We start from the raw sequence: 57043 nt of genomic DNA, 5'->3' as shown, positions 1-57043 counted from the left end.
CTTTTCCAGTGATTCCAACGCCTCATCAAATCCACGCCTTTTGCAGACTTTTCTTAACTGTCGTTCACGGCACTCGCCATTTGCATTGAAGCGATCGAAACCGACCGCGGCTCGCGACGACGCGCTTGCCGTCGTTTCCCTATAATCGAAGGTCCTTCCCTCGCAGCGGGTTTGTGCGCTTCACCATAGGAGAGCAACACGATGGATTATGTGAAACTCGGCCGCACCGGCCTCGATGTATCGCGTCTCTGTCTCGGCTGTATGAGCTATGGCGTGCCCTCGCGCGGCACGCATACCTGGACGCTCGACGACCAAGCCGCGCGGCCATTCATCAAGCAGGCACTCGATCACGGCATCAACTTCTTCGATACCGCCAACGTCTATTCGGACGGCACCAGCGAGGAAATCGTCGGCCGTGCGCTGAAGGACTTTGCGAAACGCGATGAGATCGTGCTCGCCACCAAGGTCAATAGCCGCATGCATCCGGGTCCGAACGGCGCGGGGCTGTCACGCAAGGCGATCATGGCGGAAATCGATCACAGTCTGCGGCGGCTCGGTACCGACTATGTCGACCTGTATCAGATTCATCGCTGGGACTACGGCACGCCGATCGAAGAAACGATGGAAGCGCTGCACGACGTCGTGAAAGCCGGCAAGGCGCGCTATATCGGCGCGTCGTCGATGTACGCATGGCAGTTTGCCAAGGCGCTGCAGGTGGCCGAACGCAATGGCTGGACCCGCTTCGTGACGATGCAGAACTACGTGAATCTGCTGTATCGCGAGGAAGAGCGCGAAATGCTGCCGTTGTGCGAGAGCGAAGGCATCGGCGTGATTCCGTGGAGTCCGCTTGCACGCGGACGCTTGACGCGTGACTGGGACACCGAGAGCGCGCGCTCTGAAACCGATGAGTTTGGCCGCACACTGTACGCGCAGACGCAGGAAGCGGATCGGCGTATCGTCGAGCGGGTCAGCGAGATCGCGAAAGAGCGCGGCGTGCCGCGCGCGCAAGTTGCACTAGCGTGGGTGCTGCAGAAGAAGCCGATTACCGCGCCGATTGTCGGTGCGACCAAGCTGCATCATCTCGACGATGCGGTCGCGGCGCTGTCGTTGAAGCTCAGCGGCGAAGAGATTCAGCGGCTCGAAGAACTGTATGTGCCGCATGCGGTGGCAGGGTTCAAATAAGCGCTTTGGCGCGTACAGGAGTCCAGTTGGCTCAGGCGGAATGGCCCGCGATTTCAGTGCGGGGCGTTTCGCCACCTCTTCGCTAACTACGCGGCACATCCGGTTCGAAGAACACCCAGCGCACTTGAGGAAACGTGGCCTGCAAGTCGGCCTCGATAACATTGATCGCATCGACCATCGCGCGGCCGCTTGCATAGTCGATCATTTCCGCCTGCACCGCCACCACCACGTGACGTCCCCACTGCAGCGTGATCATGTTGATGATGCTGCGAATCTCGGGGCGCGCGCGCAGATGCGCGTCGATGGCGCCGCGCACTTCCGGGCTCGCCGATTCACCGACGATCATCGACTTCACTTCACGCGCGACGAGCCACGCGATCGTCATCAGCAGAAGACCGACTCCGACCGAACCGAGCGCGTCATACACGGGGTTGCCGGTCATCATCGTCAATAGCACAGCGACGAAGGCGATCGCGAGACCGAACAGCGCGGCGACATCTTCGCCGGCCACGACCAGCAGGTCCGATTCGCGCGTCTCGCGAAACCACTGCCACAGGTTCTTGTCCGGATACGTCTTGCGAATCTCCTTGATCGCGCCCCACAGCGACAGCGCTTCGAGCACCACCGACACACCGAGCACCGCCAACGCAACGAACGCGTACTGCAACGGCTCGCGCGCAATCAGCCGATGCACGCCCTCATACACTGAAAACGCGCCGCCGACGAAAAACAGCAGCAACGCAACCAGCAGCGAATAGAAGTTGATTTCGCGGCCGCTGCCCATCGGATGCAAAGGGCTTACCGGCTTGCGCGCTTCGCGCAGCCCGAAAAGCAGCAGCAGTTGATTGCCGCAGTCGGCGGTGGAGTGAATCGCTTCGGCGAACATCGAGCCGGAGCCGGTGAACGACGCCGCGGCGAACTTGCAGACGGCGATGCCGAGGTTGGCGGCGAGCGCGTAGAAAATGGCTTTCGGCGATTCTTCTTTCATCTGCGGGCGGACGTCCGTGAAGGTGCTGGGTATTGTCGGGTATTGCACGACCGAAGCGATCGGCAAGCACTCGGTATTATGGACGACAACGACACACCAGCCCGCAGGAATCAGACCCGACGTGTCGCCGTGCCGCCAGCACCCCAAGTGCCCTTTCCACCTTCGCGCAGCTCACGCCCGCTCGAGCGCCGCCATCTCCCGCACGACCACCAGCAGCACCGAAAGACTCGCGCCACCCGTCGCACGCAAATCGGTCAGCAGACGCGTATAACGCTCGAGCTGCGCCGCGCGTTTCTCGCGCCACGTTTGCACCAGCGAATCGGGCGTCGACGCATCGGTCGCGCCAGCCAATGCACTCGTGGTCAGCGCGCGCTTGAGGCGGGCGAGTTCGGCGAGCGCCGATGCGCGCGCGAGCATGTCCCAATGCGTCGGCGCCGGCAACGAAGCGGCGCGCTCGCTGATCCAGCTGTAGTTCAGCAGCGTGCCGAGCGCGAAGTAGACGCCCGCGACCTGTTCGAGATTGCGCTCGCACGTCGACGCGACTTCGGCGATATCGAGTAGCGCGGCCGACACCTCGCCGCTCGCGATCCGCACCGCGAGATCGCTATCGACACCCGCATCGACGAACGCCCGCTGCCGCTCCGACAACGCTTCGAGATCAGCGGCCGGCAACAGCACCGGCCATTGCGGCGCGAGACGCTGCGCGGCATCGCGGCAGCGCGCGAGCAGGCCGCTCACGTCGCCGTTGGCCGAGCCCGTTTGCAGATGCCGCAGGAACCACAGCGCCGAACGTTCGACGAGCCGTGCGACCTCCGCGAACATGCGTGCCTGCACGTCGTCGGCGACACGGTTGTCGAGCGCGTCGATGCTGCGCCAGATCTGATCGAGATCGAACACGTCGCGCGCCATGATGCACGCGCGCACGATGTCGCCGGGCTGCGCATCGGTCTCCTCCATCAGCCGATGCACGAACTCGCAGCCGACGCGATTCACGAGCGCATTGGTCAGATGCGTCGCGAGGATTTCACGGCGCAGCGGATGGCGCTGCATCGGTTCGCGGAAACGCTGCCGCAGCGGCTTCGGAAAGTACTCGATCAGCATGTCGCTGACGAGCGGGTCCTCCGGCATCGACGATTCGAGCAGCGCGTCATAGAGCCACATCTTGCTGTACGCGAGCAGCACCGCGCGCTCGGGTGTCGTCAGTCCCAGCTTCGCGGCGGCACGCTCGGCGACGTCTTCGTCTGTAGGCAGAAACTCGATCACGCGATTGAGCCGCCCCGCCTTCTCCAGATAGCGCATCAAACGCGTTTCGGCATCGAGCAGCTCGACGCCAAAGCGGCCCGCGATCGACAAAGCCTGGGTCTGATAGTAGTTGTCGGTCAGCACGAGCAGACCGACTTCATCGGTCATTTCTGCAAGCAGCGCATTGCGCTGCTTCTCCGTCATCTCGCCATCGGCGACGACGAGACCCAGCAGAATCTTGATGTTGACCTCGTGATCCGAGCAATCGACACCGGCCGAATTATCGATCGCATCGGTATTGATGCGGCCGCCGCGCTGCGCGAACTCGATGCGGCCGAGTTGCGTCAAGCCGAGATTGCCGCCCTCGGCCACCACCTTGCAGCGCAAGTCGGCACCGTTCACGCGGATCGCGTCGTTCGCACGATCGCCCGCCTGCTGGTTGGTTTCGCGGCTCGCCTTCACGTAGGTGCCGATGCCGCCGTTATAAAGCAGATCGACCGGCGCCTGCAGAATCACCCGCATCAGCTCGGCCGGCGACAGCGCCGCCGCGCTGGTGCCGAGCGCCGCCTGCACCGCCGGCGACAGCGGAATCGTCTTCGCGCTGCGCGGGAACACGCCGCCGCCCGCCGAGATCAACGACGGATCGTAATCGGCCCAGCTGGAGCGGTCGAGCATGAAGAGCCGCGCGCGCTCCGCCATGCTCGCGGCGGGATCGGGATTCGGATCGAGGAAGATATGGCGGTGATCGAACGCGGCGAGCAGCTTGATATGCGGAGACAGCAGCATGCCGTTGCCGAACACGTCGCCCGACATGTCGCCGACACCGACCACCGTGAAGTCCTGGCTCTGCGTGTCGACGCCCATTTCGCGGAAGTGCCGCTTGACCGACTCCCACGCGCCGCGCGCGGTGATGCCCATTTTCTTGTGGTCATAGCCGACCGAGCCGCCCGACGCGAACGCGTCGTCGAGCCAGAATCCGTATTCCTGCGAGATTGCATTCGCGTAGTCGGAGAACGTGGCCGTGCCCTTGTCGGCGGCGACGACCAGATACGGGTCATCGGGATCGTGGCGTACCACGGCAGGCGGTGGCACGACGTCGGTGCCCGCCAGATTGTCGGTTACGTCGAGCAAGCCGCGCAGGAAGGTCTGATAGCACGTGACGCCTTCGCGCATCCACGCATCGCGCTCGCTCTGCGGCGGCGGATTCTTGACGACGAAGCCGCCCTTCGAGCCGACCGGCACGATCACGACGTTTTTCACCATCTGCGCCTTCATCAGGCCGAGCACTTCCGTGCGGAAATCCTCGCGCCGATCCGACCAGCGCAGGCCGCCGCGCGCGACGCGCCCGCCTCGCAGATGCACGCCCTCGACGCGCGGCGAATAGACCCAGATCTCGAACATCGGCTTCGGTTCGGGCAGGCCGGGCACCTGCGCGGGATCGAACTTGAACGACAGGTACGGCTTCGGTTGCCCCTGAGCGTCATGGCGGTAGTAGTTGGTGCGCTTGGTCGCCTTGATCACGCCGAGGAACTGCCGCAGGATGCGGTCTTCGTCGAGATTCGGCACCTGGTCGAGCGCGCTGTCGATCGACTCCAGACAGGCGTTGACGCGGGCTTCGCGTACCGCGCCGAGCGCCGGATCGAAGCGCGCGACGAACAGGTCTACGAGCATGCGCGCAATCGCCGGATTGCCGGTCACCGCGCGTTCGATATACGCGTCGCTGAACGTCGAACCGACCTGGCGCAAGTACTTCGCGTACGCGCGCAGAATCGTCACCTCGCGCGCATTGAGCTGCGCACGCAACACGAGGCGGTTAAAGTCGTCGCTTTCGATCGTGCCGGTCCACACCTGCTCGAACGCCTGTTCGAACAGATCCTTGACCCGCTCGATGTCGAACTCGGTATCGTCCGCAAGTTCGAGGCCGAAGTCGTGGATCCACGCGGGCATCGCGCCCGGCGCCTCGATCAGATGAGGCCGCTCTTCGTCGACGCGCACGCCCAGATGTTCGAGCATCGGCAAGCTGCGCGACAGCGCGATCGGCATGCCCGCGCGATACACCTTGAAGCGGAACGCCCGCGGTCCCGATTCGATCGGCCGGTACAGGTTCATTGCGAGGCGCTCGCTGCCTTGCACGCGCTCGATCAGTTCGATATCGCGCACCGCCGTGCGCGCCGGATAGTCGTCGCGATAGCCGGCCGGAAACGAGTCAGTGTAGTGCTGCAGCAAACGGTTGCCCTGCTCTTCGCCGTACGCGTCGAGCAATGCGTCGGCCAGATCGTCCTGCCAGCGTCGCGCGACCTGCACGAGGCGCGCTTCGAGCTCGCGCGTATCGACGCTCGGCATGCCCCCCGCTTTGGCATGAACGACGAAATGAATTCGCGCGAGTGTCGATTCCGACAGCAGCGGCGTGAATTCGACGTTCTCACCATTGAATGCGTCGGCGAGCAGGTTCGCGATGCGTTGCCGCAGATCGGTGTTGTACTTGTCGCGCGACACGAACACGAGGCACGACACGAAGCGATCGAAGCGATCGCGCCGCACGAACAGCCGCGTGCGTTGATGCTCCTGCAAACGCAGCACACCGAGGGTGGTGTCGTACAGCTGGTCTTCGTCGGCCTGGAACAGTTCGTCGCGCGGATAGGTTTCGAGCACCGTGACCAGCGATTTCGCCAGATGACCTTTCGGCAGGAATGCGGCGCGTCTGACGATATTCGCGCATTTGCGCCGCACGATCGGAATCTCCGCGGCCGACACGAAATAAGCGGTCGACGTATACAAGCCGATGAAGCGCCGTTCGCCCGTCACCCTGCCATCGGCGCCGCTCAGCTTGATGCCGACATAGTCGAGATAGCCGGGCCGGTGCACCGTGGCGCGCGAATTGGCCTTGGTCAGGAAGATCGGCGACGAGCCGGAGATGATCTCCGCAGCCGCCGGCGGCAAGGGCGTGACTTCCGGCGCGCCGCCCGCCCCCTGCGCATCGCGCAGAATGCCGAGACCGGAGCCCGCCACCGCCCGCAAACCAAAGCCGCCGTCGAGCTGCACCAGTTCGTAATCGCGCTGGCCGAGGAACGTGAAATGATCCGCGACCATCCATTCGACGAACGCGCGCGCTTCGACACCCTCGGGACCGGTCTCGCGCGCCTTCATATCCTGAATCGTCTGCTTCGCGCGTTCGATGATCTTCGGCCAGTCCTCGACCGCCGCGCGCACGTCGCCGAGCACCCGGGCGATATCGTCGCGCAACGCGTCGAGTTTTGCGGCATCGCCACAACGATCTACTTCGAAATGGATGCACGAGGTCAGATGCGAGCGCGTATCGCCGGCTTCTTCGGCGCCCTGGCTCACGCGTGCGATGCTGCCGTCCGCCGCGCGCCAGATCCGAAACACCGGATGCACGACCGAATGCAGCGCGAGCCGATGGCGGTTGACCGTCATCGAGACCGAATCGACGAGGAACGGCATGTCGTCGTTGACGATCTCGATCACCGTGTGATCGGAATGCCAGCCATGCTGTTCGAGGATCGGGTTATATACGCGCAGCCGCTGCTCGCCCGGCACGAAGCGCTGCGCAGTCTGCCAGTGGGCGAGCGCCGCGCCGTACAGATCGGCGATCGAGCGGCTTTGCAGATCGCCTGTGTCGACGAAATCGTAGTAATGCCGCAGGAAGGGTTCGACGATATTGAAGGTCGGTTCCGGCAACCGCCCCCGCGCAAATTCGACGACATCGTTCAGCAGGTGCGTGACGGCTTCTTCGTTCTTTGCTTGCATGATCGACTCCCCTGGCTGGCGGCAATGGTGAGTATCGCGTGATTCGCAGGCAACGTCTGACTTGGAATTATGCGCCTGCAGTGTGCGATGCGTCCGTTTCGCGAAGTCAGGTAATACCCGCTGACGGGTCGTCGAAGAATTGTCACAGTTGGGTTGGCAGGGGCCGCGTCGCTGCGGCGCGGCAATGCCGTGCGCGGCTCAACGTTCGGGCTTGGCCGGTGCGGGTCCCGCCGCCGCCGCATCGCTGTCTTCGGCGCGCTGAGTGAGCCATGCGCGAATCTGCGCCGCGGTCCACGCGGGATCGTCGTGCGGCAGATCATGGCCGGCCCATGGATGCTCGCGATGCGGCGCGCCCCACGCCGCCGCGAGCTTCGCCGAACAGACCGGGTTGACGAGCCCATCGGCTGCCGACGACAAAATTAGCAGTGCACACCCCGGCGCGGCGGGCGCCGCGCTAAAGCGGGCGGCCGCCCACAATTGCCGCAGCGCATTCGCGCGGCTCACCGGTGCGCTGCGGCGGATCGTGGTCCAAGCGGCGAGATCCGCGCCCAAGGTGTCGAGGTTGTTGCACGTGAGGCGATGGATGCCGCTCTCGGCATCGGCCGCATCGCCCCAGTGGGCGGCGACGCCGAGCAGACCCGGCCACGCCGACGGCCGCAGCCGCTCGTGCATGCGGCTGAATGGCCGCATGCTCGTATTGATCAGCACGAGCCGTTCTATTTCGCCGGGATGACGCTGCGCCCAGTCGGTCGCGACCATGCCGCCGAGCGACATCGCGATCACGTTGTAAGGACCCGGCACGCCCGTTTCGCGCGCCGCCTGCCGCACGAAGGCGACGATGCCCGTGACGCTCGCGGGCGCGCGCCGCCGCACGTATTCACCGTTGCCCGGCAGATCGAGCAGCAGCAAACGGAGGCCGGTCGTGGTCGTTGCGTTGGAGGTGGCGGCGTCCGGGCTCTGGCCCAGGGTTTCGCGCAACGCCGCCGGCAAGCGCCCCCAATGCCGCGTTTCGCGCGTCAGTCCGCGCAGCAGGACCCATGTGCTCATTCGCGATCCGGCCTGTACCAGTGGTCGAGCGCGCTTTGCAGCAACTGCTCGCGATGGTTGCCTTGCGGCAGCCAGCGCCGCGACGAAAACGCCGCGCGCGCGAGAAAGTCGAACAGGTTCGCATGGCGCCGCAGCACCCGCGCGGTGCGATGCTCCATGACCGGATTGAACATGCCCTGCCGCGAAAACAACTGGCGCGGGTTCTTCTTGATCCACAGCCACGAGCCGAGTTCGAGCGTCATCGGCAGGAAGATGTTCGGCACCGGCGTGCGGTCGTACGCGTAGTCCCACAGATCGCCGTGCAGCAGATACTGATGGCTTTGCGGCTCGAACGTGTAGCCGTGATGCGGATGCGCGTGTTCGAACATGCTCTTCAGCATGTACATTTCGGGAAGATGCGGCATCTGCTGACGGGTTCGCGCGTACGGAAACCAGATGCTGTCGCTCCAGCCGTAGCCGGAATGGCAATCGAGCGCGATGCTCAGCGGCCGCGCGGCGAGTTGCGTTTCGACCACGTGCAGCAGTGCTGCCGCCTCGACCTCCATCGGCTCGCCCGCGCGGCCGCGATACCACGGTAGCCACGCGCCGACGCGCTGGCCGCCCGCAAGCAGAGGCACACGCGCGTCGGCGTCTTGCGGTGCGTTGCGCATCAGGTCGACGCCGCGCGGATTGGCGCGCGTCGCTGCCCACATGCCGCCGGGATTCGCGATCGGCAAAAAGATCAACCGGATGGACTGCAATTCACGCACCAGCAGTTCGTCCCATTCGAGCCGCGCGAGCAGCGAGCGCATATAGTCGAGCACGAGTTGCGAACCGATTCGCTCGAGCCCATGAATGCCGCCGAAAAAGCCAATGGCCGGCGCGAGCGGATCGGACGAACCGATGCTCGCGGTATAGATGGAAAAGCGCCGGCTGCGTACCTCGGTCTCGCAGATCGCGCGGATTTCGAAGCTCGCCCTGCCCTGGTCGAGGATTGACTTGAGATCTTCATATTCGGCAAAACTGTCCGGAAGGAAGCTCAAAGGTGTCGGCATGACGGCGTGACCGGGGTGTCGGGATTTTTAAGGGCGGCCGGAAAAGACGCACTATAGCCTGGCTGTGTGTCAGTACGCGCGGGGGCGTCCAGCGCATTGGCAGTTGCGCAAGATCGAGTCTGGCGCCGAGCCGATGAGTGGTCAGGTGTCGCGGATAGGTGGGTCGTGCCGCGATTTTTAGAAAGAGATGGGCAGATGCAAACGGTAGACGCAGATGGCGAACGCTGTGGATTCTTCGACATCGACACCAAGCGTGTCGGGAAACGAAAATCGTTGAACAATCGCGCACCATTCCAGCGCGCTTGTCGGCACTCGAGAGACACGGTTAGACGGTGCGAGCCGGGTCGAAGCGGCGGAGCATCCGAGTTCTCGCTAGATCGCTGATCGCAGGATGGAATTAAGGCAGGTCCTGATCCGCTAACCGGTGGCAGTCGCGAATGAAGGTCGCGACAAGGTTGTCGAGCATGGAAAGATGCGGTTCTGACAGGGATTCAATCGCTTTGCGGCTGGTGCGCAGCGGCCATGCCGTTTCGCGCGCTGTTGCGCGCCCCAGGACGAGCAGCAAGACGTCGAGGTCCAGTGCTCTGGCAATGGCGCGCAACGTACTGATCTTCGGGTCACACATCTCGCCGCGTTCCAGCGCAGATGGTGACGTTCGCAAGATTCGCGCGTCGGGCGAGTTCGCGTTGTGACAGGCCGAGCTCATGACGGCGATTCACGACAATCTCTTTCAGTACGATTTCTCTTACGCTTTATTGATTGCGTGATCTTTGCAGCAAGGCAGCCGCGCCGGTTACTGGTGACCTCGCCATCAATCACGAACAGTCCGCGCAGTACGAGCGGACCAGCAAGCTCGCGAGATTCCAGCCATCCGGCGCGGCAGACGCACAACCCCTGCCGCCCTTGCACGATGTTGAACTAGGCTGGATGAGGCCGAACGGCTTCGTGCTGACCGGCATCGAGTTCATCGGCGACTGAAAGCCCCGCCGAAGCGGGGGGTAGTTCCCTACTTAATAACTTTTATGGAACAGGCGGATCAAGCCGGTAAGCGCGAAGAGGTGTTGCAGTTGCTGGAGAAGATCGCGACGGAACGGCACAAGTGGCATCGTGGGGGAGCACCGCACGGCGTCAATCGGTGGATGCATGCGTAACCGCGAAAGGCCCGCTCTGCCGAGCCTTTCGCAGGAAAAACCCGGCTGAAGCGGGGTTCAACACGTAGCAGCAATGTTTAGTCCTTTAATACTTCCTGCAATTCCTTGACTCTATCTTGAGTGATATTTGCCATACACTCCCAAAAGTAAATATAGCGCTCGGCAGCCGCACCCATCATGTAGGTTTCGGTGTAGCACTCGTTATCGCGGTACTGTGCCCAAGAGTCTTGTGACTTCAAAAAGTAAGGTAGAGCTAAGGGTTCGCCTTCTGCTTTAAGTGACCTGTCATTGCCTCCAATCTTGATTTTGGCCGATCGCAGGATTTTATCGAGTGCACGGGCCGCATGATCGAACTTGCGGTGCGAGCACTGCGCCAAGTCGTCATTGGTTGCATGCTCCCCAGTGTCACACATATGCGCCACATCGGTGGCGCTATGACCTGAAAAATACTGATCCGGTGACTTGAAATAGTGATAATCGAATTTTCCAGAATACACGGTCTTAGCGGGTGCAATGATCGGAGCGATCATGAACGCGACTATTAGGCTAGTGCGATGAATCATAGACCCCTGCCTCAAACATTTCCGCCTCACGGTGCCGACGCCGCAGTAACCCTCTAAGTGGTTGACCCTTAACCGTCGCGTACTGCCTCATCCTATCACCCACTTTGTTGTAATCACCAGTATTAACGAAATCGAGCAGACTGTCGCCATGATGCTGAAGGTTGTACATAAAGCACACAAGTGCATCGTATTCAAATTGAAACAGTGGAAGCCGAGCTTTTCTATTGATCGTATTCTCCGCCCACTTGACGTCCTCCTTAAGTAGCGTCTCGGCCTGTGCTTCGCTTATTCCGTTCTGAAATGGCTTTTCCGATGCGGCGCCGGATATTTTTCCCAAATGAACAAGGTGCCCATATCCAACTGTTGCATTCCCGGTTTTACTGCCGTCCTTGTCGTACATGGTCGCGCTGAGCTGTTCCCAACCTTTAAGAAACTCGGTTCCCTGCGCGGAAAATTTCCACGGCTTACACAAGCGCGAAGAATATACAGTGACATTTGAATTTGGATCAGTATTGGTTATGCATTCGTGTAGCGGGTCAGTCACATTTGCTCCGTTGTATGAGTTATTTTCGCGTGAGAATTGTTAGACAGACTCCCGGTGTCCAAGATAGATACGCAACGCTTGCGCGCCATTCGTCTTGTGCCGCTGCGTACGTCCCATGGAATCAGTGACACCGCGCGTTAGGAAACCTCGCCACTCGATCGTGTAATCCGTGTCGGCGAGTGGCAATCCGTTGACATCGCGAAGCGTGAACTGTTCATCGAACGGGCCCGCAGATCGATTGCGACAGCGGCATTCGTCGTCTTGCCCTAAAGCCCGCGTCATGTCGTAACCGGTTGGGAGAGCCCTGATCGCATTAATTGAAATCCACTCTCCGGTTTTCTTGTTCGTCGTCATTGCGTGAGGCATATCAGTAAATCCTTTGTATATCTTGAATGTAATACGACAACCAAGACATTCCCGGCCATCTGATCCCTCGAACATATCCGAAAAGCCAGCCTTCATTTCTTCAATGATCTCCTTTGCGGAGCGCATTCTTTCGTACATTGGACATCCATAGGTTAATTGTCGATCTCAGACCATCAGACCTCGACCATGCGTAACACTGGCACCAGTGTCCCACGCGCTATGGTTCAGGTTGAAGCACACCCGCGAATAAACCATCCAAGATGCCGAGCCGTCAACCGCCTTAAATCGGGATAAGGGCGTTTTGACAACTATTTACGACTGTGTCCGGCATCTCGATTTCTATTGCATATTCCTGCTGGCGTAGGATGAAAGAATGGCGACATTGAGTCGCCCTTATCGTCATGCATTGAACCCGGTCAGTGCTTCGTTGAGGAAGGGTTCGTAACGGCCACTCTGTCGTTGACGCCTCGCGCCGTGTCGTCCGGTGAGAGTCGCCATGCCGGCGCGCCCCGCGTATCGGGAGCATTAAGGACGACGACAAACGACGCAATGTTGCCTCGCCAAGAGTCAACACGAGCGAGTGCGCACGTCTGCACGCAAATCATGTCATCCGTATGTCACTCTCCGTTCAAATCATTGACTTCAAGCTGCCTTCGTTCTGCCATCCTGACGACACATCACCCCGCGGATAATTCGACCCGAAAACATGTAGTCGTCTAGACGTTGCGATGCCTTCACTCAACCGTCACAGTCGCTTTCTAGAATGAGCCCCACACATGCCGGCAGTGTCCGGATGCATCGAGGGAATACAGATGGAAGCGATCCGGGAAGCTATTCGAATCGAACGTTTGAGCAAAACGTTCGGCAACGGCCGTAAAGCGCTCGACGAAATCGATCTGCGCGTCGCGCCCGGTGAAATGGTCGCGCTGATCGGCGCGTCGGGCTCGGGCAAATCGACGTTGCTGCGGCATATCGCGGGCTTTACCGCGTCGGACGCGCAGCCGTCGCAGATCGAGATTCTCGGCCGGCCGATCCAGCAGAACGGCCGCATCGTGCGTGAAGTGCGCAGCATTCGCCGCGACATCGGCTTCGTGTTCCAGCAGTTCAATCTGGTGAACCGGCTGTCGGTCGAAACCAACGTGCTGATCGGCGCGCTCGCACGCCTGCCGTGGTGGCGGCGTCTCTCCGGCCGCTTCCCGCGGGCGGAGCGCGCGTTGTCGCTGGCCGCGCTGCACGAGGTCGGTATCGGCGAGCATGCGCGCGAGCGGGCCGCGAACCTGTCGGGCGGTCAGCAGCAACGGGCCGCGCTCGCGCGGGCGCTGGTGCAGCGCGCGCAAATCGTGCTCGCCGACGAGCCGATTGCGTCGCTCGATCCCGAGTCGTCGCGCCGCGTGATGGACATGCTGCAAGCGCTGAACGTCGAGCATCGGATCACGGTGCTGGTGTCGCTGCACCAGGTCGACATCGCGATGCAGTACTGCCCGCGCACAGTCGCACTGCGTCGCGGCAAGGTGGTTTACGACGGCCCTTCCAATGCGCTGACGCCGGCACTGCTAAAGAAACTCTACGGCGACGATGCGCGCGAACTGTTCGACGACGCGACACACGACGCCGACGACACTCACGACGCGCCCGACGCCCCCGACACCGCCGCCGCCCCCGCGCGGCCGGACACCGGCCCCGCCGCCGCGCGCTACGCGTTCGCGCTGAACGCCGCGCCGTCGAACTGAATCGCGCACGCCATCGCGTCCTCTTGTTTCTCTCCATCCACTCAACCGGACCTCAACCGATGAAACTCCTGCGCTCCCTGATCACGCTCGCGGCCGGCGCTGCCGCTTTCACCTGTGTCGCCGCGGCCCACGCCGAGGACATCAACCTCGGCATCATCTCGACCGATTCGTCGGCGGTGCTCAAGCAACGCTGGGAACCGCTGATCGAAGACATGAGGAAACAGACCGGCCTGGACGTGAAGGCATTCTTCGCGACCGATTACGCGGGCATCATCGAAGGCATGCGCTTCAACAAGGTGCAGGTCGGCTATTTCGGCAATGCGTCGGCGATCGAAGCCGTCGATCGTTCGAATGGCGAAGTATTTGCGAAAGTCGAGCACGCGGACGGCCAAAGCGGCTACTACTCGCTGTTGATCACCAATGTGAACAGCCGCTTCAAGACGCTCGACGACGTGTTCAAGGACACGAAGAGCGTCACGCTCGGCTTCGGCGATCCGAACTCGACCTCGGGCACGCTGGTGCCGGGCTACTACCTGTTCGCGAAGCACAACGCGCCGGTCAAAACGTCGTTCAAGAGCGTGCTGCCGTCGAGCCATGAGGCGAATCTTCTGGCCGTCGTCAACAACAAGATCGACATCGCGACCAACAACAGCGAGATGATGGACACGCTCAAGCAACAGCATCCGGACAAATACGCGCAGGTGCGCGTGCTGTGGACCTCGCCGCTGATTCCGTCGGACCCGCTCGTGTGGCGCAAGGATTTGCCTCAAGCGACGAAGGACAAGCTGCGCACATTCTTCCTGAACTACGCAAAGACCGATCCGCACGAAAAAGCAGTGATGGCCGCCATCACCGGATACAGCGGCTTCTCGGCATCGTCGGATCAGCAACTGCTGCCGATCCGCCAGATCGTGCTGTTCCAGCAGAAGCAGAAGATCGAGAACGATACGCATCTGTCCGATAGCGACCGCAAGACGCAATTGGCCGCGCTCGACGCGAAGCTGAGCGCGCTCGGCGCCGCACAGCAGAAGCAATGAACACGGCGGATCTGATCGTGTCGCCTGCGCGCGCGAGCGAAGCGGCCGCCGCGCAGGCGGCGCAAGCGAAAGGTCGTGCCGGCAAGCGCAGCTGGTGGTCGTTGCTCGGCTGGATCGCGGTGCTTGCGGTGCTCGGCGGCGCGTGGCACGGCGCCGACATGCGTCCGCTCGATCTGCTCAGCGACTCCGCCAACATGGGCGAGTTCGCGGCGGACTTCTTTCCGCCCGACTTCACCGAGTGGCGCACCTACTTGCACGAGATGTACGTGACGCTGGCAGTCGCGATCTGGGGTACCGCGCTTTCGCTCGTCTGCGCGGTGCCTTTTGGACTGATGTCCTCCCACAATCTCGCGCCGCAATGGGTACTGCAACCGGTGCGCCGCCTGATGGACGCGTGCCGCGCGATCAATGAAATGGTCTTCGCGATGCTGTTCATCGTCGCGGTCGGCCTCGGGCCGTTCGCCGGCGTGCTCGCGCTGTGGGTGCATACGACGGGCGTGCTCGCCAAGCTGTTCGCCGAAGCGGTCGAGGCAATCGATCCGCGCCCGGCCGAAGGCGTGCGCGCAACCGGCGCGACGCGCCTCGACGAAATCGTCTATGCGGTGCTGCCGCAAGTGCTGCCGCTGTGGATCTCGTACGCGCTGTATCGCTTTGAGTCGAACGTGCGCTCGGCGATGGTGGTCGGCATGGTCGGAGCGGGCGGCATCGGGGTCGTGCTGTACGAGGCGATCCGCTCGTTCAACTATGCGCAGACGGCCGCCGTGATGATCATGGTGATCGTCGTCGTGACGGTGATCGACCTCGGCTCGGCGTGGTTGCGTGAGCGGGTGATCTGAACACCGTTGGAGCGCACCGCGCTTCAGTTCTGAAAGACAACGGGCAAAGCGTACGGCGCTTTGCCCGTTCTTCATTGTCTCCCCGGTTCACATTTGCCTTCGACTTGCCGACAGCACACTTCCCTGGAAAGTCTTCCGCCAGCCAGCAACGCCTCGTCCCCTTTTCCGCGCCGGGCTCCTGGTGTATTTATGGAGGCGAGAAAGTACCTCGGACTATCCAATCGACCGTCGGCTACTGGTAAAGTCCTCTTCAGACATTCCGATTCTCGCAACGCGCGACGATCGTGTCGCTGCGGCGATGCCCTGCTCGGCCTTGGAACGTATGACAAACGTAGCTATGCGCGGCATCCAGCGTCTGGCGGTCATCGCCGCCCCGAGCCTGTTGCTGGCCGGGTGCGTGCTGCGCGGCGCGCCATCGTTCGAGATCTTCGGCGCGTACTTCCCTATCTGGCTGCTCGGCGGCGTAATAGGCCTGCTCGCGGCGCTACTCGCCCATCGCCTGTTCGTTGCGACCGGCTGGGCATCGATCGTCCCGCTTCAGCTTTCCGTCTGCCTCGCGATCGGACTCACGGTCGCGGTGCTCGTCTGGCTTTCGGGCACAGGACACCTGCTATGAAAATGGCCGGTACATCGAGGGCTCCGCTCAAAGGCCGCCTGATCGCGGGCGCGATTATCCTGATCGGCCTTGCGGCCGCGTATTTCGCCTACGACCGCACGACGCGCTTCCCCTCCACCGACGACGCGACGATCGACGCCGACGTCGTGCATATCGCGACGCCGGTCGGCGGACGCATCGTCAGGCTCGCGGTGCAGGAAAACCAGCGGGTCGCACAAGGCGACCTGCTGTTCGAAATCGATCCCGTGCCGTACCGCCTCATCGTCGCGCAGGCGCGGGCCGATCTCGAGCTCGCGCGCGCAGCGCTCGAAACTCGCCGCAGGACGATCACGGGCGAGCGGGCCAACGCGGCGGTCGCCGGCGATCAGGCCAGCAAGGCGGCGCACACCTACGCGCTCGCGACGCGCAACGTGGAGCGCCTCACGCCGCTGGCGGCGAAAGGCTACGTACCGGCCCAGCAGCTCGATCAGGCGCAGGTTGCGCAGCACGAAGCCGGGCTGTCGCTCAGTCAGGCGCGCGAGCAGAAGCAGGCGAGCGCCCAGACGATCGGCGACGATGCCGATGCGATCGCCGCCGTGCACGCGCGCGAAGCCGCGCTCGCGCTCGCCCAGCACAATCTCGATGAAACGGTGGTGCGCGCGCCGCACAACGGCTACGTCACCGGCCTTTTCGTGCTGGCCGGTGAAACGGTCGCACCGAATCAGTCGATCTTCACCCTCGTCCACGCGGACGAATGGTTCGCTGTCGCGAACTTTCGCGAAGGCGCACTCTCACGGATCGCGCCTGGCGATTGCGCGACCGTGTATTCGATGATCGACCGCAGCCAGCCGATTCACGGCAAGGTCGTCGGCATCAGCGCAGGGGTCTCCGATACGGATCGGCTCAACCTGCCGCGCTCGCTGCCGCTGGTGCAGTCGTCGGTGAACTGGGTGCGGGTCGCGCAGCGCTTCCCGGTGCGCGTGCTGCTCGACGAACCGGCCGAGCGACTGGTGCGCGTCGGCGCGAGTGCGATCGTCGAGGTGAGGCATGGCGCGGCGTGCCGTTGACATGGACAGCGCGGCCGCCGCCGGTTACGTCGAGCGTCCGCTGCGGCCCGGCGTCGCCGACCTGTTGAAACTCCTTGCGCCTTTTCCCGGACGCGCCGCGACCGCGGCACGCGTCGCGCTGATCTGCGCGCTGACGGTATGGGTCACGAGCGCGTACGGCACGCCCGAAGCGGCACTGTCGGCCTACATCGTGTTCTTCATGATCCGGCCCGACCGTACCACCAGCTTCGTGACCGGCGTGGCGCTTCTGGTGCTCGTCAGCATCGTAATCGGCCTCGTGCTGGCCGTGGCCATCGTCGTGGTCGACTATCCGCCGTTGCGCGTCGCGGCCATGGCCTTGCTGTCGGCGAGTCTGCTGTTCGTCACGTCGGCAAGCAAGCTACGGCCGGTGGGCGCCATCGTCGCGATGATCGTCGGCTTTGCGCTCGACCAACTGGGCCGCGTGCCGGTCGGCGAACTGGCGACTCGCGCGCTGCTGTATGCGTGGCTGTTCGTCGCGATTCCGGCCGGTATGTCGGTCGCAGTCAGTCTCGTGTGCGCGCCGTCGCCGCGTCGGCTCGCGTCGCGCGAACTGGCCGAACGTCTGCGCCTCGCCGCGCGTGGGCTGCGCGAACCCGCCGCCACGCGCGATGCGCTCGACGCGGCGCTGCGCAAAGGCAACGCGGAGATCGGCTCGTGGCTGAAGATGTCCGCTCTGGAAGGAACGTCGCTGCGAGCCGATGTCGTTGCGCTCCAGCGTGCCGCGGTGTCGAGCGTCATGCTGCTAGCCGCGGTCGACCTCGCGTGCGGCGAAGCGTCGGCGCGCCTGCCGGCTTCGTTCGTCGAACCGATCGCGACTACGCTGGACGAGATGGCGCGCATGCTCGACGCTGGCGGCTACCCGGTCGACATCGAACTGACGTTGCCCTCGTCGGCGCCGCTCACTCCGCTCGCACGTGCGGTAGCCGACACGTTCCACGACACGATCACGCGGTTTGCCGAGCCCACCGTCGAATCGGAAGCCGCGCACGACGCGCCCTCGCAACCGGCGCCGCCCGCGCCGCATGCCGGGTTCTTCGCCGCCGACGCTTTCACGAATCTCGACCACGTCCGCTATGCGCTGAAGACCACCGTCGCGGCGATGTTCTGCTATCTGCTGTATTCGCAGCTCGACTGGCCCGGCATCCACACCTGCTTCATCACTGTCTACGTCGTGTCACTCGGCAGCACCGCCGAGACCGTCGAGAAACTGGCGCTGCGCATCGCCGGCTGTATCGCCGGCGCCCTCGCGGGCACCGCAGCGATCGTGTTCCTGATGCCCGCGCTGACCTCGATCGGCGAGTTGATGGCGGTCGTGGCCATCGGCGCGGGCTTGTCGGCGTGGGTTGCGTTCGGCTCGCCGCGCATTGCGTATGCGGGTTTTCAGATCGCGTTCGCGTTCTTCCTCTGCGTGATCCAGGGCGCGGAGCCCGCCTTCGATCTGACGATCGCGCGGGATCGCACGATCGGCATCCTGATCGGCAACCTGGTCGTCTATCTGGTGTTCACACGGGTGTGGCCGGTCAGCATCGCCGCGCGCGTCGAACAGGCGCTGGCCGCACTGCGCGAGCAATGGGCACGCCTTGCCTCGCCCGGGTACGCCGGCACGCGACGCGCCGACGTGGTGGCTGCGCTGGCCCGCGGCCGCGCGCTGCGCGAGGATGTTGCGCTGATGCATTACGAGCCGTCGTGGGTGCGGCCCGGACCACAGTGGCTCACCGCGCACCACCGCGAATTGGCCGGCCTCGCCGCGCTCGAAGCGCCGATGCTGCTGCTCGTCGAACGGCGGCCCGCCGCCCCGACGATCGAAGGCTGGCTGCAACGGCTCGCGGCCGTCGCGCATGGGCAACCGCCCCGCGTCGATGCAACGACCACGACGCAACGGCCGGCGCCTGACGTCACCGACCCGCCAAGCGCCGCGCTGGAAAGTCTCGGCGACGCACGCCTTGACGAATTCGAACGCGCGGCGTCCGCCGACGCGGCAAAGGAGTAGTCGAATCATGCGTCGACTCAACCCGCCCATCGCGCTGGCGATATTCGTCGCGGCAGGCTTGAGCGGGTGCGCGACTTCATCGCTCGACATGGCGCCCGACAGCTCCGCGACGCCGTGGCAGCCACAGACCGATGCAGCCGGCGCCATCGTGCCGGGCGCACACGCGCCGGGTGCGCCGTCGGCGTCGACCACGCCCCGCTATCAGCTGCCCGCCAATCCGGCGCTCGCCGCCGTGCCGCCGCCACCCGCGCTCGATCCCACGCACGCGTACGAACTGCCCGAGTTGATCGACATCGCGGAGTCGGCCAATCCGTTGACCCGCATCGCGTGGAACGATGCGCGCAACGTGGCGCTCGCGGCCGGCATCGCGAAGAGTGCTTATCTGCCGCAATTGTCGGTCGCGGCGATGGCTCACTACACGGGCGGCAAAAGTTCGGACACGTCACAGCTCGGTCAAGCGTCGATCAGCGGCGAGACGCACGGCGTGACCTCGGTGCTGTCGCTGGAGTGGCTGCTGTTCGATTTCGGCGGGCGGGCCGCACGTGTCGAGGCCGCATCGCAGGCCTCGGTGGTCGCCAACATCGGCTTCACCGCAATCCATCAGCAGGTGATCTACGACGTCAGCGTCGCGTTCTACGCGTACCAGAGCGCCCGCGCTCGCCTCGGCACCGCAAAGCAAAGTGTCGCGAACGCCGACGCGATTCTGTCCGCCGCGCAATCGCGCTATCAGCGTGGGGTGGGCACCGTGATCGAAGTGGCCCAGGCTCGTCAGAACTTCGCGCAGGCAAAACTCGGCCTCGTGCAAGCCGAGGGGGCCGAAAGCAACGGTTACCTCGCATTAATCTCCGCGATGGGCATCTCTCCACTCGCCAAACCCGCGATCGCCGACATGCCTACCCACACACTATCGCCGGCGATGAGCGAGCCGATCGACCGGATCGTGGCCACGGCGATCGCGCGGCGTCCGGACGTGCTGAGCGCCTACGCGGCGGAACGCGCGAACCTTGCGAAGATCAAGGCGGCCGAGTCCGACTTCAAGCCGAAAGTGTTCTTGTCGGCGTCGGCGGCGTACAACACGAACAGTTCGTCGATTTCGGCGGTGCCAGGGATCGGCCAGCAATTGCCGACCGTCAATCTGAGCGGCAACCGTTATGGCGGCACCGTGGTGCTCGGCGTGTCGATTCCGCTGTATGACGGTGGCTTCCGCTCGGCCGTGCTCGCACAGGCACGCAACGACGCCGACAGCGCATCGACCCGTCTCGCGCACAGTCGCGAAGAGGCAGTGCGGCAGATCGTCGGCGCGCAGAACGCGCTGCAAACGAGCCTGAGCGCGCACACCGCCGCGAAGGAACTGCTCACCGCCGCGCAAACGACCTACGACGCCGCGTTCGACGCCTATCGCCACGGCGTAGGTTCGATCACCGATGCGCTGCTCGCGCAGAACCAGTTGCTGGCCGCGAAGAATGCCTACGCGGACAGCTATAGCGGCGCGCTGTCGGCGGCGGCGGCGCTTGCGCTCGCGACGGGTTCGATCGATGCTCCGGCCGGTGCGGGCCCGGACTCGCCGCTGGACGCGCCTGTCAACTGACGCAGCGCTGCTGCGTCGTCCCCTTCCTGCCGCCGTGCATCTGCTGGAATAATCACGGGCTTCCGACCGCCCTGCGGTCTTTCCTTGCCCTCTTCGTCGATCCCGCTGTCGATAGAACCCTTTGTCGTCCTGCCGATGCTGTTCTCCGCACTGCTTCACGCATATCGCTGGTCGGTGCGATCGCCGAAGCCACGCTCAGCGACGGTCGCGAATTCGGGCATTTCCCGATGTGCAATCAACGCGTGTAATTCACCACCGGCACGGAATAAGAAGTCGGCGCGAAATCGGTCCGGCCGCCGCCCTGCGACGAACCATTCGACGGCGCACCGTAGCCACTGTTCTGCGCAGCCTGGTTTTGCCCCGCGACCTTTGCTTCGGCCGCCTGGATATTGGCCGGATAGTCCATCGGACTCGCGTTGGACGGATCGTGCACCTGCGCGCGCGAGGGCGGCTGATTGGCCTGATTCGACTGCGCAAACGCCGCGAACGGCACGGAAATGAGCGCGACGATAACTCCAGCTTCGATCAGCGACCTGATGGACTTCATGATTTCCAACCTCCAGAGATGGCTTCATCCGATTGCCGCGGAGCCTCGCGCGGCAGCAAAAGCAGTTTAGGAGCCGGTCAGGCCGCGTAGTAAGCCCTGAACCATGAATTCACTGTTGCCATAGCGAACACAATTCGAAGTCACCAGGTTCCGGCGCGGCGTCAACGCGATGAACTACACTGATAACGCCAAACGACGCGCCACAGCCATCGCATTCGATCGAGGAGATAGACGCTCATGTCGCATCCCGTTGCCCTGCCGTCTTACCGCGACAGCGTGCGCGCCGAATGGGTCGACTACAACGGCCACATGCGCGACGCGTTCTACCTGCTGATCTTCAGTCTCGCGACCGACGAGCTGATCGATCTGATCGGCCTGCCCGATGCGGTGCGCAAAGAACGGCATCGATCGATCTACACGCTCGAAGCGCATGTCAACTATCTGCATGAAATCAAACGTGGCACGCCGGTGCGTGTCGACATGCGCGTGCTCGGCTACGACGCGAAACGTCTGCATGTGTACTTCGAAATGTTTGCGCTGGACGCGACGCAAAGCCAGCGCACCGGCCCCGTCGCCGCTGGCGAGCAGATGCTGCTGCACGTCGATACCAGCGGACCGCGCGGCGTCGCTTTCGATCCGGACGTCAAACTGCGCGTTCACGAACTTGCGCAAGCCCATGCGGCATTGCCGCCGGCGCGTTTCGCGGGACGTGCGATCGCATTGCCCTGCGCAACGCAACGGGAAGCACTACTCGAACGGAGTGACCATGCTTGAGCCGGAAATCGCCGCGTTTATCGAACGGGCCAGTGCGCTCTATCCGTCGCATCACGCGGCGATGACGCCGCGCGAGCAGCGCGAACTGTACGACCGTTACGCTGCCACGCTGACGCCGCCGCTGCCCAGCGAACTCACCACACAGGACGCAAGCTTTCGCACCGACGCGGGCCATGCGATCCCGCTTCGGCTCTACCGGCATCGAGCGAAAGCAAGCGAACACGGCACGAACCGCGGCACGGTGCTGTATTTTCATGGCGGCGGATTCGTGCTCGGCTCGCTGAACAGTCATCAGATGGTGACAGCGCGCCTCGCCGCGGACACCGGCCTTGACGTGATCGCGGTCGACTACCGGCTCGCGCCTGAGCATCGCGCGCCGGCCGCGCACGACGACTGCCTCGAGATCACGCGTGCCGCGTTGAACGACCGCCTGCCATTCGATCTGCCTGACCACGCCGGATTGCAACTCGCCGGCGATAGCGCCGGCGGCACGCTCGCGGCAAGCGTCGCGCTGCGCTTGCGCGACAACGGAGTGAGCGGGGTGCGCGGCATCGCGCTGGTTTATCCGATGCTCGGCATCGAGCCGCAACTACCCGCGCGCGACACCGAGGCCAATGCGCCGATGCTGACGCTCGCGGACGTGCATGAGTTTCGCAACGCGTACTGGGGGACAAGCGGGAGAAACAGCGGAGGAAGAGACGAAGAGAAAGGCGACCGCACGCCCGGCCCCGCATGGACGATTCCGCTCGCCGCAAGCCGCTTCGACGGACTGCCGCCGACGCTGGCCATCGGCGCGGAGCACGACCCGCTACGCGACGACGCGCGCGTGTTCGTCGAGCGGATTCGCGAGGCTGGTGGAGTTGCCCGGCTGCTGATCGGCACGGGGCTCGTGCATGGATGCTGGCGCGCGCTCGAAACGAGCCCCGGCGTGCAGGCCATGCACAAGGCTGTATGCGATTTTCTCCGCGAACACGCAGGCCATTAGCGCGGCGACACGAAGCACCGCGCCCGGTGCGCTACCAGGGGTCAGCGATTGCGCTCAGCGCGCCACTGCGCGAACGTGACGAGATCGAGGCCGACCTCGCCCGGCTCGATGCGGGTCCAGCCGAAGAACGCGTCGTCCCAGCCGGGAATGCTTTGCGGCGTCAGCGACCGGAACTTCATGCCGGAACGATACGCGAGGTCCGGCCAGAACAGCGGCATCACCTCGCGCGTGGCGAGCTGGCGCAGCAGGTCGGACGGGCCACCCTCGTCGGCGACGATTTCGCCCTGCGAGATCCAGTCGTTCTCGGCCCACGCGACGAATACGCTCGGGTTGCCCGCGGCGTCGAACATCAGGATCACGTTCTGCTCGGGCCGCCAGTAATACTCGACGATGCCCTGCGCGGCCACCACTTCGTCGATCACCTTGCGGGTGCGCGGATCGCAGTAGGTCATGCCGTTTTCACCGAGCGCGAGCCAGCCCGACTCCCCGCAATGGCGGCTCTTTGCGTCCTTCAGGAAATGGGTGAGGCGATTGGCCGAATCCGCATCGGTCTTGCGCAAGTACAGATCGACGATGCCGGCGTTGAACGCTTTCACCGCAACGGTTTCATCGGCGACGCCGGTGAGCAACACCTTCGCGCAACGCAGATGCGAGATCGACGACAGGAATTCGACGCCGCCGATGCCCGGCATGTCGTAGTCGACGACGACCGCCGCCACTTCCTCGAAGCGCGACGGCCGCGCAACGATGTCGCGTTCAGCCGAGGTCTCGACGAAGCGCTCGACACCTGGCTCGCTCAGACACGCCGACGCCGCCGCGAATTCGAGCGAATTCTCGCGCGCGTGCTGGCGGATATAGTTGAGGGCCGCTTGCGGCCGCGTGAAGAACAGGTTCGTGTAGGTGCCCGGAAAAAACCGGCGAAGCGCGTCGAGGTAGCTGTCGTTGTCGTCGACGAAAACCACCGTGGACGGATAAAAAACGGGAGGTCGAATAAAGTTGTTCATATCTTCACGTGTTTCCCACGCCGCCGCGAACGCGCCAGACCGACCGGTCGGTTGGTTGATCTGGCGTTTCGCAAAGCGACTGCCCAAGGTATGCCGGGCAATGTCTCGCCCGCGGGTCCGCATGATCAATGGGTTCTTGTCGCAACTTCCGGTCACCGCCTGCCGTCGCCGCTATCGACGCTGTTCGTGCATCTCGGATGGCCCGGTCTGGCGGGCCTGCCGGCATGTGCACTGCGAGCCAGTCGCTGCAAGTCACATTTACACGCCGGATAATCGAACTGTGGCAGCCGGTCGTCTGCAATGGTTCGTATAGTACAGGCTCCGGGCATTGGCGGCACAACTTAAATCGCTTTCCTGCAGGCGCCTACCGCGCAAATGCGGCGCGACTGATTGATCGAAAAGAAAACCGTGGAACACGGAAAAAATGCCCGCTTCGCTCGTGCCGGCCAAGCCTCTCGCGGCAGGCGTGCGCCGTTCCGGTGCCAGGTCCGATCAGACATCTACCATCATGACGCGTCGCAATATGCCGACGAGAAGCGTCGATGGCGAAATGGTCGTTTATCATCAGTCAATCGCAGTTGCTTAATGGTTGTTGCTTAGATATGACGAATACCGGGAAGATGATGATAGTTGGGCTGCTCGTGATCGATGCGGGCGTCGCCGGTTATCTGCTGTACCCTAGGGACGATCAGGTGCCGGCCGTGACCGGCTCGGTGACTCGCAGCGTCACCGGCACGGTGGAATCGCAACCGCAGACGGACACGACGCGTGCCATTGGCGGCAGCATGAGGCCGGCGCAACCGGTGAGCCCGCCCGCGGATCTCGCGAACAACGCCCCGATCGCGCCGCAATCGGCGGCCCCGCGGACGGAGTCGGCTGCTCCGGCACCACCCGCTCCGGCCCAGGCTCAGGCACTCGCCCCGGCACCGCCTCCAGCTCAGGCGCACGCTCCGGCACCCGCTCCCGCACAGTCCCTCCCCGCAACAGCGGCCGCCCCCGCGCCGAGCGTCACGCCCGATGCCGGCCAGACCGCCAGCGGCCGCATCGACAACGCAGCGCCGGCTGTGGGCAATCCGGCCGCGGTCGCGCGCGAGCGCTCGAAATCGCAGTCGTACGCACAGCAAAAAGCCCAATCGAGGCCACAGTACGGGCCGCGCATCGACCAGACGACCCAAGGCCGCCGGCGCGACGACACACACCCGAACGGCGCGAACCCCGTCGCCGCGATGCTAACGGATCAACTGGTCAAGGAATCGGCGAAACCCGACCCGTCGCTGCCGATGCCGTCTGGCGTCACCGTGCCGATGCCGTCTGACAATGGCCCCGGACCTGGCCCGGGTGTCGGCCGCGGCAGCACGAATCCGGTCGCGTCGGCGATGACCGATAAGCTCGTGCGCGAATCGTCGAAAGTGGGACCCACTCAGGGGCCCACTCAGCCCCCGGCTGAGCCGCCGATCCTCAACAAACCCTGAGCGACACCGGGCTCACGGCCGCGACGCCACCTCGTCGAGATGCGCGAGCAGATCGGCCGGATCGTCGTAGACGCGCAGCGCCCCCGCGCGCTCCAGTTCCTCGGTGCCGTAGCCACCCGACAGTACGCCGACGCCGAGCGAGCGGCAGCGGCGCGCGGCGAGCATGTCCCAGATGCTGTCGCCCACCACGACCGTGTGCTCGATCGGCACGCCGAGCCGCTCGGCCGCGGCGAGGAACAGGTCGGGATCGGGCTTCGCGTATTTGACGTCGTCGCGCGTGACGACGACCGCCTTGGCCGGATCGACGCCGAGCGCCGCCAGATTCAGCGACGCGGTTTCCATCCGCCCGCTCGTCGCGACGGCCCACGGCGTGCCGGCTTGCGTCAGCGCGGCGAGCAATTCGCGCGCGCCCGGCAGCGGGCAGACCTGCGCGCGCATCCGCTGATAGGCGGCCGCATGCGCATGCCGCAGCCGCTCGGCGCGTTCGACGCTGATCTCGCCGTGGGTCTCACGCAGCAACTGGTCGGTGAACAGCCCACCGCTCATGCCGATCTTGCGATGGATACGCCAGACGGATAGCGGGATACCCTCGCTGTCGAGCGCCTCTTTCCACGCCAGCACGTGCTGATAGACGCTGTCGACGAGCGTGCCGTCGAGGTCGAAAAGAAAGGATGTCTGGATACGCATGCCGGCCTCCGGTGATGATGGGTTCGTTCAGTCACTATGCCATGTGTCGATGAAGCGGCCAGGGCGGGCCGCCGCCTTTCAGCACGTTCCGGCATTAACCGATTTGCGCGAATTACCACGGATTCGCGCGTATTTCCCCCGATTTCGCCGTGCCCTCGCCCGGCGCACACCGGAACACGGTAAGCTTCGACCCTTCGTTGTTTGCACCGTCACGGTTTTTCGAAAAAATCCCCGCTTTATTTCTCCGCTGGACGCGTTCGGCACCGGCGGCTATCTCGGCGCGGCCGGCGACGCCACCGGCACGCTCAGCGGCTCGCTGCGCCTCGACAACTACGAGGTCAACGAATCCACAGGTCGCGGTCACGGTGGGCATGCGCCACGCGTTCTGATGCGCGCGCGCCGCGACGGTGAGATGCCCTCACGACTGCGCCGCCGCGATCACCTGCGACGCGAGCGCATGATGCTGGCCGCGTCGCGAGCGGATCGCGTGAATCTCCTCGATGACGCCGTCCGCGCGGCCGAGCCAGCGCAAGCCCCGCAATAACGTGAGATCGTCGGCGCCGAGCTCCGCCAGCGGAAACACGCCGAGCCCGCGCGCCGCGAACACCGCCATCAACGCGCTGTCCTCGAATTCGCCGACGACGCGCGGCCTGATTCCCTGCGCCTCGAACCAGCGGTCGAGCCGCGCGCGCAGTGCGCCGTGGCGGGTCGGCAGCAGCACGGGCAGGTCCGCGAGACAGTGCGGAAAGCCGTCGCGCGCCGGCTTGCGCACGATCTGCGTGGGCCCGTACCAGTCGACCGGCGAGCCCGCGACGCGCTGGCTCAGCACGCGCAGGTCCGCGCTGTGTGGCGCCGGCTGACAGGCGAGCACCAGATCGAGCCGATGCAGCGCGAGCTCCGACAACAGTTGCGGGGGCTCCCCCTCGTGACACAGCAGCCTTAGCGACGGCGTGGCTAGCACCGGCGCGAGCAACGCATGCGCGGCGAGCTTCGAAATCCCATCCGACAAACCGACCGCGAGCCGCACCGACTCCGCGCCGCTCGTCTCGCGCATCTCGTCGAGCAACGCCTCGCCCAGCTGAAATATCTGCTCCGCGCGATTGAACGCCTGCTCACCGGCTTCGGTCATCGCGACGCCGCGCCCGGCGGGCTTCAATAGCTGGCGCCCGAGCGCTTTCTCGAGTTCGCGAACCTGCGCGCTGATCGTCTGCACGGCCATGTCGAGTCTCGCGGCCGCGCGCGCGAAGCCGCCCTCCTTCACGACGATCCAGAAGTAGTACAGGTGACGATAGTTGAGCATGCGGATCCGATACTTCGAAAAAACCGAAATGTCGTTCAGATTAGCACTGGTTCTTTCGAACCGTGAACAGGCCGATGATGGCGGTTCCGCCGCTCGCGGCGCACTCGCTTGCCCCACCTCATGGACTCCCTGTTTGCACTCGTTGCCGATCCCGCCGCCTGGGCCGCACTGGTTACGCTGATCGTGATGGAAATCGTGCTAGGCATCGATAACCTGATCTTCATTTCGATCCTCAGCAACCGCTTGCCGGAAGCGCAACGCGCACACACACAGCGCATCGGGCTGCTGCTCGCGCTGGTGATGCGGCTGATTCTGCTCAGCACCGTCGCGTGGATCGCGAAGCTGACCGCGGTCGCGTTCACGCTGTTCGATCATGGTTTTTCGTGGCGCGATCTGATCCTCGTCGCTGGCGGCTTGTTCCTGGTGTGGAAAGCGACCACCGAAATCCGTCAGCACATGATCCCCGATGACGAAGTCACCGCGAAATCGAACTCGACCGTACAGCTGACCGTGGCCGCCGCGATCGGTCAGATCATCCTGCTCGACATCGTGTTTTCGGTCGACAGCATCATCACCGCGGTCGGCATGACCGAGCACCTGCCGATCATGTTCGTCGCGGTGATCGTATCGATCATGGTGATGCTGTTCGCGGCGCAGCCGCTCGCGCGTTTCATCGATCGCAATCCGACCATCGTGATGCTGGCGCTGAGCTTCCTGCTCGTGATCGGCATGACGCTGATCGCTGATGGTTTCGGCTCGCACGTGCCGAAGGCCTATATCTACGCGGCGATGGCGTTCTCCGCGTTCGTCGAGGGGATGAACATGCTCGCGCGGCGCACGAAGACGAAACGGCTGGCAATCAACGAGGAGTAATGCCGTGATGAAATGTCCGGCGGCTTGGCGCAAGCAGCTTCCAGCCGCCGTTGGCGCGTTAGCGCGCCTTCCTGCGAGCGCCCTTGGCGGTCGTCGCGGCGCGCGGCGCTTCCTTCTCGACCGGTGCGCCGCCGTTCATCTGCTCGAGCCACGACAGCGTATCGACATACGACAGAAACTGCTTCAGATACCCCGGCGACAGCTCGCGCATCAACGACAGCGCACGATGCACGAGGCTGCTCGAATTGAGCGGCCCCGCGTTGCCGGGCACCTGCGCGAGCGACTGGCGCAACTGCTTTTCGGTGCGGACTTTCGACCAGACTTCGCGGAAGTAGTCGAGCGCGGGGAGTTCGGGATAGGCGGCGGCGTGCGGAGCGTCGGCCCGCGCGTGGTGGCGGGCAAGCCGTTCGATCAGCGCCGCGAGCGTGGCGTCGCTGGCCGCGTCGGCTTCAACGGGAGTGGCTTGCAACGCGCTCCCGGCCGCGGCCGCACACTCGACCTCGGCCGTATATTCGGCCAGTAATGCTGCCAACCGTTGCCCGATCACACGTCGCGTCTCGCCGCTGTGCCGCGCCGCGCGCCGCGCAAGCGCGTCGAGCAGATGAAAGCGCAGCGGATCGAGCCGATCCGCACCGCTCGCGCGCCATGCATCGAGCGTCGCGCGAGCCGCGTCGATTGCGTCGTCAAGCACCGGACTTCTCCGCCGTCGTCGCGCTCGACGGCCGCGGCACCGGCGCGATTTCGACGCGGCGGTTTTTCGCGCGGCCGGATTCGTCGGCATTCGAACTGACCGGCTGCTCGGCGCCGAACGCGGCCGCAAACACCGACGACGCCGGCACGCCCTCGTCGATCAGCGTGCGCGTGACCGTCAACGCGCGCTGCGCTGACAGCTCCCAGTTGTCGGCGAAGCGCCGATTGCCTTCGCGCAGGCGTTGATCGTCGGTGAAGCCGCTGACCATCAGGATCTGATCGCTCGCGCGCAGATACGCGGACAGCGGACCGGCGAGGCTCTTCAGCAGCGCGCGGCCCTCGGGCTGCAGCTGCGCGGAGTTCAGCGCGAACAGCACGTTGCCGCTAATGCCGATGCGGCCATTGACGAGCGTCACGCGCCCCGCCGCGAGCGGTCCCGCGAGCGCCTGCTCGAGCGTCTTGCGCCGCTGCGTTTCGGCCTGGCGCTGCTTGACCTCCTGCTCGAGCTTGTTCGATAGCACGAGCTGCATGCCGATCACGCTCACCAGAATCAGCACGAACGCGCCGACCAGCACCGACATCAGATCGCCGAACGAGGCCCAGACCGGCGCGGCCGTTTCCACGCCGCCGTCGATGTCCTCGCTCATACCGCGTCGGCTCCGGCGGTCGCGCGCTGCGCGGCCAGCAACTGCAGGTCTTCGACGATCTGCTTCTGCGACATCACGCTGAGATCGACCACATCGCGCGCCTGTGCGACGTAGTAGGCGAGCTGTTCGTCGCTACGGGCAAGCGATTTGTCGAGCGCCGCTTCGATGCGTTCGAGATGCGCGACGAGCTTGTCGTTCGCTTCGCCGAACATTCCGACGGCCGCGCCGAACGCTTCGCCGAGACTCGCGACTTCGACCGCGCTGCCGGTGACCTGCGCGGCGACCGTGCCGAGCTTGCCGGTTTCGTGCTCGAGGTGCTCGGAGAAGCGATTGCCGACGCGTTCGAGCAGATCCGCCGACGTCGAGACCAAGGCATCGACGGCGCTGCGCTGTTCGGTCGACGCGTGGTTGACCGCGTCCAGCAGCGTTTCCAGCGTGGCGAGCAGACGGCTGCGCTCTTCCAGCATCGCGGTGTCGCGGACCATGCTGTCGGAGAGCTTCTGGCGCAGCTCCGCGACGACTTCGGCGGCGGCCTTCGGCGCTTCCGATGCCGCCTGCACGAGGCGTTCGATCTCGGCGATCGTCGCGCTGGCGTGGGCTTGCGTCTGCGCGGAGATATCGCGCGCGGTTTGCGCGAGTGCGTCGCAGATCTGCTGCTGACGGGTCGCCGTTTGCGAACCCGTTTGCTGCCATTGTTCGCTGAGCTTTGCGGTCATTGCAGCGAGCGCTTCGGTCCATGCGGCGAAGCGCTGTTCGTCGCGCGCGGCGAGTTCGGCTTGCAGGTTTGCTGCGGCCTTCGGTGCTTCGGCCGCGGCCTGCACCAGTCGATCGATTTCGGCGATCGTCGCGCTCGCATGCGTTTGCGTCTGCGCGGAGATATCGCGTGCCGTTTGCGCGAGCGCGTCGCAGATTTGCTGCTGATGGCTTGCAGCTTGCGAACCCGTTTGCTGCCATTGCTCGTTGAGTTTCGCCGTCATCGCACCGAGTGCTTCGGTCCATGCGGCGAAGCGCTGTTCGTCGCGCGCGGCGAGTTCGGCTTGCAGATTTGCTGCGGCCTTCGGTGCTTCAGCCGCGGCCTGCACCAGCCGATCGATTTCGGCGATCGTCGCGCTGGCGTGCGTTTGCGTCTGCGCAGAAATTTCGCGCGCCGTCTGTGCAAGCGCGTCGCAGATTTGCTGCTGATGGCTGGCGGCCTGCGCACCCGTCTGCCGCCATTGCTCGCCGAGCTTCGCGCCCATTGCGTCGAGCGCCTCCGCCCATGCGCTCAAACGCTGCTCGTCGCGCGCAGTCAGTTCCGTCTGCAAGTTCGTATGCGAGCTACCGACAGCACTCAGCAACGCCGCGGCATGCTGTTCGAACGTCGCGGCGGCGCGCGCCAACGCCTGCTCGTTGTTGGCGGCGAGCTTGCCGCCCGCGCTTTGCTGCTTTGCCAATGCGTCACCCCACGCCTGCGAGATGCCGCTGGCCGTCGCTTCGAGCCGCGCGGACACGCCGTCGAGCAACGCGGCCGAGCGCTGTTCGAACGCTTCGGCAACGCGTTCGACCGAAGCGCGCTGTTGCGCGGCCAACTCGTCGCTCGCCTGCCGATGTCCGGCGAGCGCGCTGCTCCAAATCTCGGCGAGGTTCGCGCTGGTCGCCGCGAAACCGCTCGACATGCCGTCGAGTTGGCGCTGCACGGCCTGGGTCACCGCGTCGTGCAACGCGGCGGTTTCGCGCGAAAGGCCGGCCATCGTCGCTTCGACGACCGGCTGCAGGGCCCGGCCCGCAGCCTGCGCGCTGCCGGCCACGCTGTCTTTCAGCGACTGCTCGATCACACCGGCCAGACGCAGATAAGCCGCTTCGGTGCGTCCGTAAAACGCGTCGAGACTCGCGATCTGCCGCTCGTTCGACGCGGCGCTTTGCTGTTCGAGCGCGCTCATCATCGTCTGCAGACGTTCGACCAGCAGCGGCGTCGCTTCGGCCTGGCGTTGCAGCAGCCGGAAGCTTTCGTCGCGCTGATGGCTCAGCGAGTACACGCGCAAAGTCGCCGCGATCTGCACGTCGAGCTGTTGCGCCGCTTCGAGCCGCTCGCGGCGGCATAGCGCCGACAGCAGCCCGAGCATCGCCGAGGTCGCGACACCCGCGATCGAGGTGCCGAATGCGAAGCTCAGCCCCTTGACCGGCGCCGCCAGCGATGCGCGGATCGCCTGCAGGTCGCTCGCGCTCTCCAGCGCGAGGCCGGTGCCGCGCAGCGTCATCACCATGCCGAGCAGCGTGCCGAGCATGCCGAGCAACACCAGCAGGCCGACCAGATACGGCGTCAACGCGGGTCCCGGCAACGCGACGCGCTCGCCTTCGACGCGCAGCCGCACGCTATTGCGCAGACTCGGATGGACGGGTTCGAGAAACGCGGCAAGGCTCGGCGGTGGTCCAGACAGCGCAGCAAGCGCGCCCGTCAGCGTAGTGGTCGCCTGACTATAGCGGCGCAATTCGAGCGCGCCCAGCACATAGAAGACGCCGATCAGCAGCGTGACGGCGAACGCGAGCGCATTGGAGACGGCGTAACCGACGGCGATCCAGCACGCCGCGGCGAGCCCCGCGAGAAATACAACGAGATCGATACGATATCTGGACATGGGGTCCCAGTTAGCAGGCGCGAAGAGCCGCGAGCAGCCCTTCGACCGGTTGAAAACGAACGTCCAGCTCGGCCAGCAAAACGCTTTGCATGTCCTTGCGGAAGGCGTCGAGCCATGCGTCGGACGCGAGCGGCGCGGCAGCGTTGGTGGCGTCGGTCGCTTCCGCCTCCGCGACCTTCCGGGCCTCCCCCTCTTTCAAGCGCTCGAAGTGCCCGCCGAGCAGGCCGGGCACCGCGCCGAGCAAAGTCCGCTCGCGCTCGCCGAGCGCACGCTCCATCACCGCATCGACGACCGCGAGCCGCGCAAGCGCGGGCGCTTGCGTCGCCAGCAGCGCGCGCAGCCGCCCGCGCAACGTGCCGATCGCAGTTTCCATCGACTGCTGAAGCGCGAGATAGCGCTGCCTGAAGACCGCGTAGTCGGTCTGCGTGTCGACGGCCACGCGCGGTGCCGACATCCGGGCAGACAAAGACGACGAGCCACGCCGCCGTGAGCCCGCGAGCACGCTATCGCTGGCGATTGCGCTCACCAGCGAGCGGCGCACACGCGTGCACTCTTCCTCTTCCGCGCGACCGAACGCGCGCGCGCCACCAGCGACGGCCGGCGGCTTGCCGTCGAGCGCCGATGACAACGCGATAGCGTCGGTCCAGCCGAGCCACTGGCTCAGCCGATCCGCCAGCGATTGGCGCGATTCGGCGACGTCGGCCTCGGCGAGACGGGCCAGTAAGCGAACGAGCGCGGGCCCGCTGAGGGCGCTGCGCTGAGGGGCTTGCAACATACCACCGGACGCAAAAAAGTCAGCAGTTTACACGCTGGGGCCAACGAGTCCGAAGTCGCTTACTCGATCGTGCGTCGAAAGACCCGGTTTTGCCCGATCGAACCTGGCATTCGCGCGTTTTCTCGAGCGCGGTTTTTTGCCAATAGCGAAGCGAGCCTATCCCTGTATAAGATGAAAGCTGGCGCATCGCCTCGCACTGAACACTGCGGAGCGTCGACAACACACAGAACACACGCAAGGCGGACAGGCAGCATGAAATTCGATACCGTGGTGCTCGGCGCCGGCATTGTCGGGGTATGCGTCGCCGTGCATCTGCAGAAGCGCGGGCGCGCGGTTGCACTGATCGACCGTAAGCAGCCGGGCAACGAGACGTCGTTCGGCAACGCCGGGCTGATCCAGCGCGAAGGCGTCTATCCGTACGCGTTTCCGCGTGGGCTCGGCACGCTGCTGCGCTACGCGCGCAACCAGTCGCCTGACGTGCGCTATCACGCCGACGCAATGCTCCAGGTTGCACCGTTTCTATGGCGCTACTGGCGCAACTCACATCCGGCGAAGCACGCGGAAATCGCGAAGTCGTACGCGACATTGATCGAGCATTGCGTCAGCGAACATCGCGCGCTCGCCGCGGACGCCGGTGCGAGCGCGCTGCTGCGGCCCATCGGCTGGATCAAGGTGTTTCGCCACACCGCCGCGCGCGATGCCGAAATCACGCTTGCCGAACGGTGGCATCGCGAATACGGCGTCGAGTTCGAAACGCTCGACGCCCCGCGCCTGCAACAGCTCGAACCCGATCTCGACAAGCGCCTGCAAGGCGGGCTGCGCTATCCGCAATCCGATTCGGTCAGCGATCCGAACGCGCTCGTCACCGCGTACGAGCGGTACTTCGAAGCGCTCGGCGGACGGTTCTTCATCGGCGATGCCGATACGCTTCGCGAAGGCTGGCAGGTCGATACGCGGGACGGGCCGATCTCGGCCGCAGCGGCGGTGATCGCGCTCGGGCCGTGGTCGGATCGCGCGAGCACGCGGCTCGGGTATCGGCTGCCGCTCGCGGTCAAGCGTGGCTATCACATGCACTACGCAGCGCGTCGGACCGCACACCTCAACCACCCGATTCTCGACGTCGACCACGGTTATGTGCTCGCACCGATGGCGCGCGGCATCCGATTGACCACGGGCGTCGAAATCGCGCGCCCCGAAGCGGTCAAGACGCCGGTGCAGCTCGATGCGGCCGAACCCATCGCGCGCACGCTGTTTCCGCTCGGCGAACGTCTGGACCCGGAACCGTGGATGGGACGGCGCCCGTGCACGCCGGACATGATGCCGATCATCGGGCCCGCGACGAAACATCAGGGGCTGTGGTTCGCGTTTGGCCATGCGCATCATGGTCTGACGCTCGGACCGGTGACGGGGCGGCTGATCGCCGAGATGATGACCGGCGAGCAGACGCTGGTCGATCCGCGGCCGTTTCGCGTCGAGCGGTTTTAGCCGGATGGTCCCAGGCGCCTCGATCGAGCGCCTGATTTTGTTACTTCCGTGAAAGAAACGACGGACAAGAGTGCCCGCAATGGGCTTCCTGAACGACCGGTTTTTGCCCTCTTCCGCAACCAGGGCGAGGACAGCGATTATCAAAACCGCTCCTCCCCACGCCCTTCGCGCCGTCTCTCCCCAGATAGGCTATGCGCTGTATAGCCGCCAAACACCCGGCTTCATACAGCAATTCACACCGATCTTACTCTCAACCCGCATTCGCCGCACATCTTCCCGGGCAGCTCCCGCCAAAATTTCTATTGAGAACGCTTCTCAATTACGTGGCAATTGAATACAATCCGCCACGAAATAACTTTGTAATAAACATGGAATGCTCGGGTAAGGAAACTAGCACCGGCCCCGGCTTCCCGAACTCGACGGGGATAAACATGAAGTTGCGGTCCGACGATCCGAAGCTCGGCAAAATCAGCACGACACTGTGCGGCGTACTGGCCGCCGGCCCCGCCCTCGCGCAGGGCGCCACGGCCGCCGCGCCCCCAGAGCGCGAGGCCCAGCTCGCGCCGATTTCCGTGCAAGGCCAGTCGGACGATGGCTTCAAGACCGATCACTCCGCGTCGGTCAAATTCACTGCACCGCTCGTCGATACGCCGAAGTCGGTCACCGTGATTCCCGAGGAGCTGATTCGCAGCACCGGCGCATCGACGCTGACCGAAGCGCTGCGCACCGTGCCCGGCATCACGTTCGGCGCCGGCGAAGGCGGCAACCCGCTCGGCGACCGGCCGTTCATTCGCGGCTACGACGCGCAGGGCAGCACGTTCGTCGACGGCATGCGCGATATCGGCGCGACCACGCGCGAAGTGTTCAACATCGAAAGCATCGAAGTGACGAAGGGTTCAGACGGCGCGTTCGGCGGCCGCGGCGGCGCGGGTGGCAGCATCAACCTGATCACGAAGACGCCGCATCTGGGCACGACCGCCGACGGCAGCGTCGGCCTCGGCACCGACCGCTATCGCCGCTTCACCGCCGACGGCAACTGGCAGATGGCCGACCACGCGGCGTTCCGCCTGAACGTGATGAGCCACAACAACGACGTGGCCGGCCGCGACGCGGTCAACAACGAGCGCTGGGGCATCGCGCCGTCGTTCACGTACGGTCTCGGCACGCCGACCCGCGTGACTGCAAGCTACTACCACCTCACCACCGACGATCTGCCCGACAGCGGCATCCCGTACTTCTACACGACGACCAACAAGCCGGCGAACGTCAGCACGATCTTCCCGGCGCCGGTGGACCGCCACAACTTTTACGGCCTGATCGACCGCGACTTCCGCAAGACGAGTTCGGATATCGGCACCGTGCGCATCGAACACGACATCAACGGCCACCTGACGATCCGCAACACGACGCGCTACACGAAGTCGACCCAGGACTACATCTGGACCCAGCCCGACGACAGCCAGGGCAACGTCGTCAACGGCAAGGTGTGGCGCCGCGCGAATACACGCGCGAGCAACGTGTACAGCCTCGCGAACCAGACCGAACTGTTCGGCGAGTTCAAGACGGGCTTCCTGAAGCACAGCTTCACGACCGGTATCGAGTTGTCGCGCGAAACCAGCGTCAACGATTCGTACACGGTGGCGGCCGCAACCGGCGCGATCTGCGCAACCCAAGGCATTGGCGCGGCGTCGGGCTATAACTGCACGAGTCTTTGGACGCCGAATCCGAACGATCCGTGGGCCGGATCGATCAGGCAAACCAACGACCCGAGCCAGCAACGCACCACCACCAGATCGATCTACGCGTTCGATACGATCGGGTTGACCAGGCGCTGGCAGGCCAACGTCGGCCTGCGCGTCGACGATTACTCGACCGAACTGCGCAATACCGTCGCCAACGGCGCGACGCGTGTGTCCCGCGACGACACGCTGTTCAACTACCAGTTCGGCCTCGTGTTCAAGCCGGCCTCGAACGGCAGCATCTATGCGTCGATCTCCACGTCGTCGACGCCGGCTGGCGCACTGCTCGGCCAGGGCAGCGAAACGCAGTCGCTGATTCCGTCCCGCGGCGTCGGTCCGAACGCGGCACTGTTGTCGCCGGAAAAGAACCGCAGCGTCGAAGTGGGCAGCAAGTGGAACGTGCTCGACAACAAGCTATCGCTGACCGGCGCGCTGTTCCAGATCGACACGACCAATGCGCGCGTCACGCTGCCTGACAACACTTACGCGATGGTCGGCAACAAGCGCGTGCAGGGGTTCGAGTTCGGCGTGGCGGGTCAACTGACCAACAAGTGGCAGGTGTTCGGCGGCTACACGTATCTGAAGAGCGAGTTGCGCAACAACGGCAAGACCAAGTCGGATAACGGTCATCAGTTCCCGAACACGCCGAAGAACAGCATCAGCCTGTGGACCAACTACGACGTGCTGCCGAAGTTCACGATCGGCGGCGGCGCGTTCTATATGTCGCAGGTGTATGGCGACACCGCGAATCTGCGGGCGGTGTCGTCGTACTGGCGCTTCGACGGCATGGCGACGTATCGCGTGAACAAGCACGTCGATCTGCAACTGAACGTTCAGAACATCTTCAACCGCACGTATTACGACCAGGCGTACGCGGCGCACTACGCGTCGATCGCACCGGGACGCTCCGCGTTCCTGACGCTCAACGCCCACTACTGATGCCGCGCGCGACGAACGAAGTCTCGGTGCGGGCGCTCGCGAGCGTGTCGCGCGATGAACTCGCCGCCATCCTCGCGGGGCCGCCCGAGCGTGCCGCCGCGTGGGTCGCGGCGGCCGCGCGCAACGGCATCGTCGACGCGCAGGCCATGTACGGGCAGTACCTGCTCGACGGTCACGGCGTCGAGCGCGACGTCGACGAAGCGTTCGTCTGGTTCCGGCACGCGGCCCGGCGCGATCATCCGATGGCGATGAACATGCTCGGCCGCTGCTACGAACATGGCTGGGGCACGGCCGCCTGCGCGCCGGTCGCCGTGTACTGGTATCGGCTCGCGGCACAAGCCGGGCTCGACTGGGGCATGTACAACTATGCGTCGGCGTTGGCGCTCGGTCATGGCATCGAATGCGATCGCGCGCAGGCATTGCAGTGGTTCTTGCGTGCGGCCGAACTCGGGCATGCGAAGTCGTTGAACTTCGTCGGCAGCTTTTACGAGGACGGTTGGAGCGTGGATGCCGATGCGGATATCGCGCTGGACTACTATCGACGCGCCGCGCAAGGCGGCGATTTTCGCGGGCAGTTCAATTACGCGCGGCTGCTCGCCGAGCGTGGCGAAATCGCGGAAGCATTGCAATGGTTGCAACGTGTGCCGCACACCGCGACCGGCGCTTTCGTCGCGAAGATGTGTGCATGGCTGGCCGCTTCTCCCGTTAGCGCGTTTCGCGCACTCGAACGCAGCCTTGGCGCAAACGCCAATGCGAATGCCAGTGCGACTGCGAGCGTCAACATGAACACGCAAATCAGCGCCACGCCAAACCTGACGCAGGAGCCGCGCACATGATGCTGCATTTACCCGCCGTACTCGGCAAACAGCAGGTCGCGCAATGCCGCGAAATGCTCGACGCGGCGCAATGGATCGACGGTAATGCGACTTCAGGCCAGCAATCGGCGCAAGCCAAGCGCAACCAGCAGCTGCCCGAAGGCTCACCCGCCGCGCGTGCGATCGGCGATGCGATTCAGGACGCGCTCGGCCGCAACGCGCGCTTCTTTTCCGCCGCGTTGCCGCTGAAAGTCTTCCCGCCGCTCTTCAATCGTTATACCGGCGGCGACGGCTTCGGCACGCACGTCGACAATGCGATCCGCCAGTTGCGCGGCACTGGCTTCCGCATCCGCAGCGACCTGTCGGCTACGCTGTTCCTCGCCGAACCGGACACCTACGACGGCGGCGAGCTTTGCATCGAGGACACCTACGGCGCGCATCGCGCGAAACTGCCGGCCGGCGACATGGTGCTCTACCCCGCCTCGAGCCTGCATCACGTGAGCCCGGTCACACGCGGAGTGCGCGTCGCGTCATTCTTCTGGATTCAGAGCATGGTGCGCGACGACGGCCAGCGCGCGACACTGTTCCAGCTCGACAACGACGTGCAGACGCTCGCGGCGGAACGAGGCTCGAACGACGCGACCGTCGTGAGCCTCACGGGCATCTATCACAATCTGCTACGTCGCTGGGCCGACGCCTGATCGGCGCCAGGTCACCGGCCGTCGATGCAATAAAAAACGCCGCGGGCCAACTGCCCCGCGGCGTTTTTCATCGAGCCGGACAAACGTCGATCAGGCCGTCACGGCAGCCCGACGCGGCGACACTGCCGACACCACGAAGCTCACGACGATGTTCGCGACCAGCGCGATCAGGCCGATATACAGCGGATAGTTCTCGTGGCCGAAATGTAGGCCGTACACCGGCTTGAGCCCTTGCGAAATCGCGAGGCCGGTGCCGAGCACGATACCTACCAGCCAGCCGAGGAACAGACCCGGCGTGTTCAGACGGCGCGTGTACAGCGTGAACACGATGGCCGGGAAAATCTGCAGAATCCACACACCGCCGAGCAGTTGCAGATCGATCGCGTACTGCGTCGGCAGGAACACGATGAACAGCAGCGCGCCGAACTTGACGACCAGCGAGACGATCTTCGCGTTGGCCGCTTCCGCTTGAGGCGAGAGGTTCGGCGACACCAGCGGACGCCACAGATTACGCGTGAACAGATTCGCCGCGCCGATCGACATGATCGCGGCCGGCACCAGCGCGCTGATCGCAATCGCGGCGGCCGCGAAGCCGACGAACCACGACGGGAACAGCGTACCGAACAGCGCCGGCACCACGTCGCTCGCCGACTTCACGTTCACGCCCGCGGCGATCGCCATATAGCCCAGCAGCGCGATCAGGCCGAGCAGCACCGTGTAGGCCGGCAGGAAGATCGCGTTCTTGCGAACCGTCTTTGCCGACGACGACGACAGCACCGCCGTCATCGTATGCGGATACATGAACGCAGCGAGCGCCGAGCCGAGTGCGAGCGATGCGAACGCCGTGTACTGGTTCGGCTTCAGCAGGATGCCGGTCGCGCCGCCCTTCGCCTGGAAGTGCGCATCGGCCAGTTCGAACACGTGCCCATAGCCGCCGAGCTTCACCGGGATCAGCCATATCGCCGCGATCACGACGATATAGATCATGATGTCCTTGACGAACGCGATCATCGCCGGCGCGCGCAGGCCGCTCGCATACGTATAGAGCGCGAGGATCACGAACGCGACGATCAACGGCAATTCGCCGCTGACGCCGAGACCCTTGATCACGACCTGCATGCCGACCAGTTGCAGCGCGATATACGGCATCGTCGCGACGATGCCGGTCAGCGCGATGGCTGCCGGGAACCACTTGCCGCCGTATTCGCCGTGCACGTAGTCGGCCGCGGTGATGTGGTTCTTCGCGTGCGCAACCCTCCACAGCTTCGGCATCACCGCGAACACGAACGGATAAACGATGATCGTGTACGGCAGTGCGAAAAAGCCGTACGCGCCCACCGAAAAAACGAGCGCGGGCACTGCGATCACCGTATAAGCGGTGTAGAAATCGCCGCCGACGAGGAACCACGAAATGATCGTGCCGAACTGCCGGCCGCCGAGGCCCCACTCGTGCAACTGCGTCAGATCGCCACGCTTCCAGCGCGCCGCGAAAAAGCCGATCACCGTGACGAGCACGAAGAATGCGATGAATACCGTCATCGCAACCGGGTTCACAGGATTCAGATCGTTCATTTGAGACCTCGATACACGATGTAAATCAGCAGCGAGGTCAACGGCACCCACAGAAACTGATACCAGTAGAAGAACGGAAAGCCCGCGAGCGATGGATGCGTGTCGTTATAGAACGGCAGCCACAGCAGCGCGATATAAGGGATCAGCAAAATGAGCCAGAGCCATGAACGGCCGGCCGGCGGGGAGGTCTCCACGAACGTCTCCTTGAGTATTATCGACAGCACGCGCGATGGCTCGTGCGGGGAAATCGGGAACGCCGCACACTCGCCCGCCATGCCTGGCGCAGCGCGGGATGCGACGGGCATGTAGTATTCGCCTTCGCGCCTTTCCTTACAAGCGCGCAACTACGTAAGCCGTCTACGTAATAATACGTAGCCCGTTGACTGGCTTTTTTCAACGATGAAACTCAAAGCAAAGATTGTGCTGCTTGCGATCGTGCCCTTTCTGGCGGCGATCGCGAGCATCGAGACCGGCGTGCGCCGCGAAGCGACGGCGTTAGCCGAGCGGCAGCACGCGACCACCCAGTCCGCCTACATGGCCAGCAAGGAAGTCGAGCTCAAGCACTATGTCGAGCTCGCGACCACCGCGATCGCGCCGCTCTACGAAGCCGGTGGCGCCAACGCGCGCGACGACGCGCTGCTGCGCACGCGCGCGCTCGCGGTGCTCGAGAAGATGAATTTCGGCGAGGACGGCTACTTCTTCGTGTACGACCTGCACGGCCGCACGCTGATGCATCCGCGCGAGCCGGATCTGGTGGGCCGGGATTTGTGGTCGTTGCGTGACAGCCACGGCGCGCCGACGATCCAGCAGCTACTCGCCGCGGCCGCGCGCGGCGGCGGCTACGTGCGCTATCTGTGGCATCGGCCGTCGACCGGCAACGAGGAGTCGAAACTCGGCTACGTGGTGCCGCTCGAACGCTGGGGCTGGATGCTCGGCACCGGCATTTATCTCGACGACGTCGACGCGGCGCTCGCGCATATCGACGAGGAGGCCGCGGCCAATATCGATCGCACGATGAAGTGGATCGACGCGATCGCCGTGGCCGGCCTCGCGGTCATTGCGTTGTGCGCCCTCGTGCTGAACGTGACCGAATATCGCAGCGCCGACGCGAAGCTGAAGCGGCTCGCGCAGCAGGTCGTCGAGTCGCAGGAAAACGAGCGTGCACGCCTGTCGCGCGAACTGCACGACGGCATCAGCCAGATGATGGTGTCCGTGAAGCTGCTGCTCGAATCGGCGCTCGCGCGGCTCGAACGCGGCGACGCGCGCGTGCCCGCCGCCGAGGCCGCGTTGTCCACCGGACTCACGCGGCTCGGCGATACGCTGCGCGAAGTCCGGCGCATTTCTCATGCGCTGCGTCCGTCGATGCTCGACGATCTCGGCGTCGCCGCCGCGCTCGAACAACTGACGCGCGAACTCGGCGACGAGTCCGGCATCGCGATCGGCTTCACGCAGATCGCGCACACGCATGCGGCCACGCTGCCCGATACGGTCAACACCGTGCTGTTTCGTATCGCTCAGGAAGCGCTGACGAACATCGTGCGGCACGCGCAGGCGTCGAGCGCCGCGCTTGCGCTCGAAGTGTCGCGCGATGCGGTCACGCTGACGATCTCCGACAACGGCCGCGGCTTCGACGTGGCCGACGCATTCGTCGGCGGACTCGAAGGCGTCGGTCTGCGCAACATGCGCGAACGGCTCGAAGCGCTCGGCGGCACGCTGTCGCTGAACTCGCAGCCGGGACACACCGTCGTTACCGCGCGCGTGCCGCTGCCAACGACGCACGCCACGATGCCGCCCCTGCAGGAATTCTCGTCATGAACGACACGACCTCTCCTTCCATCGCGCGTCTGCTGCTCGTCGACGATCATCCTCTCGTGCGCGACGGTCTGCGCGCACGGCTCGAAGCAGTGCGCCACTTCGAAGTGGTCGGCGAAGCGGGCGACGCGCAGGAAGCGCTCGCGCTGGCCGAACGACAGGCGCCGCATCTGGCGCTGATGGATGTCGGCATGAAAAGCGGCATGAACGGCATTGCGTTGGCAGGCCTGTTTCACGAGCGCTTTCCGGCGATTCGCGTGCTGATGCTGTCGATGCACGACAACCTCGAATACGTGACCCAGGCGGTGCGCGCGGGCGCGAGCGGCTATGTGCTGAAGGATTCGCCGGCGCTCGAGATCATTCAGGCAATTGGCGCGGTACTCGACGGCAAGACGTTCTTCAGCGCGGAGATTAGCGCCCGACTGATCCAGGCGTCGGCGACGCAATCGCCAGTCGAACGTTTGACGCCGCGCGAGCGCGATATTCTCGATGCGCTTGCCGAGGGACTGTCGAGCAAGCAGATCGCGCAGCGCAACGATCTGTCGGTGCGAACCGTGGAGACGCACCGGCTGAATCTGAAGCGCAAGCTCGATATCGAAGGGCAGGCGGAGTTGATCAAGTTCGCGGTCGAGAATCGGCGCAACAAGCGTTGAGGTTCGCTGGCGCGCGATAATGAGCCGGTCCACACCTGGAGCAGCCACAGCATGAAACGCGTGCTCGAACTGAGTCTCGCCAGCCTGATGCTTTGCGTGGCCGCGGCTCGCGTTTATGGCGAACCGGCGCGCGTCAATCGCGGCCACGATCCATTCATACAGATCTCCAAAGCTGTCGCCGATTGCCCGACGCCGCTCGGCCCGTTCGAATCCGAAAAGGAATGGCTCGACGATAGCCATTACCGGATCGAACGCGGCAATAGCTGCTGGATCGAAGGCCGTTGCCGTTTGCCGAACGCGTATCTGTACGACGCGGAAATCGCGGACAGCGTGCAACGGCGTCTCGCGAATCTGAACGTCGCGACGCACTGGCGCGAGCAATCGACGCTATGGCTGACACTGCAACGCCGCTTCATCTACGTCGAAGGTTGCGTCGCGCCGGGCTTCGACAAAAAGACCTTCCTGAACGAACTGGCCAAAACGGCGGACGTCGAGCGCGTAATCGACAATACGATCACCGATCCTCACGCCACTCAGTTGCCGTACCGCACGCAGGCGGACCCGGATAAGCCCGTGCTCAATCCGGGCAATTAACTCGGCAACTGGCGATTTTTTCGCCTCTGGCATCTGTCGTCTGCTATATCGGCAAACGTCGATAGCAACGCAGAAATCGTTCCTTTGGCCTTTGTAACGTCATTGCTAACATCAGCGGCCCTACCCTACGGTCCGCAATAACAATGACAACACCTCGATTTCGCCGTACCGGCTATCGCCCTTCATTGCGTCTCGGCGTGATCGGCGCCGCTGTCGCGAGCCTCGTCACGCTCGCCTCGTGCGGCGAAGACAACCTGCCGGCCGCGTCCGCCGCGTCGAATGCCACGCCGGTCGTCGCGCAGAAGCGGCCGAACATTCTCTACATCATGGCCGATGACCTCGGCTACTCCGACATCCACGCGTTCGGCGGCGAAATCAACACACCCAATCTCGATGCGCTGGTGCAAAGCGGCCGCATCCTGACGAATCACCACACGGGCACCGTCTGCGCGATCACGCGTTCGATGCTGATCTCGGGCACCGATCACCATCTGGTCGGCGAGGGCACGATGGGCGTGCCGACCGACGAGCGCAAAGGACTGCCGGGATACGAAGGCTATCTGAACGATCGCGCGCTATCGGTTGCGCAGTTGCTGAAGGACGGCGGCTATCACACGTACATGGCCGGCAAGTGGCACATCGGCTCGGGCATCGTCGGCAGCGCGACGGGCAGCGGGCAGACGCCGGACCAATGGGGCTTCGAGCACAGCTACGCGCTGCTCGGCGGCGCCGCGTCCAATCACTTCGCGCACGAACTGGCCGGCTCGCAGAACTACACCGAAGACGGCAAGTACGTGCAGCCGGGCCAGCCTGGGCAACCGGGCGGCGCGGGCGGCAGCCCAGCCGTGTTCTACTCGACCGACTTCTACACGCAGCGGCTGATCTCCTATATCGATTCGAACAAGGGCGACGGCAAGCCGTTCTTCGCGTACGCGGCCTATACGTCACCACACTGGCCGCTGCAGGTGCCCGATCCTTATCTGCACAACTACGTCGGCAAATACGATGCCGGTTATGACGCGATCCGCGATGCACGGATCGCCCGGCAGAAAGCGCTCGGCATCATTCCGCAGGACTTCGTGCCGTACGGCGGCGCATCGGAGACGCTGGCCGCGAGCCCGGCCACCGCGAACAACGGCACCACGAACGCGAAATACGTGAGCGCCGTGCACAGCGCCGTGCAGGGCTACACCGACTACGGCCCCGGCTATGTGAACAAGAAGTGGGACAGCCTGTCGCCGGCCGAGAAGAAAGCGCAGGCACGGTACATGGAAATCTACGCGGGCATGGTCGAGAACCTCGATCACAACATCGGCCTCTTGATCCAGCATCTGAAGGACATCGGCGAATACGACAACACGTTCATCGCGTTCCAGTCGGATAACGGCGCGGAGGGTTGGCCGATCGATTCCGGCGCGGACCCGACCGCCACCGACACCGCGAACGCGGCCGATCCGACCTACTCGCAACTCGGCACCGACAACGGCAAGCAGAACGCGCAACGTCTGCAATACGGCTTGCGTTGGGCCGAAGTCAGCGCGACGCCGTTCCGCCTGACCAAGGGTTATTCGGGCGAAGGCGGCGTGTCGACACCGTTGATCGTGCATCTGCCAGGCCAGACTTCGCAAAAGCCAACGCTGCGCGAATTCACGCACGTGACGGACAACACCGCGACGTTCCTCGCGGTCGCGCAGATCGCGCCGCCGACCACGCCCGCGCCCGCGCTGATCAACACGCTGACCGGCGTCGATCAGAACAAGGGCAAGGTGGTCTACAACAACCGCTATGTGTATCCGATCACCGGAAGATCTCTGCTGCCGCAGCTCGAAGATCAGAGCACGGCGCCCGTGCATAGCGCGTCGTTCGGCGACGAGGCCTACGGCCGCGGTTATCTGCGCAGCGCCGACGGCCGCTGGAAAGCTCTGTGGACCGAACCGCCGCTCGGCCCCGTCGACGGTCACTGGCAGCTGTACGACATGAGCGCCGATCGCGGCGAAACGCAGGACGTGTCCGCGCAGAACCCGTCGATCATCGATGGTCTCGTGCAGCAGTGGAACGAGTATATGACTAGCGTCGGCGGCGTCGAGCCGTTGCGTCCGCGCGGCTACTACTGAGCACACGATGGCGTTTTCATTCAAGCTCAAAGGCGGCGTGGCCCTGTATGGCGCATACGCCGCGATCGCGGCGGCCGCATTCGCCGCCGCGTTTGCCGCGCCGTCCATCGGTGTGGCGAGCGCGGCGGTATTCGGCGGCGGCCCGTCCAGCGCATTCGACAGCCTCAACCGCTCGCGCCCGCTCGCCGCGCTCGGCTCCGAGCAGCAATGCGAGCGATACTCTGGCCTGCCTGCGCGCTGGCGCGACGACCCGCAAGCCGGCATGGTGCATCTGCATGGTGGCGACTTCGTGTTCGGCAGCAAGCTCGGTTACGAAGACGAGCGCCCGGCCGGCAACGGCAAGACGCACGTTGCCGGCTTCTGGATCGACCAGACTGACGTCACGAATGCGCAGTTCGCCGCGTTCGTGCGCGCGACCGGCTACGTCAGCGATGCGGAGCGCCAGGGCGGTGCGGTCGTTTTTCACACGCCGACACGCGAGGAAATGAACGCGCGCGATCTCGCGTGGTGGAGTTGGGTCAAAGGGGCCGCGTGGAATCATCCGAGTGGCCCCGGCAGCAATCTCGACGGCCTCATGAATCAACCGGTGACGATGGTCACGCAGGCCGATGCGCTCGCCTACGCACACTGGCTCGGCCGCGATCTGCCGACCGAAGCCGAATGGGAATACGCGGGCAAAGCCGGCCATGAAGGCGCGGATCTCGACACCGCGCCGCGCGACGCGCACGGCAAGCCGAGCGCAAACTACTGGCAAGGCGTGTTTCCGGTGCTCAACACCAGTGAGGATGGTCATGCCGGCCTGTCACCGGTCGGCTGCTATGCGGCGAACGACTTCAGGCTTTACGACATGATCGGCAATGCGTGGGAGTGGACCAAGGACGTGTACAGCGGTCCGCACCAACCGCATACGAACGGCGATACCGCGGCCGTGGCGCCGCTCAGTCGCCGACACGATACGCCGATGGTCATCAAGGGCGGCTCGTTCCTGTGCTCGCGCGACTATTGCGTCAGGTATCGCGCGGCGTCGCGCGAGCAGCAGGAAGCCGATTTGCCGGCTTCGCATATCGGCTTTCGCACGGTGTCGAGGGATCGGTCATGAAGCGATATGCGATTGCCGCGCTTGCGTTCGCGGTGTTGACTGCCTGGCTGCCCGAACCCGCGCACGCCGCCGCGCAGACCATTAGGGTCGGGGTGAGTTCGGGCGCGCAAGCGGAGATCATGAACGAAGTGCGCCGCGTCGCCGCGACCGAGGGCCTGGCGCTCGACATCGTGGTGTTCGATAAGCCGTCGCGGATCGACGCGGCGCTCGTCGCGAAACAGATCGACGTCGCGAGCTTCGAGGACGAACCCGCGCTCGACGCGCAGCGCAAACAGCATGGCTACGCACTGACGAGCGTGGCCACGACCGTCACGTTCCCGGTCGCGCTCTACTCGCGCAAGCTGACGAATCTCGTGCAATTGCAGCGCGGCGCGACGATTGCGATACCCGACGATCCCGCCGGCACCGCACGCGCGCTGATCCTTCTGCAAAACGAGACGCTGCTGACGTTCCGCGACAGCGCGGGCCTGCACGCGACGCTCGCCGACATCACGAGCAACCGCCTCCATCTGAAGATTCGCCAGGTGCCGCGCGCGCGTCTGTACGACTCGTTGAACAGCGTCGCGTTCGCCGTGATCGACAGCGACACAGCGGGGCGCTCGGGTCTTCGCCCCGCTCGCGACGGCCTGAGTCTCGAAGACGCGCGCTCGCCGTATGCAAACGTGCTGACCGTGCGCGACAGCGATCGCCAGCACCCATGGGTCGCGCAACTGGTCGCCGCCTATCATTCGAACGACGTCGCGCATTTCATCCTCACGCGTTATCAGGACTCGGTGCGTCGGCCGTGGTGAACACGTTTTCGTTTTCCTGCTCCGCGTGCGGTCGATGCTGCAACAGTCCACCATCGATGACGCTGGCGGAGTTGTTTCGCCATCCCGACCGGTTTATCGGCTGCATTGCGATTGGACGCGTGGCGCGCAGGCGGCCCGGCCAACGGCTGCATGTCGGCCGGCATGAAGCCGTGCTCGACGAAGCCGACTGCGCGGCGTTCGAAGTGCTCGCCGATACGCTGCTGTATCGCGCGGGCGATACCTTCAGCATCGTCGCGCAGGGCTTCGACTATCCGTCGCTCGCGCGCTGCCCTGCTCTCGCGGACGACGGACGTTGCGCGATTCATCTGCAAGGCAAGCCGCTGACCTGCGAAGTGGTGCCGCTCGACCCGCTCGTGCCGGACAGCCTGCAACATCTGGTGCTGGCCGAACGCGGCTCCAGCGCCATCTATGTCGGCAGCGCATGCATACAGGAAGGCAAACGCGACGATGCGGCGTTGCTGGTCGACGAAGGCCGCATTGCCGATCCGCACGCTAAAGATGCGCTCGCGCGGCGGCGTCGTGCGTTAGAACAGGAGCGCGCAATCTGGACGCAAGCCGTATTCGAAGCGTTGCGCGCCGACCTGTTCGATTCACCCGCCGCGCTCGCACGCATTCCCGCGGGCGGTTTTCTGACGGTCTCGCTCGTGCCGGCACTGCTAAGCGTCGCGGCGGCATCGTCGCGCTGCCGCGAACTGTGCATCGACTACATCGACAGCCAGTTGGCGTTGATCGAACGCAGCATCGTGCAAGCGCTCACACGACGCCGGCTCGACGATCGTCCGGTCACGCAGCAACTGCGCGGCTTTGCCAATGCGTATCGACATGCGAAAGCGCGCCTCGTCGATGCGACCGCCATCGAGCAACACAATGGCACGCAGGCTTTGCGCCCCGACATCGAAGCGTATCTGAGCGGCGCCGTTCACTGATCCGTCGGCGCGTCGACACTTTCTATTCAGTTATTCAAAGCTGTGTATCCAGCAGCCGTACGAACTTTTCGACGACCTTCTCGGTAAACGAACGTCGCGTCCATGCTTCGAGTGTGATGCGCTTCGACTTCGCGATGTCGTCGTTGAACGCGGCGGTCTGCTGTCTGGCGAAAGCGCGGTCGTAGATGTTCAGGTTTGCTTCGTCGTTCAGCTTGAACGAGCGGTTATCGAAGTTCGTCGAGCCGACCGACACCAGGTACTCGTCGACCACCAGCAACTTGCAATGGAACATGGTCGGCTGGTACTCGTAGATCTCGACGCCCGCTTTCAATAGATCGCCCCAGCATGCCCGCGACGCTTCGCGCACCGTGTGCGTATCGATGCGTTTGCCCGGCGTGACGATCTGTACTTTGACGCCGCGTTTCGCGGCTTCGACGATCGCGTTGATGGTGAGCTTGTCGGGCACGAAGTACGCGCTCGCAAGCTGCAAACTGCGCGTCGCGGCAGTGATGGCCATCAGATACATCAACTGCATGTCGTCGCTGCCGCCCGACGGCGAACTGCTGAACATATGCGCAAAACCCTCGCCCGCTCCTTTCGGCTCGGCGTCGATGTGCGGGAAATACCTGGGACCGTGCAAGACGTTGCCGGTCGCCTTGATCCAGTTATCCATGAAGACGGCCTGCATATGGGCGACCGCCGGACCGGTCAAGCGGAAATGCGTATCGCGCCAATGCTTTTCGTCCTGCGCATGGCCGGTCCACTCCGGCGCAATGCCGACCCCGCCCGTAAAACCGATCCGGCCGTCGATCACCAATAGTTTCCGGTGCGTACGATCGTTCATGCGACCGAGTCCGGTCCAATGCGGTTTGTGAAACTTGACCACTTCGGCGCCGGCCTCGCGCAGCAGTTGCAGATAGCGCCGATCCATTTTCGAACAACCGACCCAGTCGAGCAGGACATGTACGGCGATGCCTTCATGCGCCTTATCGGCAAGCGCACGCGCAATCTGCTCGCCGATCTCACCAGACCAGTAAATGAACGTTTCAAATGTGATGGTTTCGCGCGCCGACCGAATGCCTTCGAGCATCGACGGAAAGATCTGGTCGCCGTTGAGCAGCATCTCGAAGCGATTACCCGGCACCACGGGCGGACCGAGCAATAGACCCATCGAGCGGAGGAATTGCGGATCTTCGCTCTTATAGAGCCGCTCGATCTTATGTTCTATTTTCTTCTCGCCGCTCGACAGATTGGCGATCACGAGAACGATCACCAGCGTGACGAACGCGGTAATAGCAATGGTCAGCATGCATGGCCTCGATGGCAGGCGGCGGGATACGGCATGCGCATCCCTCGTCCGACGGGAAAGAGCCGGACTCGTGCCCGGCTCTCACGATCCTCGGGTCATGCACGGCGCGTGCCCGCATCGGGACCGCGCCTTGCTTTCCGGTTCCAACGCGTTATCTGACCAAAGCAAATGCCTCGCGACTGGCTATTTCGCCCGCGCCGAATACGCCGATGACCGTATAGTCCGAAGCCACGCATTCGAAGGTCGATGCCTGAAACGTAATGACGAAATGCCGCCGCGCCGGTGACTCGGCAGCAATGGCGATCGGGTCCGTCGTCACGGCGGCAATCTCCGCGCACAACGACGAATTGACGATTTCATGCACCGCGTAGCCAGTGAGACCTTGCGCCGCGAGCGGATGAATGGCGAGAGCGTCATCGCCCGGCGGCCCGAGACGATGAAACACGGCGTCGGCGAACAATACCGCGCAAAAAGGATCGTCGCCGGGATCGAACGGTCCGAACCGTTCAAAGTCCGACTCCGCGATCGGATAAGTGAGGATTACACGGCGATCGCTGGCGACGATGAATGGTTCGGCGGCATCGACTGCCGGATGAGGAACAGAGTCCAGCAGGAAGACCTGATCTTCCTGCCCGGATGCATCGAACGTGCTAACCATCTACTTCACGGCTCCGCGGCTATTACGCGCCTGCTTGCGTCTCGGGCGTTTGCGGAGCCGCCGCGACGGGCGCGGCCGTGCTCTTTGCGGCAGCCTTGCGGGCCGGTGCTTTTCTTGCCAACTTCACAGCGCTTTTGCGGCCAGCGGTTTTCTTCACCGCGGCTTTCCGGCTTGCCGGCGTTGCCTTTCTGGCTGCGGTCTTTTTCATGGCCGTCGTGCGCGTGGCTTTTTTCGCCACTGCTTTTTTCGCCGTGGTCTTTTTGCCTACCGCGCTTGCGGTCGCTTTCGCCTGGCCGCTCTTTGCCGCCGTTTTCACCGCTTTCGGAGCGGCAGCCGCGCTCGCGCCATCGATCAGGAATTTGCTGCGATCCTTAACGGAAGCAAGCCATGCCGGCGCCGGACCGCGTCCGCTCCACGTCGCACCGGTTTTCGGATCCAGGTACTTCGGCGGCTGGGCGCCTTTCGGCTGACCTTTGCCGCGCTTCGCGGCGGGAGTAGCCGCGGCTTGGCTTGCGCTCGCAGCGTCGATCAGGAACACCGTGCGGTCCTTCGCGCCGGCGATCCAGCCAGGCGCGCGGCCGTGCCCCGTCCAGGTCGCGCCGGTTTTAGGGTCGCGGTACTTCGCCGGCGTTGCCGACCTGGCGGCTTTGCTCACGCCAGCAGGTCTTCCCCGGCCCGTACCCGTATTGCCATTCAGACCTCGCGCGGAGCGTCGTGCCTTTGCCTGTGCTTCGATATCGGCAGTCGTCAGACCGTGCTTGAGCATCAACTCGCGAATCTGATCGACCGCGGCCTGCGCTTTTCTGGCAATGAGAACGTCAGCTTGCGCCTGGAGCTTCTTAAGCTTTGCTTGGATTTGCTCTAACGAAGGCATTTGATTGCTCCTTATGTGGTAATCGTCGAACTATGCCATGAATGACGGAAGAAAGGCAGTCTATTGACCTATCCTGAGCTTCAATACATCGATACCAGCGCCGATGCAGCTTTCAAATAATAAAGCTTTCAGGTTTTCTAGCGGGTCATCGAAGCTTTCTTCCTTTTCCTTCCCTCGTGATTCTTCTTTTTTCGTTTCGGTTCCACCGCTCAGATAGGTGTAAAAACGACGACCTGGCGATCGGCAATGTACCTCACACTCCGTATAAAGCGGTAGTGTTGACCGTCCGCCGTTATCCGGTTCAGGCCCACGCGGGTCAGTAGCAGCATTTCATCTGCCTGGAAAGCATCGACGACACCGGAATCTGTTAAATCCTCCAATGCACCGGATGGATTTCCGACATAAACGCTGCGCGCCTGCTTGCCGATCCGCATGACGACCACGCTTTTTCCCTCGTCGAGCGCCAATTCGAGAAAGCTCGCGAGCGTACGCAACGACTCCGGTGTGCAAGTCCTGGTCTGATAGATCGCTGCATTCGATGGCGTCATTTGTGTTTCCCCGTCATCAGCATCGACGGCAAAAGCGCGCCGTCATGCTTTCTGGCTTTAGTCGCTTCTACTATAGCCCGGCATTTGGATATTCAAAGGAGAGTAGCCCACTTTTTATTTGAAAACGGTCTTTTTTTGCTGAACCGCTATAGTGAACCGATTCAAGCGTGTGCAAGACATCAGTGACGATGCCTGCAAAGCCCCCGGCTCCGGTAACTTGCCGTTACCGATCTTGCAGCACTTGTTGCTCCTGCTCTGCGCAGGTCCATTTACACTTCGTATCGGTGCCCAGCGGCGGATGCCGAGCCAATAGAGAGTCCTTTGTCAGCCGCCATGCTCGCGGCGGCTATTGAAAAAGACGCCGGGCCACCCTAACTTCGATCCACTCAAACACGATGGTACTTACAATGAAAGCTGACTTTATTCGGACCGCCCTCGGGGCACTGGCAGTCTCGTTGGTAATGGCAAGCACCGCGAACGCGGCCGGTTGCCTGAAAGGAGCGGTAGTGGGCGGCGTCGCCGGACATTATGCGGGACATCACGCGGTGGTCGGCGCGGTCGGCGGCTGTATCGTCGGACGGCATGTGGCCAAAAAGCACGCCGAAGAACAGCAGGCGGCGACTCAGGCCGCGCCACATCAGCAAGCCAAAATGCAGTAACTGGCGCCCTGCTCCATTCACTCAGGCAATGCGTAATCCGCGCGCGGGCAAGATCTCCTGGGTGGTCACGAAACGATGCTGTTTGACCGCGTCGTGAAAGAGGCGGTAGTCGCTCTTCTCGAAGGCGGTCGTCCACTCCGGTCTGTCCCCGGTGTCGTCATCGCACAACAAACCGGTGGCCTGGTACTTCCACGAACCGTGTCCTTTCGCGATATAGCCGGGAACGGGTTCTTTCAAACCCGGAATACGGCCGGCATTCACCCATTCACAAACGGTTCTCAGACGCAGGTTGTCGTCGGGTTCGCGGTTCGTATCGAGCAGTCGGGTCAGTGCGTCTTTGACGTCGTCCGGCATGCCGGGCTGGTTTTCGAAATCTTCGCGTCCGGCCAGATAAGCTCGCACGACACGACAACTCATGTCCGCCGCCTGCACGAAATCCGGCAAATTGTGTCGTGAGATGAAGTGATTGCAGCCGTCGATGTAATGCCAGCGTGCCCACGGCTGGTCGGGATAATGCAACGCGGCGCCGTGGCCAACCGGCAACGCGATCGTCAGAACGTCCGTCTCGGCGCGCTCGATCAGATGCGCAACCGCCAGTTCCAGGCTCGCGAGCCAGCCTTTGCGCGTGCAATCCTGCGCTTCGAGAAGATGCACGCGATTCCACGGACTTTCGATGCCCGCGAATCCCTGGTGCGCCCAGGTATCGACATACGTATGAAGCGTCACGCCGAGCCGGTGCAACGCGGTCTCCGAATCGCGCTGCCGGATCGCGCGCCGCACGACTTCGCGCGCGACTTCACTGTCGGGCCGGCAAACCGCCTTTTCCTCGAGACTGTCACCCTCCCCAGCCGGCAGAAAATGGAACGGCGCCCAGACGAGCCGATTCTGGTCGTTCTCGGTATTGGCGTAATCGAATAACTTGTGCGCGGTCGCGAATCGCTCGAATGTCTCGCCGCCTTTGAACCGCAGTATTCCGTTCGTCGTTGCGTCGTCGACGTATTGGCAGGCATGCGCGACGGTTTGCGCATCGCCGGCCGTCATGCCGCCGACGCGCGCGGCAATGTAGACCACGCCGTAATGGAAGTCGATGTTCATGGCAGGCGCTCCTGGCGCGCATAGTCACGGCCGGTCTGTGGCCGGCGATAGGGCGAGACGAATACAGGGAGCTGCGCGTGAGTAGATAGTAGACGAGCGAGCGGCACGCGCCTTGAAATAACATGCGTATTGGGCGTGTTCTTCCACGTTTCGCGCCACGCTACTATTCGGGCTACTGAAGGAAAACGCCGGCGGCGCCAGCGAGATGCAACCCACCGGCACAGCAAGCCGCCGGGCAACGAGACGGAAAGCGTAACCCGGCCCGACCGGCGCCGGTCAGGTCAAATGTGTAACGGAAAGACGATTGTTCCAGTGCTGGTTCAGATACTCGAGCGCGAACATCCGGTGACAATGATGTGGTAAATGTTCACTGCAAAGCAGGCAGCCCGATTCAAACAGCGCGATATCCAGATTGCTTTCCACACGGCGGCGCGCGATGAGGTCGAGATATTCCTCGCGAAAGTTCTCCCAGCTCAGCTGCTTGCCCTGGTAGCGTTTGAGCAGTTCCGGCTCGGGAGCCAACTCCGGAATTTCCACGTACGCCGCATTGCACAACTGCTCGAGAAAGAAAGGCAGATCCTGCTTTTTCGCAAAACCCGCCAGCTGCGACGTGTTGTTGAGGCGAATGTCGAGCACCGTGCGCACTTGGGCCTCTTTCAACAAACCGAAGAACTTCTGGGCGCTCTTGCCGGTAAAACCAATGCTCGCCACCTGTACGGTACCTTTGTCACGTTTCATCGTGAATCCCCTTGGCGGGCCATTCGGCGCCCATAAAAAAGCCTCGCTGCGATTGGCGCAGCGAGGCTCGGTGGCAGTGCATCTTTAGCGCCGCTTGCGCGCTTTACTTGACGATGTCGACCAGTTCGACTTCGAAGGTCAGATCGGTATTCGGCGGAATCGGGCCGACGCCGCGATCGCCATATGCGGTCGCCGCCGGGCACGTGAGTCGCGCCTTGCCGCCGACTTTCATCTTCTGCACGCCTTGCGTCCAGCACGGAATCACGCGATTGAGCGGGAACGTGGCCGGGCCGCCATGCTTGGCCGAGCTATCGAATTCGGTGCCGTTGGGCAGCGTGCCGCGGTAGTTGACTTTTACCACGTCGGTCGCGGACGGCTGCGGGCCCGTGCCTTGCGTCAGATGTTCGACGATGACGCCGGACGGCAGCTTCTCCGTGGTCGGCGCGGCAGCCATCGCGGTTGAGGACAGCACGGCTGCGGCCAGCAAAGCAACGAGTGATTTCAAAGCAAATCTCCAGTGGGGTAGTCCGTTTGATTGTAACGGATCGGGTGTCGGCCGAGGCTCCCAGATACTGCCGGATGCCGCGGGTCGTTGCGCGCCTGTCACGAACTTCGCTGAACCGCCGCGCGAGCCCGCGGTCCACATGAACATCCGGCGCGAGTCGCCGGCACGCGAATCCGCCGCACCCGTTGAGAGCGCTTCCGATGACCGAGCCGGCCCATTCCGACAACCCCGCTGACGACCCGACCGCCGCGCCAGCGCCCGCCGACGAGCGCGTTCGCGCGCCAAGGCCGCGCCGGATTCCGCGCAGCCGTGCCCAACAGGCGCGGCTCGATGCGCGCGAATCCGCTTTCGAGCCGCTGCCGTTCCCCTCGTATTCACCCGACGACGCGCGTCGCCCGTTCGCCGACAAACTCGACGCATGGTTCGCCGCGCGCCGTTGGCAGCCGTTCGATTTTCAGCGCGAGGTTTGGCGCAACATCGCCGCTGGCGCGAGCGGCGTACTGCACGCAAGCACCGGGGCCGGCAAAACCTGGGCCGTGTGGTTCGGCGCGCTCGCCGCGTTCGCGAATGCGGCGTCGACGCCGCGCAAGCACCCCGAACCGCTGACGGTGCTCTGGATTACACCAATGCGCGCGCTCGCGGCCGATACCGCGCGCGCGTTGCAAAGCTCCGCGACCGAACTCGCGGTACCTTGGAGCGTCGGTCTGCGCACCGGCGATACGTCGGCCGCCGAACGCGAGCGGCAGAACCGGCGCATGCCGTCCGCGCTCGTCACGACGCCCGAGAGTCTGACGCTGATCCTGACGCGCGCCGATGCGCGCGAAGTACTGTCTCAGGTGCGGCTCGTGATCGTCGATGAATGGCACGAACTGCTCGGCAACAAACGCGGCACACAGACGCAACTCGCGCTCGCGCGTCTCACGCATTGGCAGCCCGGCTTGCAGGTATGGGGGCTGTCGGCGACGCTGGGCAATCTGTCGTTCGCGACCGAGGTCCTGCTTGCGCCGGTCGCGACGCCGCGCGTCAGGGTACACGGCGCGCTGCCGAAGGCACTGATCGTCGACACGATCATTCCCGACACGATCGAGCGCTTTCCGTGGGGCGGTCACATGGGCATGCGTCAGGTCGATGCGGTCGCGCGCGCGATCGACGAAGCGCGCACCTCGCTCGTATTCACGAACACGCGCTCGCAATGCGAGGTGTGGTATCAGGCGCTGCTCGACGCGCGCCCCGAATGGGCTGGCGTGATCGCGCTGCATCACGGCTCGCTCGATCAGCAGGTACGCGAGTGGGTCGAACGCGGATTGAAGGACGGCTTGCTAAAGGCCGTGGTGTGTACGTCGAGTCTCGATCTCGGCGTCGATTTTCTGCCGGTGGAGCGCGTGTTCCAGATCGGCTCGCCAAAAGGCGTCGCGCGTTTGATGCAGCGCGCGGGCCGCTCGGGACACGCACCCGGTTTGCCGTCGCGGGTGACGATCGTGCCGACGCATGCGCTCGAATTGATCGAAGCGGCGGCCGCGCGTGAAGCCGTCGACAAACGGCAGATCGAAAGCCGCGATACGCCGCAAAAGCCGTTCGACGTGCTGGTGCAGCATCTCGTCACCGTCGCGATCGGCGGTGGCTTCGATGCGCGCGAGCTGTACGATGAACTTCTGCATACCTATGCATATCGCGATCTGACGCAGCAGGAGTTCGACTGGGCGCTGGGTTTCGTCGAAGGCGGCGGCGCGACGCTGCGCGCGTATCCCGACTACCATCGCGTCGCGCGCGACAGCGACGGTCTGTACCGCGTGCCGCGCGACGATCTCGCGCGCCGGCATCGCAACAACATCGGCACGATCGTCGCGAATGGGACGTTGAACGTGGCGTATCTATCGGGCGGTCGCATTGGCGCAATCGAGGAATCGTTCATCTCACGGCTCAGACCCGGCGATGTATTCACGTTCGGCGGCCGCGCGCTGGAATTGATCCGCGTGCAGGATATGACGGCGTGGGTGCGGCGTGCGAGCTCATCGCGTGGGGCAATGCCGCAATGGGCCGGCAGCCGCATGCCGCTATCGTCCGAGCTCGCCGACGCGACACTGACGATGCTCGCGCGCGCCGCCGACGGCATCTACGACGAGCCGGAAATGCGCGCGGTACGGCCGCTGCTCGAATTGCAGCAGAAGTGGTCGGCATTGCCCGAGCCGGGCGTGCTGGTCGTCGAGCTGCTGAAATCGCGCGAGGGTTACCACTTCTTCTGCTATCCGTTCGCCGGGCGCACCGCGCATATCGGGCT

52 protein-coding genes (1 of these 52 only partly in view) are annotated in these 57043 nt (G+C 63.9%); 26 read left to right on the top strand and 26 right to left on the bottom strand.

All coding sequences use genetic code 11. From position 1 onward, the window contains the following. Positions 1 to 201 precede the first annotated feature (201 nt). Positions 202 to 1182, top strand: coding sequence for an aldo/keto reductase (locus QFZ91_RS41170; protein WP_429570814.1), 981 nt, complete (start codon positions 202 to 204; stop codon positions 1180 to 1182). An 82-nt stretch (positions 1183 to 1264) separates the two neighbouring features. Here the strand turns inward: QFZ91_RS41170 and QFZ91_RS41165 are convergent, their stop codons facing one another. The 5 genes from QFZ91_RS41165 to QFZ91_RS41145 form a co-directional block, all read right to left on the bottom strand. After that, positions 1265 to 2170, bottom strand: coding sequence for a cation diffusion facilitator family transporter (locus QFZ91_RS41165; RefSeq protein WP_429570813.1), 906 nt, complete (start codon positions 2168 to 2170; stop codon positions 1265 to 1267). A gap of 171 nt (positions 2171 to 2341) precedes the next feature. Beyond that, entirely contained in the window at positions 2342 to 7180 is a 4839-nt protein-coding gene (locus QFZ91_RS41160; RefSeq protein WP_429570812.1) for an NAD-glutamate dehydrogenase, read from the bottom strand. 198 nt (positions 7181 to 7378) lie between these two features. Then, positions 7379 to 8227, bottom strand: a complete 849-nt coding sequence (locus tag QFZ91_RS41155) for an alpha/beta fold hydrolase (protein WP_429570811.1) — start codon at positions 8225 to 8227, stop codon at positions 7379 to 7381. Next, complete coding sequence (locus QFZ91_RS41150) at positions 8224 to 9261, bottom strand: M14 family zinc carboxypeptidase (protein ID WP_176106569.1); 1038 nt, start codon at positions 9259 to 9261, stop codon at positions 8224 to 8226. Before QFZ91_RS41150 ends, QFZ91_RS41155 begins: the two co-directional genes overlap by 4 nt. Before the next feature lie 397 nt (positions 9262 to 9658). Beyond that, a complete protein-coding gene (locus QFZ91_RS41145) occupies positions 9659 to 9886 on the bottom strand; it encodes a hypothetical protein (protein WP_429570810.1) in 228 nt (75 codons plus the stop codon). Between the two features lie 134 nt (positions 9887 to 10020). Between QFZ91_RS41145 and QFZ91_RS41140 the strand changes: the two genes are divergently transcribed. Further along, complete coding sequence (locus QFZ91_RS41140) at positions 10021 to 10239, top strand: hypothetical protein (RefSeq protein WP_429570809.1); 219 nt, start codon at positions 10021 to 10023, stop codon at positions 10237 to 10239. A gap of 250 nt (positions 10240 to 10489) precedes the next feature. On the opposite strand, the gene QFZ91_RS41135 is transcribed toward QFZ91_RS41140, so the two are convergent. The 3 genes from QFZ91_RS41135 to QFZ91_RS41125 are packed head-to-tail and all read right to left on the bottom strand — an operon-like array spanning position 10490 to position 12023. Further along, positions 10490 to 10942 carry a lysozyme inhibitor LprI family protein gene (locus QFZ91_RS41135; protein ID WP_255208746.1) on the bottom strand — a complete coding sequence of 151 codons (453 nt, stop codon included), beginning with the start codon at positions 10940 to 10942 and terminating at the stop codon, positions 10490 to 10492. A 16-nt stretch (positions 10943 to 10958) separates the two neighbouring features. Then, on the bottom strand, positions 10959 to 11519 hold the full coding sequence (locus QFZ91_RS41130) for a lysozyme (RefSeq protein ID WP_429570808.1): 561 nt from the start codon (positions 11517 to 11519) through the stop codon (positions 10959 to 10961). A gap of 39 nt (positions 11520 to 11558) precedes the next feature. Then, complete coding sequence (locus tag QFZ91_RS41125) at positions 11559 to 12023, bottom strand: hypothetical protein (protein ID WP_368598040.1); 465 nt, start codon at positions 12021 to 12023, stop codon at positions 11559 to 11561. Positions 12024 to 12697: 674 nt separating this feature from the next. Here QFZ91_RS41125 and phnC point away from each other — a divergent pair. From phnC to QFZ91_RS41090, 7 genes are all read left to right on the top strand, one after another. Further along, on the top strand, positions 12698 to 13615 hold the full coding sequence (gene phnC / locus QFZ91_RS41120; protein WP_429570807.1) for a phosphonate ABC transporter ATP-binding protein: 918 nt from the start codon (positions 12698 to 12700) through the stop codon (positions 13613 to 13615). Positions 13616 to 13674: 59 nt separating this feature from the next. Beyond that, a complete protein-coding gene (gene phnD, locus QFZ91_RS41115; RefSeq protein WP_176379313.1) occupies positions 13675 to 14652 on the top strand; it encodes a phosphonate ABC transporter substrate-binding protein in 978 nt (325 codons plus the stop codon). After that, the gene (gene phnE, locus QFZ91_RS41110) at positions 14649 to 15488 is read left to right on the top strand and encodes a phosphonate ABC transporter, permease protein PhnE (protein WP_176379312.1); all 840 of its coding nucleotides are present in this window, start codon (positions 14649 to 14651) and stop codon (positions 15486 to 15488) included. The genes phnD and phnE overlap by 4 nt, the downstream gene beginning before the upstream one ends. Before the next feature lie 322 nt (positions 15489 to 15810). Then, positions 15811 to 16104: a hypothetical protein gene (locus QFZ91_RS41105; protein ID WP_255208745.1), complete on the top strand. Its 294-nt coding sequence runs from the start codon at positions 15811 to 15813 to the stop codon at positions 16102 to 16104. Next, positions 16101 to 17150 carry a multidrug transporter subunit MdtN gene (mdtN, locus tag QFZ91_RS41100; RefSeq protein ID WP_176379311.1) on the top strand — a complete coding sequence of 350 codons (1050 nt, stop codon included), beginning with the start codon at positions 16101 to 16103 and terminating at the stop codon, positions 17148 to 17150. The genes QFZ91_RS41105 and mdtN overlap by 4 nt, the downstream gene beginning before the upstream one ends. Then, entirely contained in the window at positions 17131 to 19161 is a 2031-nt protein-coding gene (locus tag QFZ91_RS41095) for an FUSC family protein (RefSeq protein WP_429570806.1), read from the top strand. The genes mdtN and QFZ91_RS41095 overlap by 20 nt, the downstream gene beginning before the upstream one ends. A 7-nt stretch (positions 19162 to 19168) precedes the next feature. Beyond that, a complete protein-coding gene (locus QFZ91_RS41090; protein ID WP_429570805.1) occupies positions 19169 to 20749 on the top strand; it encodes a TolC family protein in 1581 nt (526 codons plus the stop codon). Positions 20750 to 20984: 235 nt separating this feature from the next. On the opposite strand, the gene QFZ91_RS41085 is transcribed toward QFZ91_RS41090, so the two are convergent. Next, entirely contained in the window at positions 20985 to 21296 is a 312-nt protein-coding gene (locus QFZ91_RS41085) for a hypothetical protein (protein WP_429570804.1), read from the bottom strand. A 237-nt stretch (positions 21297 to 21533) separates the two neighbouring features. On the opposite strand from QFZ91_RS41085, the gene QFZ91_RS41080 reads away from it, so the two are divergent. Next, entirely contained in the window at positions 21534 to 22070 is a 537-nt protein-coding gene (locus QFZ91_RS41080; RefSeq protein ID WP_429570803.1) for a thioesterase family protein, read from the top strand. After that, the gene (locus QFZ91_RS41075) at positions 22063 to 23055 is read left to right on the top strand and encodes an alpha/beta hydrolase (protein WP_429570802.1); all 993 of its coding nucleotides are present in this window, start codon (positions 22063 to 22065) and stop codon (positions 23053 to 23055) included. Before QFZ91_RS41080 ends, QFZ91_RS41075 begins: the two co-directional genes overlap by 8 nt. A 41-nt stretch (positions 23056 to 23096) precedes the next feature. Here QFZ91_RS41075 and QFZ91_RS41070 read toward each other — a convergent pair whose 3' ends face one another. After that, a complete protein-coding gene (locus tag QFZ91_RS41070; RefSeq protein ID WP_176365993.1) occupies positions 23097 to 24059 on the bottom strand; it encodes a response regulator in 963 nt (320 codons plus the stop codon). A 620-nt stretch (positions 24060 to 24679) separates the two neighbouring features. Between QFZ91_RS41070 and QFZ91_RS41065 the strand changes: the two genes are divergently transcribed. After that, entirely contained in the window at positions 24680 to 25531 is an 852-nt protein-coding gene (locus QFZ91_RS41065; RefSeq protein ID WP_429570801.1) for a hypothetical protein, read from the top strand. Positions 25532 to 25543: 12 nt separating this feature from the next. Here QFZ91_RS41065 and QFZ91_RS41060 read toward each other — a convergent pair whose 3' ends face one another. The 3 genes from QFZ91_RS41060 to QFZ91_RS41050 form a co-directional block, all read right to left on the bottom strand. Next, positions 25544 to 26218 (bottom strand): HAD family hydrolase, encoded by a 675-nt coding sequence (locus QFZ91_RS41060; RefSeq protein ID WP_176106585.1) that lies wholly within the window; start codon positions 26216 to 26218, stop codon positions 25544 to 25546. A gap of 112 nt (positions 26219 to 26330) precedes the next feature. Then, positions 26331 to 26591: a hypothetical protein gene (locus QFZ91_RS41055; protein ID WP_429570976.1), complete on the bottom strand. Its 261-nt coding sequence runs from the start codon at positions 26589 to 26591 to the stop codon at positions 26331 to 26333. Positions 26592 to 26636: 45 nt separating this feature from the next. Continuing rightward, positions 26637 to 27518 carry a LysR family transcriptional regulator gene (locus tag QFZ91_RS41050; protein WP_429570800.1) on the bottom strand — a complete coding sequence of 294 codons (882 nt, stop codon included), beginning with the start codon at positions 27516 to 27518 and terminating at the stop codon, positions 26637 to 26639. Positions 27519 to 27638: 120 nt separating this feature from the next. Here QFZ91_RS41050 and QFZ91_RS41045 point away from each other — a divergent pair, with 120 nt between their 5' ends. Further along, positions 27639 to 28391: a TerC family protein gene (locus tag QFZ91_RS41045; RefSeq protein WP_429570799.1), complete on the top strand. Its 753-nt coding sequence runs from the start codon at positions 27639 to 27641 to the stop codon at positions 28389 to 28391. 58 nt (positions 28392 to 28449) lie between these two features. On the opposite strand, the gene QFZ91_RS41040 is transcribed toward QFZ91_RS41045, so the two are convergent. Genes QFZ91_RS41040 through QFZ91_RS41025 form a run of 4 tightly spaced genes read right to left on the bottom strand, consistent with a single transcriptional unit; the run spans position 28450 to position 33118 of the window. Continuing rightward, positions 28450 to 29082 (bottom strand): DUF2894 domain-containing protein, encoded by a 633-nt coding sequence (locus QFZ91_RS41040; protein ID WP_429570798.1) that lies wholly within the window; start codon positions 29080 to 29082, stop codon positions 28450 to 28452. Further along, positions 29075 to 29728 (bottom strand): OmpA family protein, encoded by a 654-nt coding sequence (locus tag QFZ91_RS41035; RefSeq protein ID WP_429570797.1) that lies wholly within the window; start codon positions 29726 to 29728, stop codon positions 29075 to 29077. Before QFZ91_RS41035 ends, QFZ91_RS41040 begins: the two co-directional genes overlap by 8 nt. After that, a complete protein-coding gene (locus tag QFZ91_RS41030) occupies positions 29725 to 32343 on the bottom strand; it encodes a DUF802 domain-containing protein (protein ID WP_429570796.1) in 2619 nt (872 codons plus the stop codon). Before QFZ91_RS41030 ends, QFZ91_RS41035 begins: the two co-directional genes overlap by 4 nt. Before the next feature lie 10 nt (positions 32344 to 32353). Continuing rightward, entirely contained in the window at positions 32354 to 33118 is a 765-nt protein-coding gene (locus QFZ91_RS41025) for a DUF3348 domain-containing protein (protein WP_429570795.1), read from the bottom strand. Between the two features lie 252 nt (positions 33119 to 33370). Between QFZ91_RS41025 and QFZ91_RS41020 the strand changes: the two genes are divergently transcribed. The 4 genes from QFZ91_RS41020 (at position 33371) to QFZ91_RS41005 (ending at position 38797) form a co-directional block, all read left to right on the top strand. Further along, complete coding sequence (locus QFZ91_RS41020) at positions 33371 to 34603, top strand: NAD(P)/FAD-dependent oxidoreductase (RefSeq protein WP_368717092.1); 1233 nt, start codon at positions 33371 to 33373, stop codon at positions 34601 to 34603. Between the two features lie 431 nt (positions 34604 to 35034). Then, the gene (locus tag QFZ91_RS41015; protein WP_429570794.1) at positions 35035 to 37281 is read left to right on the top strand and encodes a TonB-dependent receptor; all 2247 of its coding nucleotides are present in this window, start codon (positions 35035 to 35037) and stop codon (positions 37279 to 37281) included. Further along, positions 37281 to 38117 carry a tetratricopeptide repeat protein gene (locus QFZ91_RS41010; RefSeq protein ID WP_429570793.1) on the top strand — a complete coding sequence of 279 codons (837 nt, stop codon included), beginning with the start codon at positions 37281 to 37283 and terminating at the stop codon, positions 38115 to 38117. Before QFZ91_RS41015 ends, QFZ91_RS41010 begins: the two co-directional genes overlap by 1 nt. Beyond that, positions 38114 to 38797, top strand: a complete 684-nt coding sequence (locus QFZ91_RS41005; protein ID WP_429570792.1) for a Fe2+-dependent dioxygenase — start codon at positions 38114 to 38116, stop codon at positions 38795 to 38797. The genes QFZ91_RS41010 and QFZ91_RS41005 overlap by 4 nt, the downstream gene beginning before the upstream one ends. A 90-nt stretch (positions 38798 to 38887) precedes the next feature. Here QFZ91_RS41005 and mctP read toward each other — a convergent pair whose 3' ends face one another. Together mctP and QFZ91_RS40995 are read right to left on the bottom strand one after the other, a co-directional pair. Further along, a complete protein-coding gene (mctP, locus tag QFZ91_RS41000; protein WP_429570791.1) occupies positions 38888 to 40369 on the bottom strand; it encodes a monocarboxylate uptake permease MctP in 1482 nt (493 codons plus the stop codon). Beyond that, the gene (locus QFZ91_RS40995) at positions 40366 to 40563 is read right to left on the bottom strand and encodes a DUF3311 domain-containing protein (protein WP_018434172.1); all 198 of its coding nucleotides are present in this window, start codon (positions 40561 to 40563) and stop codon (positions 40366 to 40368) included. The genes mctP and QFZ91_RS40995 overlap by 4 nt, the downstream gene beginning before the upstream one ends. Positions 40564 to 40768: 205 nt before the next feature. Between QFZ91_RS40995 and QFZ91_RS40990 the strand changes: the two genes are divergently transcribed. From QFZ91_RS40990 to QFZ91_RS40960, 7 genes are all read left to right on the top strand, one after another. After that, complete coding sequence (locus tag QFZ91_RS40990) at positions 40769 to 42184, top strand: cache domain-containing protein (protein ID WP_429570790.1); 1416 nt, start codon at positions 40769 to 40771, stop codon at positions 42182 to 42184. Further along, positions 42181 to 42834 carry a response regulator gene (locus QFZ91_RS40985; RefSeq protein ID WP_176120158.1) on the top strand — a complete coding sequence of 218 codons (654 nt, stop codon included), beginning with the start codon at positions 42181 to 42183 and terminating at the stop codon, positions 42832 to 42834. The genes QFZ91_RS40990 and QFZ91_RS40985 overlap by 4 nt, the downstream gene beginning before the upstream one ends. A gap of 51 nt (positions 42835 to 42885) precedes the next feature. After that, positions 42886 to 43428, top strand: a complete 543-nt coding sequence (locus QFZ91_RS40980; protein WP_429570789.1) for a hypothetical protein — start codon at positions 42886 to 42888, stop codon at positions 43426 to 43428. Between the two features lie 143 nt (positions 43429 to 43571). Further along, positions 43572 to 45542 carry an arylsulfatase gene (locus tag QFZ91_RS40975; protein WP_429570788.1) on the top strand — a complete coding sequence of 657 codons (1971 nt, stop codon included), beginning with the start codon at positions 43572 to 43574 and terminating at the stop codon, positions 45540 to 45542. Between the two features lie 7 nt (positions 45543 to 45549). Beyond that, entirely contained in the window at positions 45550 to 46641 is a 1092-nt protein-coding gene (locus QFZ91_RS40970; protein WP_429570787.1) for a formylglycine-generating enzyme family protein, read from the top strand. Then, the gene (locus QFZ91_RS40965) at positions 46638 to 47432 is read left to right on the top strand and encodes a MetQ/NlpA family lipoprotein (protein WP_429570786.1); all 795 of its coding nucleotides are present in this window, start codon (positions 46638 to 46640) and stop codon (positions 47430 to 47432) included. Before QFZ91_RS40970 ends, QFZ91_RS40965 begins: the two co-directional genes overlap by 4 nt. Positions 47433 to 47488: 56 nt before the next feature. Next, positions 47489 to 48379 (top strand): hypothetical protein, encoded by an 891-nt coding sequence (locus tag QFZ91_RS40960; RefSeq protein ID WP_429570785.1) that lies wholly within the window; start codon positions 47489 to 47491, stop codon positions 48377 to 48379. Between the two features lie 34 nt (positions 48380 to 48413). Here QFZ91_RS40960 and cls read toward each other — a convergent pair whose 3' ends face one another. The 4 genes from cls to QFZ91_RS40940 form a co-directional block, all read right to left on the bottom strand. After that, positions 48414 to 49688 carry a cardiolipin synthase gene (gene cls / locus QFZ91_RS40955; protein WP_429570784.1) on the bottom strand — a complete coding sequence of 425 codons (1275 nt, stop codon included), beginning with the start codon at positions 49686 to 49688 and terminating at the stop codon, positions 48414 to 48416. Positions 49689 to 49839: 151 nt separating this feature from the next. Beyond that, on the bottom strand, positions 49840 to 50346 hold the full coding sequence (locus QFZ91_RS40950; protein ID WP_429570783.1) for a hypothetical protein: 507 nt from the start codon (positions 50344 to 50346) through the stop codon (positions 49840 to 49842). Between the two features lie 22 nt (positions 50347 to 50368). Next, the gene (locus tag QFZ91_RS40945; RefSeq protein WP_429570782.1) at positions 50369 to 51220 is read right to left on the bottom strand and encodes an H-NS histone family protein; all 852 of its coding nucleotides are present in this window, start codon (positions 51218 to 51220) and stop codon (positions 50369 to 50371) included. 209 nt (positions 51221 to 51429) lie between these two features. Further along, positions 51430 to 51768, bottom strand: a complete 339-nt coding sequence (locus tag QFZ91_RS40940) for a hypothetical protein (protein WP_176120149.1) — start codon at positions 51766 to 51768, stop codon at positions 51430 to 51432. Positions 51769 to 52175: 407 nt separating this feature from the next. Here QFZ91_RS40940 and QFZ91_RS40935 point away from each other — a divergent pair, with 407 nt between their 5' ends. Then, on the top strand, positions 52176 to 52427 hold the full coding sequence (locus QFZ91_RS40935; protein WP_246391917.1) for a hypothetical protein: 252 nt from the start codon (positions 52176 to 52178) through the stop codon (positions 52425 to 52427). A 21-nt stretch (positions 52428 to 52448) separates the two neighbouring features. On the opposite strand, the gene QFZ91_RS40930 is transcribed toward QFZ91_RS40935, so the two are convergent. From QFZ91_RS40930 to QFZ91_RS40920, 3 genes are all read right to left on the bottom strand, one after another. Beyond that, complete coding sequence (locus QFZ91_RS40930; protein ID WP_429570781.1) at positions 52449 to 53522, bottom strand: DUF6765 family protein; 1074 nt, start codon at positions 53520 to 53522, stop codon at positions 52449 to 52451. A 276-nt stretch (positions 53523 to 53798) separates the two neighbouring features. After that, on the bottom strand, positions 53799 to 54260 hold the full coding sequence (locus QFZ91_RS40925) for a DUF488 family protein (RefSeq protein WP_176106611.1): 462 nt from the start codon (positions 54258 to 54260) through the stop codon (positions 53799 to 53801). Between the two features lie 103 nt (positions 54261 to 54363). After that, positions 54364 to 54714, bottom strand: a complete 351-nt coding sequence (locus QFZ91_RS40920; RefSeq protein WP_373685682.1) for an FKBP-type peptidyl-prolyl cis-trans isomerase — start codon at positions 54712 to 54714, stop codon at positions 54364 to 54366. A 251-nt stretch (positions 54715 to 54965) separates the two neighbouring features. Here QFZ91_RS40920 and QFZ91_RS40915 point away from each other — a divergent pair, with 251 nt between their 5' ends. Further along, positions 54966 to 57043 carry the 5' portion of a ligase-associated DNA damage response DEXH box helicase gene (locus QFZ91_RS40915; protein ID WP_429570780.1) on the top strand. Its footprint extends 565 nt past the window's final position, so only the first 2078 of its 2643 coding nucleotides appear in the window; it begins with the start codon at positions 54966 to 54968; its stop codon lies off the right edge, out of view.

The organism is Paraburkholderia sp. JPY419, assembly GCF_050435705.1.
Lineage (GTDB): Bacteria > Pseudomonadota > Gammaproteobacteria > Burkholderiales > Burkholderiaceae > Paraburkholderia > Paraburkholderia youngii.
Note: the sequence above shows the minus strand (reverse complement) of the source record. Positions and strands in the feature narration are given on the sequence as shown.

Bases quoted from the DNA above. Each gene is read 5' to 3' on its own strand.
- QFZ91_RS41170 (WP_429570814.1), top strand. From the start codon at position 202: ATGGATTATGTGAAACTCGGCCGCACCGGCCTCGATGTATCGCGTCTC.
- QFZ91_RS41165 (WP_429570813.1), bottom strand. From the start codon at position 2,170: ATGAAAGAAGAATCGCCGAAAGCCATTTTCTACGCGCTCGCCGCCAAC.
- QFZ91_RS41160 (WP_429570812.1), bottom strand. From the start codon at position 7,180: ATGCAAGCAAAGAACGAAGAAGCCGTCACGCACCTGCTGAACGATGTC.
- QFZ91_RS41155 (WP_429570811.1), bottom strand. From the start codon at position 8,227: ATGAGCACATGGGTCCTGCTGCGCGGACTGACGCGCGAAACGCGGCAT.
- QFZ91_RS41150 (WP_176106569.1), bottom strand. From the start codon at position 9,261: ATGCCGACACCTTTGAGCTTCCTTCCGGACAGTTTTGCCGAATATGAA.
- QFZ91_RS41145 (WP_429570810.1), bottom strand. From the start codon at position 9,886: ATGTGTGACCCGAAGATCAGTACGTTGCGCGCCATTGCCAGAGCACTG.
- QFZ91_RS41135 (WP_255208746.1), bottom strand. From the start codon at position 10,942: ATGATCGCTCCGATCATTGCACCCGCTAAGACCGTGTATTCTGGAAAA.
- QFZ91_RS41125 (WP_368598040.1), bottom strand. From the start codon at position 12,023: ATGTACGAAAGAATGCGCTCCGCAAAGGAGATCATTGAAGAAATGAAG.
- phnC (WP_429570807.1), top strand. From the start codon at position 12,698: ATGGAAGCGATCCGGGAAGCTATTCGAATCGAACGTTTGAGCAAAACG.
- phnD (WP_176379313.1), top strand. From the start codon at position 13,675: ATGAAACTCCTGCGCTCCCTGATCACGCTCGCGGCCGGCGCTGCCGCT.
- phnE (WP_176379312.1), top strand. From the start codon at position 14,649: ATGAACACGGCGGATCTGATCGTGTCGCCTGCGCGCGCGAGCGAAGCG.
- QFZ91_RS41105 (WP_255208745.1), top strand. From the start codon at position 15,811: ATGACAAACGTAGCTATGCGCGGCATCCAGCGTCTGGCGGTCATCGCC.
- mdtN (WP_176379311.1), top strand. From the start codon at position 16,101: ATGAAAATGGCCGGTACATCGAGGGCTCCGCTCAAAGGCCGCCTGATC.
- QFZ91_RS41095 (WP_429570806.1), top strand. From the start codon at position 17,131: ATGGCGCGGCGTGCCGTTGACATGGACAGCGCGGCCGCCGCCGGTTAC.
- QFZ91_RS41090 (WP_429570805.1), top strand. From the start codon at position 19,169: ATGCGTCGACTCAACCCGCCCATCGCGCTGGCGATATTCGTCGCGGCA.
- QFZ91_RS41085 (WP_429570804.1), bottom strand. From the start codon at position 21,296: ATGAAGTCCATCAGGTCGCTGATCGAAGCTGGAGTTATCGTCGCGCTC.
- QFZ91_RS41080 (WP_429570803.1), top strand. From the start codon at position 21,534: ATGTCGCATCCCGTTGCCCTGCCGTCTTACCGCGACAGCGTGCGCGCC.
- QFZ91_RS41075 (WP_429570802.1), top strand. From the start codon at position 22,063: ATGCTTGAGCCGGAAATCGCCGCGTTTATCGAACGGGCCAGTGCGCTC.
- QFZ91_RS41070 (WP_176365993.1), bottom strand. From the start codon at position 24,059: ATGAACAACTTTATTCGACCTCCCGTTTTTTATCCGTCCACGGTGGTT.
- QFZ91_RS41065 (WP_429570801.1), top strand. From the start codon at position 24,680: ATGATGATAGTTGGGCTGCTCGTGATCGATGCGGGCGTCGCCGGTTAT.
- QFZ91_RS41060 (WP_176106585.1), bottom strand. From the start codon at position 26,218: ATGCGTATCCAGACATCCTTTCTTTTCGACCTCGACGGCACGCTCGTC.
- QFZ91_RS41055 (WP_429570976.1), bottom strand. From the start codon at position 26,591: ATGCCCACCGTGACCGCGACCTGTGGATTCGTTGACCTCGTAGTTGTC.
- QFZ91_RS41050 (WP_429570800.1), bottom strand. From the start codon at position 27,518: ATGCTCAACTATCGTCACCTGTACTACTTCTGGATCGTCGTGAAGGAG.
- QFZ91_RS41045 (WP_429570799.1), top strand. From the start codon at position 27,639: ATGGACTCCCTGTTTGCACTCGTTGCCGATCCCGCCGCCTGGGCCGCA.
- QFZ91_RS41035 (WP_429570797.1), bottom strand. From the start codon at position 29,728: ATGAGCGAGGACATCGACGGCGGCGTGGAAACGGCCGCGCCGGTCTGG.
- QFZ91_RS41030 (WP_429570796.1), bottom strand. From the start codon at position 32,343: ATGTCCAGATATCGTATCGATCTCGTTGTATTTCTCGCGGGGCTCGCC.
- QFZ91_RS41025 (WP_429570795.1), bottom strand. From the start codon at position 33,118: ATGTTGCAAGCCCCTCAGCGCAGCGCCCTCAGCGGGCCCGCGCTCGTT.
- QFZ91_RS41020 (WP_368717092.1), top strand. From the start codon at position 33,371: ATGAAATTCGATACCGTGGTGCTCGGCGCCGGCATTGTCGGGGTATGC.
- QFZ91_RS41015 (WP_429570794.1), top strand. From the start codon at position 35,035: ATGAAGTTGCGGTCCGACGATCCGAAGCTCGGCAAAATCAGCACGACA.
- QFZ91_RS41010 (WP_429570793.1), top strand. From the start codon at position 37,281: ATGCCGCGCGCGACGAACGAAGTCTCGGTGCGGGCGCTCGCGAGCGTG.
- QFZ91_RS41005 (WP_429570792.1), top strand. From the start codon at position 38,114: ATGATGCTGCATTTACCCGCCGTACTCGGCAAACAGCAGGTCGCGCAA.
- mctP (WP_429570791.1), bottom strand. From the start codon at position 40,369: ATGAACGATCTGAATCCTGTGAACCCGGTTGCGATGACGGTATTCATC.
- QFZ91_RS40990 (WP_429570790.1), top strand. From the start codon at position 40,769: ATGAAACTCAAAGCAAAGATTGTGCTGCTTGCGATCGTGCCCTTTCTG.
- QFZ91_RS40985 (WP_176120158.1), top strand. From the start codon at position 42,181: ATGAACGACACGACCTCTCCTTCCATCGCGCGTCTGCTGCTCGTCGAC.
- QFZ91_RS40980 (WP_429570789.1), top strand. From the start codon at position 42,886: ATGAAACGCGTGCTCGAACTGAGTCTCGCCAGCCTGATGCTTTGCGTG.
- QFZ91_RS40975 (WP_429570788.1), top strand. From the start codon at position 43,572: ATGACAACACCTCGATTTCGCCGTACCGGCTATCGCCCTTCATTGCGT.
- QFZ91_RS40970 (WP_429570787.1), top strand. From the start codon at position 45,550: ATGGCGTTTTCATTCAAGCTCAAAGGCGGCGTGGCCCTGTATGGCGCA.
- QFZ91_RS40965 (WP_429570786.1), top strand. From the start codon at position 46,638: ATGAAGCGATATGCGATTGCCGCGCTTGCGTTCGCGGTGTTGACTGCC.
- QFZ91_RS40960 (WP_429570785.1), top strand. From the start codon at position 47,489: ATGACGCTGGCGGAGTTGTTTCGCCATCCCGACCGGTTTATCGGCTGC.
- cls (WP_429570784.1), bottom strand. From the start codon at position 49,688: ATGCTGACCATTGCTATTACCGCGTTCGTCACGCTGGTGATCGTTCTC.
- QFZ91_RS40950 (WP_429570783.1), bottom strand. From the start codon at position 50,346: ATGGTTAGCACGTTCGATGCATCCGGGCAGGAAGATCAGGTCTTCCTG.
- QFZ91_RS40945 (WP_429570782.1), bottom strand. From the start codon at position 51,220: ATGCCTTCGTTAGAGCAAATCCAAGCAAAGCTTAAGAAGCTCCAGGCG.
- QFZ91_RS40940 (WP_176120149.1), bottom strand. From the start codon at position 51,768: ATGACGCCATCGAATGCAGCGATCTATCAGACCAGGACTTGCACACCG.
- QFZ91_RS40935 (WP_246391917.1), top strand. From the start codon at position 52,176: ATGAAAGCTGACTTTATTCGGACCGCCCTCGGGGCACTGGCAGTCTCG.
- QFZ91_RS40930 (WP_429570781.1), bottom strand. From the start codon at position 53,522: ATGAACATCGACTTCCATTACGGCGTGGTCTACATTGCCGCGCGCGTC.
- QFZ91_RS40925 (WP_176106611.1), bottom strand. From the start codon at position 54,260: ATGAAACGTGACAAAGGTACCGTACAGGTGGCGAGCATTGGTTTTACC.
- QFZ91_RS40920 (WP_373685682.1), bottom strand. From the start codon at position 54,714: ATGGCTGCCGCGCCGACCACGGAGAAGCTGCCGTCCGGCGTCATCGTC.